This is a genomic window from Dactylosporangium darangshiense, from assembly GCF_039537565.1.
Lineage (GTDB): Bacteria > Actinomycetota > Actinomycetes > Mycobacteriales > Micromonosporaceae > Dactylosporangium > Dactylosporangium darangshiense.
In genome coordinates, this window is sequence record NZ_BAABAT010000013.1 from 56,690 (window position 1) to 114,360 (window position 57,671).

A 57,671-nucleotide genomic window follows, 5' to 3' on the forward strand; every position below is an offset into this window, starting at 1 on the left:
GCCTCCGGCACGTCGAAGCGGCGGACCTGGCCGGGCTTGGTGCTGAACGGCACCAGGACCACCTGCTCGCGGCCGTTGAACCGGCTGAACTGCCCGGACAGGCTGGTGTCGGCGCCGGTGAGGCCGACGAGGGCGTTCTTGAGCCCCTGGATGCGATCGCCCTTCATCGAGCCGGACAGGTCCAGCACGTAGATGGTGCGGGCGGGCTTGCGCAGGTCGTCGCCGAACGCGCCGATGAGGGCGTTGGCGGCCTCCAGCTTGCCGGGGAACGGAAGCTCCGGCAGGGCGCCGTCCTTCGGCCCGAACTGCTCGGCGAGCTTGACGCCGGCCACGGCGGGCCGCCGCCACGTCTGCGTCATGATCTGCTGCTGGACGCTGGGCCGGCGCAGGTAGTCGGCGACGGCGGCGTAGTTGGTCTTCGTCTGCTCGGAGACCCCGGACAGCAGCGTCAGCGGGTAGTCGGCGGTGACGACGCCGTCGGCGGGGTACACCACGGTGAGCGGTTCCGGCAGCTTGCCGGTGGCGTTGAGCGACAGGATCACCGACTCGTAGTTGACGAGGCCGTCGACGAGGCGGTCGCTGTTCTGGGCCAGGCTCTTGACGAAGGCGTCGGCGAGCCAGCCCGACGAGCCGGCGGTGAGGTTCTGCCCGGCGAAGAACGCCCGCAGCCGCGGTGTGAGCGGCGCGATCTGCTCGGCGGTGAGCGCGGCGCCGGTGCCGGACAGGGCCGCGGCGACGCCGACGAGCGCGGAGAAGCCGGAGTTGGAGCTGGCCGGGTTGGTCATGCCGTAGGTGAACTTGTGCTCGCCGGCGGCGACGGCGATCTCCGACCACGTGGGGCGGTGCGCGTTCCAGCCGAGCTGCTCCGCGACGGACTTGCGCAGGCCGAGCACGACCGGGGAGGTGGCGACCTTGGTCGCGGTGCCGATCTTGTCGCCGGCGCCGGGGTGCAGCTGGAGGTACCGGTTGCTGGCGAACCAGATCGCGTCGTAGGACTTGGCGGCGTTGCCGGACACCACGTTCTCGACGCCGTCGAGGGTACCGGTCGGCGTCAGCCGCACCTCGACGCCGGTGGCCTTGCGCACGTCGGCGAGGACGGGCTGCAGGTCGGACAGCTCGCTGGAGGCGAGCACGCGCAGGACGCCGGAGCCCTTGAGGAACGGGCCCTCGCTCGGCGCCGGCGGCACCGGGTCGTGGCCGCCGGGGTTGCAGGCGCCGAGCATCAGCGCCGCCGCGACGAGCGCGGCGCCGAACCTCCTCATGACATCTTCTCCTCGAGCTTCGCCAGCAGCGTGTGCTGGGTCTGGTAGTCGGGGTCGGGCACGGCGCCGTCGATCGAGGCCGGCAGCGGCGCGTCGCCGGGGCGGACCCGGCTGAAGACGGGCGCGGTGAGCGTGGCGTCGGCGGTGCGGAAGCCGTGCTTGGCGGCGAGGCGCTGCAGGTCGTGGTCGGTGGCGAGCAGCTGGGCGACCTTCACGCCGTTGGGCGTCAACGGCACGACGGTGTGCTTGCACATCAGCGTCGGCGTGGGGTACATCAGCGTCTGCCCATCGCTGCTGCCCTCGTTGACGGCGTGGTCGACGAACTGGGCCTCGTAGACGAGCACCATCGGCGCGTAGTTGCGCCCGCTGCGCAGGTAGCTCTCGAAGGGCTCCTCGCTGGTGGTGTCCACGGCGCCCTGGTCGGTGAAGAGCTTCGCGACGGCGGTGAGGTCGCCGCCGGTGGCCTTGTCCAGCAGTACCGCGAACATGGCCGAGGAGTTGGAGTCGTCGGGCCGCGTGGTGGCCACGAGCACGTTCTGCGCGACGGGCTGCGCGGTGTTGCCGGGGATGTCGGTCCACTTGAGGTTGCGCCGGTTGGCGTCGGCGAGGGCCTTGAGGTCCAGCCGCCACACGCCGCCGGCGTCGCGGTCGGCCAGGTGCGCGGTGTGCAGCAGGTCGACGATCGGCACGAAGGTCGCCACGGCGAGGGGCGAGGAGAACACGACGACGTTGTCGCCGGCCGGGGTGGCGTGCTGGCGGATCTCCTCGGCCGCCGCCGTGCTGCTGGGGAACGCGAAGTCGTACCCGGGCAGCCGGCTCGGCATCTGCCGGGACCCGGCCGGGTCGGCGCGCACCTTCCAGCCGTGGCGGGCGAGCACGTCGCGCACCTCGGGGTCGTCGAAGAACGGCTTCTTCTCGGAGCCGATGATCGCCGTAACCTGCGTTGCGCCGGCGGCGGGGTCGGCACGGCGGCCGAAGAAGTTGCCCACGAGCGCGCCGGCGACGACGAGGACGAGCACGAGGACGATCAGCAGACCGGTCCGTTTCACGCCCCGATGATGCACTATCACCGCAAGCCCTGGTCGTCAATCTCCTGTTCAGGCGCCGTTTACTTCGTCCACAGTGGATGATCGTGTCCAATACATAGGAAGTGGCAAATATCCGACGCCGCACGGGGCGCCGCGTGCCCGCGGCGTCACCGTGCGTTCACAAACCCGCCTGAACTGCGGAGAATGGACCGGACGAACGGCCGACGATCTTCACCGACCGGTGGACGACCGACAGAATCCGCTCCGCTCGATGGCATACTTGCCCGCGGTCCAGCCAGTCCATCCACCCCTCGACCGCGGGACGGTTCACCACCCATGGGCAAGCATCAGGCGGGTTCCCTCACGCTCGGCGCCTCCATGCGAGCACTGGTGCTGCTGCTCGCCGTCGGGCTCGTCGGCGCCGCCGGCTGGTACGTGCTGCACGACCGCGCCGGCAACGCCGCGGACGGCACCGACTGCCCGACCACCCTGCACGTCATCACCGCGTCGTCGTTCGCCAACGTCGTCTCCGCCGCCGGGCGCACCCTGCGCTCCGGCCCCGACTGCATCCTCGTCGACACGACCAGCGCCGACGGCCGCCCCGCCTCCGGGCAGCTCAGCCAGGTCAACGCCGACGTGTGGATCCCCGACGACGCCGCCTGGGCCCCGCTCGCACCACCCGGGTTCCTCGTCGCCGCCGACAAGGACACCGCCGAGAAGCGCGAGAGCGCCGCCGGCACCATGATCGCCAACAGCCCCATCCTCATGGTCACCGACCCCGGTACCGCCGAGAAGATCAAGGCCAAGGGCAACGGCTGGCTCGCCCTGTCCGAACTGCTCGACACGAAGGGCTCCGGCGTCCGCCTCGTCGTGCGCGACCCCTCCCTGTCCGGCGACGGCCTCGTCGCCGCCGGCGCCGTCGGCGAGGCGGTGTGGCTCGAGAAGGGCATGGACGCCTCCTCCCTCGCGCTCAACACCACCCTGGCGGTGACCCGCACCGTCAACCACGACCTCGCCGCCACCCCGAACGAGGCCGGCGAGGTCGGGCTCGTCCCCGAGTACGCCCTGCTGCCGATCATGAGCCTGGGCGGCGCCAACCGCGTCTACATCGCCGGCGCCGACCACACGGCCCTCATGCGGTACACCTGGCTGCCCTCCGCCTCCGCCGCACGCGACCCGAAGCGGGCCGCGGCCCTGCGCCGGCTCCTCGCCGCGTTCTCCACCACCGAGGGCCGCCAGGCCATCAACGCCGCCGGCCTGCGCGGCCCCGGCCAGGTCCGCCCGCCCTTCGACGGCGGCTCCGCCCTGCCCGAGCCCACCGCGCCGCCGTTCGACGTCCTCGCGCCACACCACGTCCAGCACGTCTTCGCCACCTGGGACCCCGAGGACCGGCGCAGCAACCTGCTCATCATCGTCGACATCTCCGGCTCCCCCGGCTCCAACGGCGGCGGCTCAACGCCGACCGGCGGCTCCAGCCCGTCGGCCGGCGCCAAGCTGGCCCCCATCGACGTGCTCAAGGCCGGCTGCCGCGTCGTCGGCGACCTCATGCCCGTCGGCTCCCGCCTCGGCCTGTGGGAGATCAGCCCCGGCGCCACCGGCGGATACCGCAAGCTCCTGCCGAGCGACCGCCTCGACGACACCTCGAAGGGCGCCTTCACCCGCTCGGTGAACGCCCTCACCGCGCACAAGGCCGGCGCCGGCCTGCTCGACACCGTCGTCGCCGGCTACCAGTCGATCCGCGACGACTGGCACGACGACATGTTCAACCAGGTGTTCATCCTCACCGACGACGCCGCCAAGGACAGCAGCAACGGCCCCGCCGTCGCGGCGATGGTCCAGAAGCTCGCCGGCCTCAAGGACACGGAGCGCCCGGTCACGATCAGCGTCGTGGTGCTCGGCAAGAAGGACGCCGCCGACAAGCTCAAGACCGCCATGCAGCCCCTGGGCGCCTACGTCGACAACGCCGTCAGCGCCGACGACGTCCAGGCCGCCTTCATCCACGTCGTCGCCGGCGGCTTGCACGAGTAGCCGCCCGGCCGGTCAGGCCGGGGTCGTCGGGGAGTCGAGCCAGGCGTTGATCAGGGCCGAGTAGTCGTGGCCGGTCTGCGCCTTGACGAACGCGACGAACGCCGCCCGGTCCAGCGCCGTGCCCGTATGCGCCGCCGACCAGGCGCGGCCCAGGGCGAAGAAGCGCGCGTCGCCGAGGTCCTTGTGCAGCTGGTGCAGCATCAGGGCCGGGCACACGTAGACGTTGCTCTCCGCGAAGGCGTCCGGGGTCGGGTGGCCCGGCGGGCCGAGCCGCTTGCGCAGGTCGGCGTCGGCGGCCCGGGCCGAGCGCTCCCAGCGGTCCATGTACGCCGGGTCGCCGTCGGCCCGGAAGAGCGCCTCGGTGTAGGTCGCCCAGCCCTCGTTGAGCCACACGTCCTGCCACGTCGCCGGGCCCACCGCGTCGCCGAACCACTGGTGTGCGAACTCGTGCAGCAGCACCCCGGCCGCGGCGTTGTCGTCGGACAGCACGTCGCCGCCGATGGTCACCATCTGCTGCGTCTCCATCGCGGACCTCGACGGGACGACCACGACGCCGGCGCTCGGGAACGGGTACGGGCCGAAGCGCCGCTCCAGCCAGCTCAGGTACTCCGGCGCGCGGCGCAGCGCCTCGAGGTGCTGGTCGTCGACGCCGGTGCGCGTCCACAGGACCACCGGCAGGCCGCGCGGGCCCTGCACCTCCGTGCGCGTGTACCTGCCCACCGCCAGCGTCGTGAGGTAGCTCGCCACCGGGGTCGTCGCCTTGTAGCGGTACGTGTCGCCGTCGACGCCGTCGGGGGTGCCGCTCGCGACGCCCGCCCAGCCGTCCGGGACCGTCACCGCGATGTCGTACAGCGCCTTGTCCGACGGCTGGTCGTTCGACGGGTACCACGTGCTCGCGCCGTAAGGTTCCTGCATCGTCCACAGCTCGCCGCCGGCGGTGACCGTCAGGCCGAGCGGCTCGACGTCGCCGCGGTGCGACGGCATCGGGACCGTCGCCGGCGTGCCCTGGTAGCCGACCACGAGCGTCGCCACCGCGCCGGCCGGCAGGGCGCGGTCCACGACGAGGTCGCCGCCGTCGAGGCGGCCGGCGGCCCGGGTGCCGTCGACGCTGATGTCGCCCAGGGTGTACGCCGGGGAGAAGTCGAGCCGCACCTGCTGCACCGCGCTGACGGCGCGCAGGCGGATCGTCGCCGTGCCGGTGAGCTTGCGGTCCTGCGCGGACCACGTCAGGGCGAGGCCGTAGTGCAGCACGTCCAGCGCCGGGTTGCCGTAGGCGGGGTAGATCGGGTCGGCGACCGGCGCCGACGTGCCGTCGCGGTTGCCGGCGTCCTGCACGGTGCTGAGCGGCAGCGGCGGGTCCAGCCGCCGGGCCACGGGTGTCGCGCCCGTGCACCCGGCGAGCACGACAGCGGCAGTGACGACGGCGGCCGCTTTCCCGAACCGTGCAGGTACCCGCAGATGCATTGGCCCAAGGCTAACGGCAGCCGAGCGCGTCGCGCAGGGCTGCGAGGTTGGAGCGCATGACCGTGAAGTACGTCTCGCCGTCCTCGACCCCCTCGATCGGGTCCAGCACCGCCGCCTTCGCCCCGATCTCGCGCGCCACCGTCTGCGACAGCTTCGGGCTGACCAGCGACTCGAAGAAGATCGTGGTGACGCCGCGCTCCTTCGCCAGCTTCGCAACGTCGCGCACCTGCTGCGGGCCGGGCTCCTCGTCGGGGTTGAGCCCGGTGACCGAGACCTGGGCGAGGTCGTAGCGGGCGGCGAGGTACCCGAACGCCTCATGACTGGTCACCACCTCGCGGCGGGCGCAGTCGGCGAGCCCCGCGCGGTACTCCCCGTCGAGGTCGCGCAGCTGCCCGTCCAGCCGCGCGGCCCGCTCCCGGATGGCGCCCGCGTCGGCGGGGTCCACCGCGGCGAGCCGGTCGGCGAGCCCGCCGGCGATCGCCGCCAGCCGCACCGGGTCGAGCCACACGTGCGGGTCGGCGTCGCGCAGCGCCTCGACCCCGCCCACGTCGAACGTCTTGCCGCGCCGCTGCAGGTCGACCGCCTCGTCGACGGCCGGCTGGAACCCGCGCAGGTACACCACCAGGTCCGCGTCCTCGAGCCCCGCCAGCTGGCTCGGCCTGAGCTCGAGGTCGTGCGGCTCCGCACCGGCGCGCGTGAGGTTGTCCACGGCGACCCGGTCCCCGCCGACCTGCTCGCTGACGAACTGCAGCGGATAGAACCCGGCGACGACGTGGACGAGCCCGTCGTCGGGCTGGGCCGGCCCCGCGCACCCGGCGAGGGCGAGCGCCCCGACGAGAAGCAGGGCCGCCACCGTCGCACGCATGCCGGCCAGTCTCCCTGGTGATGACAATCATTGTCAAAAACGCATACCCGCGCCATGGCGCCCGTCACGCCGGGTTCCGCGTCCTAGGAAGCTAGGTCAAAGCCCCGGACGGTTAGTGTGAGGCCATGCTCGCCGACGCCGCCGCGATCGCGTTCGTCCCGTCCACCCACCTCGACCGCTCCCGCGCCTTCTACAGCGCCGTCCTGGGCCTGGAGCTGCGCGAGCAGACCCCGTTCGCGTGCGTGTTCCGCGCCGGCGGCACCATGCTGCGCGTCACGCGCGTCGACGAGCTACGGCCCCAGCCGTTCACCGTCCTCGGCTGGGCGGTGCCGGACCTGCGCGCCACCCTCGCGGACATGGTGGCCGCCGGCGTGACGTTCCACCGCTACGAGGGGATGCCGCAGGACGAGGACGGCGTGTGGCAGACGCCCGGCGGCGACCTCGTCGCCTGGTACCCCGACCCCGACGGCAACACCCTGTCGCTGACCCAGTTCGCATGACCGCCGCGTCGGCGCGCTGGACGGCGGCCGCCCGCGCCCGCGAGTCGGCCCGCTCCGACCGCCTCTTCGACGACCCGTGGGCGGCCCTGCTCGCCGACGGCACCGAGGCCGGCCCGGAGAACCCGTACCTGCCGGTGCGCACCAGGTACTTCGACGACGCGGTGATCGCCGCGGCGGCGCAGCACCGGCAGCTGGTCCTGCTCGGCGCCGGCCTGGACACCCGCGCCTGGCGGCTGCCGCTGCCGGGCGACACGACGGTGTTCGAGGTCGACCGGCCGGGTCCGGGGCCGGCGAAACGCGGGCGGATCCCGGCCCCGCCGGTCTGCACCGTGCGTGCGGTCGAGGCCGACCTGGCCGCGGACGACTGGCCGGCGCGGCTGCTCGACGCCGGCCTCGACCCGGGCGCGCAGACCCTGTGGCTCGCCGAGGGCCTGCTGTTCCACCTGCCGGCGACGGCGGTCGGCGCGCTGCTGGCGGGCGCCGCGGCACTGACCCGCGCGCCGGCCCGGTTCCTCGCCGACGTGTTCGGCACCGGGCTGTTGCGCCTCGAGTCGATGCAGATTCCGCAGTACCGCCAAAACCCGCCCTTCTGCACGGACGACCCGGCGGGCCTCTTCGCGCGGGCCGGCTGGACCGGCTGCGCGTGGGACCTCGCCGGGTCGCCGGCGGCGAACTACGGGCGCCTCAGCGGACGCGCCGGGACCGGCGGCGCCGACCCCGGCATGCGCACCTACCTGGTCGCGGCGTCGAGGTAGGCGTCGATCTCGGCGATGATCTGCGCCTTGCGGGGCTCATCGAGGAACGAGTACCGCACGCCCTGGCGGGCCAGGTCCGCCACGCCCGCGCGGTCCAGGCCGAGCAGGCCGGCGGCGACGAGATACTCCTGGTTGAGGGTCGTGGAGAACATCGGCGGGTCGTCGGAGTTGATGGTCACCGGCACCCCGGCGGCGACCAGCGCCGGCAGCGGGTGCTCCGCGAGCGACGGCACCGAGCGGGTGCAGGCGTTGGACGTCGGGCACACCTCGAGCGGGATGTCGTGCTCGCGCAGGTGCTCCATGAGCCGCTCGTCGCGGGCCGCGGCGATGCCGTGGCCGATGCGCTCGGCGCCGAGGTGGTGCAACGCGTCCCAGATGGTCGCGGGGCCCGTCGACTCGCCGGCGTGCGGGACACTGCGCAGGCCCGCGGCGCGGGCCGCGGCGAAGTGCGGCGCGAACTGGTCGCGCGGCACGCCCTGCTCCGGGCCGCCGAGGCCGAAGCTCACCAGGCCGTCGGGGCGCTGCTTGAGCGCCGTCTCCAGGGTCACGTCGGCCGAGGGCACGCCGGCCTCGCCGGGGATGTCGAAGCACCAGCGCAGCTCGGTGCCGTGGTCGCGGGCCACCCGGGCGCGGGCGTCCTCGACCGCCTCGCAGAACGCCTCGGCGGGGATGCCGCGGGCGATCGACGAGTACGGCGTCAGCGTCAGCTCGGCGTAGCGGACCGACTGGGCGGCCAGGCCCGCGCCGATGTCGTAGGTCAGCGTCGCCACGTCCTCGGCGTCGCGGATCAGGTCCACGACCGTGAGGTACACATCGACGAAGTGCGCGAAGTCGGTGAACGTGAAGTACTCGGCCAGCCGCTGCGGGTCGGCCGGGACCGGGGTGTTGCCGGCGTGGCGCTCGGCCAGCCGGGCGACGGTCTCCGGCGTCGCCGAGCCCACGTGGTGCACGTGCAGCTCGACCTTCGGCAGGCCGGCCACGAAATCGGTGAGGTCGTCGGTGCGCATCGCTTCGCCCTCCGCGTCGGAGGCGCCCTTCGTTGCCATGTCGATGGGCGGACCGAGCGTGGCGGATGGGGGATCCGTCGCAGCGCCTCTCGGCCCGCAGAGCCGACCGTAACAAAGCAACCGCGCCGGCGCGGCGGGCGGGGGCCGCGGGGGCCCCGAAAAGCGATCTCGTTCGATACCCTCCTACGGGCAAGTTCATGGATCATCGCGGAGGGGCGCGCACATGACTGTGACGGAATCGGCACCGGCCCGGGTCACCCCGACGGTGCGGGGCATCCCGGTCCTCGGCAGCGCCCTGGAGATGGGCAAGGACCCGGCGGCGTTCATCGTGCGCGCCTATCGCGAGCACGGGCCCGTGTTCAAGGTCAGGCTGCTCGGCCGGACCACCACGGTCATCGCCGGCGCCGACGCCGCCGAGTTCATGAACTCCCGCGAGGGCCGCGAGTGCCTGCGCTCCAAGGACTACTGGCAGGGCATGATCGACGAGTACGGCGCGACCCGCACCCTGACCGGCGAGGACGGCGAGGGCCACAAGGAGCTGCGCGAGCTGATGCGCCGCGGCTACTCCCGCGACGCGATCAAGGGCCGCGTGCCGGAGCTGCTGGAGATCACCGACCGGGTCCTCGACCGGGACTGGAAGCCCGGCTCCACCGTGCCTGTCGTGCAGCGGATGCAGTATCTCGTCACCGAGCAGCTCGGCGAGATCCTGACCGGCAGCGCGCCGCTGGAGTACGTGGCCGACATCCGCCTGCTGACCCTGTACGTGCTCAATGTGCTCGTCACCCGCCAGCGGCCGCGGATCCTGCTCACCAACCCGAAGTACAAGAAGGCCAGGGCAAGGGTCTTCGAGCTCGGCGAGAAGATGGCCGCCGACCTGCGGGCGCGCGCCGGGCAGACCCCGCCGCAGGAGCGCATCCTCGTCGAGGACATCATGGCCGCCCACCTCGAGCGGCCCGGCCTCGTCCCGGCCGAGGACCTCACGCTGACGCTCACGGGGCCGTACGTCGCCGGCCTGGACACCGTCGCCAACACCACGGCGGCGTTCGTCTACGCCGTGCTCAAGCATCCCGAGGTCCTGGCGCAGATCCGGGCGGAGGCCGACGAGCTGTTCGGCAGCGGCGAGCCCGTCAGCGAGGACGACGTGCGCCGCCTGCCGGCGACGCGCTACGCGCTGATGGAGACCATGCGGCTCTACCCGGTGGCGGTGATGCTGGTGCGCCACGCGGCCAAGGACTTCGAGTTCGCCGGGCACACCATCAAGGAGGGCGAGATGGTGTACATCGGCACGACCGTCCCGCACTTCATGGCGGAGTACTTCGCCGAGCCGGAGAAGTTCGACCTGACCCGCTACGAGAAGCCCCGCGCGGAGCACCTGCAGCCCGGCGCCTACTCCCCCTACGGCCGCGGCCCGCACACCTGCCTCGGCAAGAGCTTCGCCGACGCGCAGATGGCCCTGTCGATGGCGCGGCTGTTCCACCGCCTGGACCTGGAGCTGACCTCGCCCGGGTACACGCTGCGGACCAGGACCGCGCCGACGCCGGGCCCGGCGATGTCGTTCAAGGTGCGGGTGAAGGGCGTGCGCCACCCCGGGTGAGCACGGGATAGGTTGGGCGCATGACGACGACCGCGGATGGCCGGCTCGACTACGCCAGCGCCACCGGGCGATGGGTACTCACGGCCACCATCCTCGGCTCGGGCATCGCCTCGATCGACGCCACCGTGGTCAACATCGCGCTGCCGGCGATCGGCCGCTCCTTCGACACCGGCCTGCAGGTGCTGCAGTGGGTGGTCACCGCATACACGCTGAGCCTGGCCGGCCTGCTGCTGCTCGCCGGCGCTCTCGGCGACCGCTACGGCCGGCGCCTCGTGTTCAGCATCGGCGTGGTCTGGTTCGCCGCCGCCTCGGTGCTGTGCGGCGTCGCGCCCAACGGCGAGGTGCTCGTCGCCGCCCGCGCCCTGCAGGGGGTCGGCGCGGCGCTGCTCACCCCGGGCAGCCTCGCCATCCTGCAGGCGTCGTTCCGGCCCGACGACCGCAGCAAGGCCATCGGCGCCTGGTCCGGGCTCGGCGGCGTGGCCACCGCGATCGGGCCGTTCCTCGGCGGGTGGCTGGTCGGGATGGGCGCCTCGTCGTGGCGGCTGATCTTCGCGATCAACGTCCCGATCGCCGTGCTCGTCGTGTACCTGACCTGGCGGCACGTCCCCGAGTCGCGCGACGAGGAGGCCACCGGCCGGGTGGACCTGTTCTCCGGCGCGCTGGTGACGGCCGGGCTGGTCGGCGTGACGTACGGCCTCATCGAGGGCCAGGCGCAGGGCTGGACCAGCCCCGCCGTCCTCGGCGCCCTCGCCGGCGGCGTGGTGCTCATGGCGCTGTTCCTGTGGCGCCAGACCCGCATCGCGCACCCGATGCTGCCGCTCGGCGTCTTCCGCTCGGCCCAGTTCAGCGCCACCAACGTGGTCACGTTCATCATCTACGGCGCGCTGGGCGGCGCGCTGTTCCTGCTGCCGATCCAGCTGCAGCTGGTCTCCGGCTACTCGCCGCTGGAGGCCGGCATCGCCCTGCTGCCGGTCACCGTCATCATGCTGCTGCTCTCCGCCCGTTCCGGCGCACTGGCCGCCCGCATCGGGCCCCGGCTGCAGATGAGCGTCGGCCCGGTCGTCGTCGGGGCCGGGATGGCGCTCTACACCCGCGTCGACGCGGGCGGCAACTACCTCGTCCAGGTGCTGCCGGCCGTGGTCGTGCTCGGCCTCGGGCTGTGCGTCACGGTCGCCCCGCTGACGTCGACGGCGCTCAACTCCGCCCCGGCCACGCACGCCGGCATGGCCTCGGCCGTGAACAACGACGTGGCCCGGGCGGCCGGCCTCATCGCCGTGGCCGTCCTGCCCGCGGCGGCCGGGATCACCACGGCGGCGTACGACTCCCCGGACCTGCTCTCGGCCGGCTTCCACCGGGCCGTGCTCATCTGCGCCGCCCTGTGTGTGGCCGCCGGCGCGCTCGCCGCCTTCACGATCCGCAATCCCAAACCGCAGCAGGCGGAGGAGCGCCCGTTGTCGCACTGCGCCTTGAGCGCTCCCCCGCCCGCGATCACGCCGGCTGCAACTCCGGGACCGGGTTCGCCGACCCGGCAGGTTCCGGCGTCCTGAGCCGGCGCAGCGCCACCAGCGCGATCGGCACCCCGACCAGCACCAGGGCCGCGGCCACCACCAGCGAGAACTGGTAGCCGGCGAGGAAGCGGTGCAGCGGCTCGCCACTCGCCGCGTACTGCCGGTTGGACAGGATCGCGCCGAGGATCGTGATGCCGAGCAGGCCGAAGACCTCGCGGGAGACGTTGAGCATGCCGGAGGCGATGCCGGCCCGGGCCTGCGGCAGCGCGCTGAGCACCACGTTGTTGAGCGGCACGAGCAGCCCGCCGCCGACGCCGAAGAGCACGAACCAGGGCAGCAGGTCGGTGTAGCCGGAGCCCTCACCGACGGTGGCCAGCAGGCCGACCGCGACGCCCATCAGGGCCATGCCGGCCGCGACCGTGCGGCCGGCGCCGAAGCGGGCCTCCAGGCGCGGTGCAAGGGTGGCCATGACCGCCATGACGAGCGCCATCGGCACGAACGCGGAGCCCGCCTCCGTCGGGGAGAAGCCGAGCACGTTCTGCAGGAAGATCGCGGTGAAGAAGTAGATGCCGAAGACGCCGAACGCCCACAGTCCCATCGTGGCCAGGCCGCCGCTGAACACCCGCAGCCGGAAGAACCCCAGGTCCACCATCGGGTGCACGGTGCGGGTCTCGATGATCACGAACCCCGCCGCGGCCAGGGCCGCCAGGGCGAAGGCGCCGAGGATGACGCCGGAGGTCCAGCCGCGCGACTCGCCCTCGATGAGCGCGTAGGTCAGGGCGAACAGCGCGACCGCGCTCGTGGCCAGGCCCGGCAGGTCGAGGCTGCGGTTGGCGCTGCGCCGCCCGGCGGGCAGCGTGATCGCGCCGAGGACCGCGGTGGCCACGCCGATCGGGGCGTTGATGAGGAAGATCCAGCCCCAGGAGACGTGCTGGCTGAGGTATCCGCCGGTCAGCGGGCCGATGGCGAGGGCCAGGGCGCCGACGCCGCCCCAGATGCCGATCGCCGCGCCGCGCTCCTTCGGGTCCGGGAAAAGCTCGGTGAGCAGCGCCAGGGCCGTCGGGGTGAGCAGCGCCGCGCCGACGCCCTGCACCGCTCTGGCCCCGATGAGCACCTCCTGGCTGCCGGCGAGGCCCGCCGCCACCGAGGCGACGGTGAAGATGCCGAGGCCTATGAAGAACATGCTGCGCATGCCGACGACGTCGGCGAGGCGGCCGCCGACGAGCAGCAGGCCGGCGAAGACCAGGATGTACGCGCTCGCGATCCACTCCAGGCCGGAGATGCTCAGGTGCAGCTCCCGCTGGATCGACGGCAGCGCCACGTTGACGACGTTGTTGTCCAGGTAGGTCATGAAGGTGCCCAGGGCCACGGCGACCAGGGCCAGCCAGCGATTTCTCATCTCAGAGTCCCCCTATACGGTGTACCTGTACGACGTACCTGTACTGCGTACATGTACCTTGTATAGGACTACCCATACGTTGTACAGTTGTCAAGTGCCGCCGAAGACATCAGCCGAACGCCTCACCCGGACCGCCGTCGCCGAGCGCGCGCTGCGCATCGGCGATGACGAGGGCCTCGAGGCGATCACCATCCGCCGCCTCGCGCAGGAGCTCGGCGTCACGCCCATGGCGCTCTACTGGCACTTCAAGAACAAGGACGAGCTGCTGCTCGGCCTGACCGACCACGTCATGGCCGACGTGCGCGCCGACCGCAGCGCCACCGACCCGTGGCCGACGCAGCTGCGCGCGATGGCCGAGGCACTCGTCCGGGCGATGCGCGCGCACCCATGCCTGCCCGACCTGCTCACCGCCGTGGACAAGAAGGGCGTGGAAAGCTTCACGCGCGCCACCGACGACGCGCTGGGGCTGCTCGAGCGGGCCGGGTTCTCCCTGGAGGAGGGCTACTGGATCGCCACCTACCTGCTGCACGGCGCGATCGGGCTGGTCGCCGCGCAGCCCGGCTGCCCGGCCAACGTGCCGCCCGACCAGGTCGGCGAGTGGCTGCGCCAGCACCGGGTCTCGCTGCAGAGCCTGCCGCCCGAGCGCTACCCGCAGATGGTCCGCCTGGCCGACACCTACCGCGCGCTGCCCGACATGGACCGGTACTTCGCCTTCGGCATCGACCTGCTGATCGGCGCCGTTGAGAAAATGGCCGCGGGCCGCCCGGTAGCATCCTGAGAGTCCGGGATTTCCCCAATCTCATTGCGAAGGTGCGCTGCAGCATGCTCGACATCGAGTTGATTCGTAAGGACCGGGCCTCCGTGGAGGCCGCCCTGTCCAAGAGGCTCGACCCGTCCGAGGTGTCCAGCGCGCTGAGTGCGATCGCCGACCTCGACCGGCAGCGCCGCGAGCTCATCGGCGGGATCGACGCCGAGCGCGCCCGGCGCAAGGAGGAGGCCCGCGCGTTCGCCGCGGCCAAGGCGGCCGGGCAGGCCGTGGAGCCGAGCACCCGCGACGCCAAGGCCGCGCTGCAGGAGCTCGAGGACCGCCTCGCCGACACGCAGCGGGCCCTGGACACGGCGATGAGCGAGCTGCCGAACCTGCCCAGCGACGACGTCGTGGCCGGCGGCAAGGAGGCCAACCAGGTCGTCAAGGTCTTCGGCGCCGCGCCGAAGATCGACAACGTGCGCGACCACGTGCAGCTGGCCACCGAGCTCGACCTGGTCGACTTCGAGCGGGGCGTGAAGCTCGGCGGCTCCGGCTTCTGGATCTACACCGGCTGGGGCGCGCGCCTGGAGTGGGCGCTGGTGAACTGGTTCATCGACCGGCACTTCGCGGCCGGCTACCAGTTCATGCTGCCGCCGCACCTGCTGCTGGACTCGGCCGGATACGCCGCCGGGCAGTTCCCGAAGTTCTACGACGACGTGTTCCACATCGCCGTCGACGAGGACGAGCGGGGCCGCTTCCTGCTGCCGACCTCGGAGACCGCGATCCTGGGGGCGTACCAGAACGAGATCTTCGACCCGGCGGACCTGCCGCACAAGGCGTACGCGTACACCCCCTGCTACCGCAGCGAGAAGGCCGGCTCGCACTCCGACGAGCGCGGCACCGTGCGCGGCCACCAGTTCAACAAGGTGGAGATCTTCCAGTTCACCACCCAGGAGGACGGCGAGAAGACCCTCGAGGAGATGGTCGACTACGCCGAGGGCCTCGTCGACGCGCTCGGCCTGCACTTCCGCCGCTCGCTGCTGGCCGCCGGCGACGCGAGCGCCTCGATGCGCAAGACCATCGACATCGAGGTGTGGATGCCCAGCACCGGCAAGTACAAGGAGGTCTCCTCGGTCTCCTGGGCCGGTGACTACCAGGCCCGCCGGGCCGGCATCCGCTACCGCGTGCCGGGCTCCAAGAACAACCGCTTCGTGCACACGCTCAACGGCTCGGCGCTGGCGACCAGCCGCATCTTCCCCGCGATCCTGGAGCAGTTCCAGCAGGCCGACGGTTCCGTCCTGGTCCCGGAGGTACTGCGGGACAAGGTCGGCACCGACCGCATCACGAAGCCGGAGAAGCGCAAGTAGCACCCGCTCCCGCCCCGCGCGACGTGCTCATGGTCACGTCGTGCGGGGCGCCGGGTGCGGCTATGGTGGACCCGTACGAAGGGGAGTAGTCCTCAACTGCCCGGTCGACATACTGGCGTTGCGCTTCTGACGCCCGGCCGCGCGGCTTCCTTCCAGGGAGCGGACGAGACTTTCGGCCTCGCTGTCAGCTGTCGTTTTTGAGCTGGACGGCCGGGTCGAGGTCGTCCACCCTCCTCCCGGTCGCCCCGGGAAGGGTCCCACTTGAGCGCGTTCCTCGCCGCCCTGGCCATCAGCTTCGGTGTCATCTTCGTCGCCGAGCTCGGCGACAAGTCACAGCTGATGGCGCTGACGTTCGCCACCCGCTTCCGCACGGTCCCGGTCCTCATCGGCATCACGATCGCCACCGCCGTGGTGCACCTGGTCTCCGTCGCCGTCGGCTACGGCCTCGGCGCGGCCCTGCCGACCGCCTGGATCTCCCTCGTCGCCGCGATCGCCTTCTTCGGCTTCGGCGCCTGGACGCTGCGCGGCGACAAGCTCACCGACGACGAGCGCAACAAGGCCGAGCGCACCACCCGCTCCGCGATCATCGCCGTCGGCGTGTCGTTCTTCCTGGCCGAGCTCGGCGACAAGACCATGCTCGCCACCATCACCCTCGCCACCCAGCACGGCTGGTTCGGCACCTGGATCGGCTCGACGATCGGCATGGTCGCCGCCGACGCCCTGGCCATCGTCGTGGGCCGCCAGCTGGGCCGGCACCTGCCGGAGAAGGCCATCAAGTACGGCGCGTCCGCGCTGTTCGCCGTGTTCGGCATCTGGCTGCTGATCGAGGCCCTGCGCGAGCTGCTGTAAGCGCTCAGTGCTTGCAGGTGCTGCAGGTGCCGAAGATCTCCAGGGTGTGGCTCACGTCGGTGAAGCCGTGCTCCTCGCCGATGCGGTCGGCCCAGCGCTCCACGGCTGGGCCGAGCACCTCGACGGTGCGCCCGCAGCCGCGGCAGACGAGGTGATGGTGATGCTTGCCGCTGCAGCGGCGGTAGCGGGTATCGCTGCCCGGCACCTGCATGACGTCGATCTCGTTGGTCTCGGCGAGCAGCTGCAGGGTGCGGTAGACGGTCGTGAGCCCCACGTTGGCGCCCCGCTCGCGGAGCATCACGTGCAGCTCCTGCGCGCTGTAGAAGCCGTCGACCTCGCCGAGCAGCGTCATCACGGCGTCGCGTTGCCGTGTGTTGCGGCGCACCGGGCCGGCCTCCACCTCGTTCATTCGAGAAGCTTAGCGTAGCCTTAGTCACTCTTTGCCCCTCGACGGCGCGATCCAGGTGAGGGCCCGAATCTGGTTCGCAGCTGGTAACAGCCGCCCAGTACGCTGTGTGGCTGAAACCGATCACTTGTACGTACGTGATGTTTGCACGTTGGGGGGAGCACGTGGTCCAACAGGAAGCTGCCGTCGCCTCGGGAGGCGACGGCGGGGCGCCGACAAAACTTGACGCCCAGGTACTCAAGATCGCGGGCGTCATCGTCCTCGGCGCGATCATGTCGATTCTCGACGTGACCGTCGTGAGCGTCGCGCTGCCGACGTTCATCCAGGAGTTCCACACGACCTATGCCAAGGTCGCGTGGACGATGACGGGTTACACGCTCGCACTGGCGACGGTCATCCCGCTGTCCGGCTGGGCCGCCGACCGCTTCGGCACCAAGCGGCTCTACATGCTCGCGCTGTTCCTGTTCACCGTCGGCTCCGGCCTGTGCGCGACCGCCGACTCGATCAACCAGCTCATCGGGTACCGCGTGCTGCAGGGCCTCGGCGGCGGCATGCTCATGCCGCTCGGCATGACGATCATGACCCGCGCGGCCGGCCCGCAGCGCATCGGCCGGCTCATGGCCGTGCTGGGCATCCCGATGCTGCTCGGCCCGATCGGCGGCCCGATCCTCGGCGGCTGGCTCATCGACGCGGCGAGCTGGCACTGGATCTTCCTGATCAACCTGCCGATCGGCGCGATCGCCCTGGTGTACGCGGCTTTTGCGCTGCCGAAGGACAACACCGAGCCGTCGGAGTCGTTCGACTTCCTCGGCATGCTGATGCTCTCGCCCGGCCTGGCCTCGTTCCTGTTCGGCGTGTCGTCGCTGCCGGAGGCCAAGACGATCACGGCCACCAAGGTGTGGCTGCCGATGCTCATCGGCGCCGTGCTCGTCATCGGCTTCATCTTCTACTCGTTCAAGCCGAAGCACCCGCTGCTGGACCTGCGGCTGTTCCGCAACCGTCGCCTGACGGTGGCGACGCTCTCGCTGTTCGTCTTCATCATCGCCTTCATGGGCGCCGGCCTGCTCTTCCCGAGCTACTTCCTGCAGGTGCGCGGCGAGTCCACGCTGCACGCCGGCCTGCTCATGGCCCCGCAGGGCATCGGCGCGATGCTGACCATGCCGATCGCCGGCATGCTGGCGGACAAGATCCCGGTCGGGCGGACGGTGCCGTTCGCGATGGCCCTCATCGCGATCGGCTTCTTCACGTTCACGCAGGTCGGCGCGGACACGTCCTACGTGCTGCTGTGCGGCTCGCTGTTCGTGATGGGCCTGGGCATGGGCGGCACGATGATGCCGATCATGACCTCGGCGCTGAAGACGCTGACACATCACGAAGTGGCCCGCGGCTCGACGCTGGTGAACATCCTGCAGCAGATCGGCGGCTCCATCGGCGGCGCGGTCATGTCGGTCGTCCTGACCAGCCAGCAGGACAAGGCGGACATCATCCCGGGCTCGACGAACCCGCAGACCGGCCACCCGTTCACCATCGCCGAGGTGGCGCAGGCCTCGCACCTGCCGCAGCTGCACGACCAGATCCTGCAGACGTTCGGCGCGGACCTCGTACACAAGGGCCAGGTGTTCCTGGCGGACTCGTTCGCCGCCACCTACTGGGTGGGCTTCATCCTGGTGCTGGCGACGTTCATCCCGATCGCCTTCCTGCCACGCAAGCGCGAGGTGTCGCACCTCAGCGACAACGCCGAGGCCGGCGCGCCGGCTCCGGTGGTCATGCACTGACCTGCGCTCATCCGACGCCCCCGCGGTCCTGCCGCGGGGGCGTCGGCTTTTCGAAGTACACCCGATGGAAGCCGGACTCGCTCGTGCGGTGGGTCTCGGTGTAACCGTGCCGGGGGTAGTAGGCCAGGTTCTCGTGCATGGCGGCGTTGGTGTACAGCCGGATGCGCGGCAGCCCCAGCGCCCGAGCGCGCTCCTCGGCGAACGCGAGCAGCGCCGCACCGACCCCCGTGCCCCGCGCCCGGTGCGCGACGGCCACGTTGTCGAGCAGCAGGTGATCCTCGCGCGGGATGAGCACGAGCACGCCAACGGGCGGGCGCCCGGCGATCCACACCCGGCCTTCAGCGATCAGCGCCTCGTAGTCGGCGCTCATCGGCGCCGGCTCCCGCCCGATCCGCGGCACGTAGTGCGCGTAGGCGGCCCGCACGAGCGCGCGGACGGCCTCGGCGTCGCCCGGCACCGCCGCGGCGATCCTCACGCCGCCGGGACCTCGGCGAGACTGCCGAACACGGCCTTGCCCTCGGCGCGCGCCTGCGCCACCATCTCGTCGGCCCCCGCGGACGCTCCGCCGATGCGCAGCACCGCATCGCAGCGCTCCAGCAGCCGCGCCGAGATCGGGTGGAAGATCTCGTCGAACACGGCGTCGCCGACCCCCGCCGACCCGGCCCGCTCGATGAGCGGCAGCGCGAGGGCCTCCCCCGTCACCGGCAGGTGCCCCGCCCGGAACAGCCGCACCGCGGCATCGTTCATGGCGTCGACGTTGGCCCGCAGCTTCGCCGGGTCATCGCCCGTCCCGGAGCGATATGGTCCGGCCACCAGGATCATCATGTCGTCGGTACTCCTTCAGCGTTGACGATCTGCACCCCCGCTGCGCGCAGGGCTTCCAGGGTCTCGGCGGCCGCGGGTGACGCATCGGCGCCCGGCAGGTCGGTGACGAGCGTGTCGACGGCGCCGAGCGCCCCGACCCGCGCGAACGCCTGCACCCCGAGCTTGGTCGAGTCGGCCACGACGATCGTGCGCCCCGCCCGGTGCAGCGCGGCCCGCTTCACCGCGGCGTCGTCGAGGTCGAACTCGGACCAGCCGAGGTCGTGGTGCACCGCGCCGATGGACATCACGAACGTGTCGAACCGCAGCTGCTCCAGCGCCGCGAGCGCCAGGGGCCCGATGAGGCTGCGCTCCCCCGCCCGCGACTCCCCGCCGATGACGAGCAGCCGTACCCCCGGCTGGTCGGCGAGCCGCGCGGCCGCCTGCAGGCTCAGCACCGCCACGGTGAGCGGGGCCTTGCCGGCGAGCTGCCCGGCGAGCTCGGCGGTCGTCGTCCCGGCGTCGAGCAGCACCGTCGAGCCCGGCTCGACGAGCGCGGCGGCGGCCTTTGCGACGCGGCTCTTGGCCGCCGCGAGCCACCCGGCCCGCACGTCGAACCCGGCGCTCTCGGCCGGCACGTCGAGCGCCACCGCCCCGCCGCGCACCCGTTGCACGAGCCCCTGCTCCTGCAGCTGGTCGAGGTCGCGCCGCACGGTCATCTCGGACACGCCGAGCCGCTCGGCGAGCTCGCCGAGGCTGACGCGTCCGCCGCCTCGCACGAGCCGCAGCGTGACGTCGAGCCGATCCGGCACTCCCATGGCCCGAATCTAACATCGCTCTGTGAGTTTTGATAGATCTCTGTTAGCTATGTCCTCGCCGGCAAGCGCGGACCAGCTCACACGGCGCCGCGCCGGCAAGCGCGGACCAGCTCACACGGCGCCTCGCCGGCAAGCGCGGACCAGCTCACACGACACCTTGCGGACGAGCGCCGACAAGCGCACACGGCGCCTCGCGACGGCCATCGGACTGCACCCTTTGCCCGGATTTATCGCCTGTCGAGGTATAAATCCGACAAGTCGTGGCGCGCCAGCGCCCGACTTGTCGCAATCCCCCACCGCCGCACCGCTCGACCCGCGCGCAACCTGGCACCGGCCCGCGCCAATCGCCTCACCGGCGGCGAGGGCTCGGCGGGCGACCGGCCGGCCGCGGACTCGGTGCCTGCAGGCCGCGCCGCGGTGAGCTCAGTGCCGGCCGGCCAGCGCCGGCGGCTTCACCGGCGGCGTCTGCGGGGCCTTGGGGCCGCGCCGCAGTGTCGTGTACGCGAGCAGGCCGAGCGGAATGATGATCCAGCAGGACAGCAGCCGGTAGACGAGCATCGCGGCCGCCGCCGGGCCGTGTGCGGCGCCGGCCGAGACGAGGCCGGCCAGCAGGGCGACCTCGACCACGCCGATGCCGCCCGGGCTGAGCGGGATCTGCCGGACGAGCTGCACGGTGAGGTACACGGTGGCCAGCCGCACCAGGCTCACGTCGATGCCGAACGCGGCCGCCGTCGCCGCCAGGCACGCCAGGTCCAGGCCCCAGTTCACGGTGGCGTGGATGAGCGACAGCACCCAGGCGCGGCGCGGCAGGCGACGCAGGTCGGACATGGTGTTGCGGGTCGCGGCGACGGCCCGCGACCACCAGCCGCCGGTGGCGGGCTCCGGGTCGGGTGACTCGTCGAGGACTGGGCGGCCTGGGCGGCGCGGCGCCAGGTAGTAGTCGATGCCGAAGACCAGGCCGGCGATGACCAGCATCGACAGGACCAGGATCAGGGTGTCGGTGTTGCCGGTGGCGCCGCCGCGCGGGATGAGGACCACCGCGCCGTACATGAGGATGAGCGCCACGCCGGACAGGACGCCGGAGAGCACCGCCACGGCGCCGGCGGTGCGGCGGCTCGCGCCCGCGGTGCGGAACTGGCGGAACGCGAAGCCGGCCGAGACCGCCGAGCCCGCGGGAAGACTGAAGGAGATCGCCGAGCGGGTGAACGTCACGGCTATGGCCCGCGGTACCGACATCCGGACCCCGAAACCGGCCAGCAGGCGGCGCTGCTGGAGGGCGAAATGCCGCAGGGACGTCATCTCGGCCGCGGCGGCGAGCACCAGCCACCACGGCTGGGCCGAACCCAGGGTGTCCAGAGTCTGCCCCAGGTCCGGCAGGTTGTCCCCGAGCGTGAACGCGGCGGCGATGAGCACCACGAGCAACCCGGCGACGCGCAGCACGGTCTTGCGTCGCGAGCTCACGAGATCAGGCTCCCACCCGTAGGTAGCGAATCGGTCGCAACGCTCAGCACCGTCTCAGTTGCGCTCGTCACGCCCGGCGCGGGCGGAGGGGGCATGGCAGGCTGAACGGCATGAAGCGGCTGTCGCAGGCGGACATGGACGCCACCTTGCCCAGGGATGTGGCGCTCGAACGACTCACGGCGGCGCAGGAGCGGCTGCTGCGGCTGCGGCTGACACTCGGCGGACAGATCGGGGCCGGAACGCTCGGGCCGCCGCTGTGCGTGGTGTTCGAAGGCTGGGACGCGTCCGGCAAGGGCGGCTCGATCAAACGGCTCGTCGACCACCTCGACCCGCGCCACGTGCGGGTGGCGCAGTTCGCGGCCCCGACGTTCGACGAGAAGCGCCACCATTTCCTCTGGCGCTTCTGGCCCGTTCTGCCCGGTTGGGGCGGTATGACGGTGCTGGACCGTTCGTGGTACGGCCGGGTGCTGGTCGAGCGCGTCGAAGGCTTCGCCACCGACGAGCAGTGGACGCGCGCCTACGACGAGATCGTCGAGTTCGAGCGCACGCTCACCGCCGAGGGAATGATCCTGGTGAAGCTCTGGATGCACATCTCCTCCAAGGAGCAGCTGCGCCGGTTCAACAGCCGGGCCGGGGACCTACTGCGCTCGTGGAAGCTCACCGACGAGGACTGGCGCAACCGCAAGAAGCGGCCGCAGTACAAGCGGGCGGTCGAGGACATGCTGGAGCGCACCGACCACCCGGCGGCGCCGTGGCAGATCGTGGCCGCCGACGACAAGCCGACGGCGCGGGTCACGGTCGTGGAGACGGTGTGCGCGGCGATCGAGCGCGCGCTGGAGCACCCGATGGAGTTTGGGCCCGCCCCAAAGGGGTGATGTTTGCGGTCATGGACGACATCACCGCGCTCATCCTCGACGACCACGCCGCCTTCCGGCGGGGCTTCGCGCGCCTCGACGACGCCCAGGACGCTGAGCAGCTCGCCGCCGTGTGGGACACCCTCGCCCTGCACCTGGAGATCCACGCGGAGGCGGAGGAGCTCATCCTGTACCCCCATCTGCTGCGTCAGCACACCGAGGACGCCGCGGAGGAGACCGACGACGCGATCCGCGACCACAACAAGATCCGCGACGCGATCGAGGCCGCGCGCGCCCGGCCGGTAGGGTCCGACGCCTGGTGGAAGGCCGTCTGGGAGGCCCGGAAGGAAAACAGCGAGCACCTCGCCGAGGAGGAGGACGAGGTGCTGCCCGACTTCCGCCGCCACGCGGGCCTGGACCTGCGCCTCGAGCTGGGCGAACGCTGGCTGGCGTTCTACGGCGAGCACCCGAGCGGCAGGGGGCTCACGTTCACCGACAAGGACCCGAAGCGGTACATCCAAGAACACGGCTGAGGAAGCGGGGCATGATGTCCCGGTGAAGCGAGCGCGCATTCCCGACTGGTTCGCCGGCGGGCTGATGGTCGTGGCGGTCCTGTGCGCCGTCGCCGCGGTCAGCGCGGCGTTGGGCGCGCGGGTGCACCCGGTGCGCGCGAGCATCGACGCGCTGCTGGTGCCGGCGCCGGCCAACGTCGGCTACGCCGCGTTCCTCATCATGCTCGCCGCCGGCGTGCACAACCGCAAGAACATCACCTTCTGGCTGCTGGCGACCGTGTTCGTACTGCAGGGGCTGTTCGACGCGTTCGTGCTGTCCGACCTCGGCGAGCGCGGTGCCGAGGCGCACGAGCTGCGCCTGCCCTTCCACGGCACGGCCGCGGCGGCGACCAACCTGGCGGTGACCGCCGTACTGCTCGGCGTGCTGTGGCTGGCCCGCGGCGAGTTCCGGGCCAGGGTCCAGCGCGCCAGCCTGCCCAAGGCCCTGGCCACGCTCGGCGCGCTGCTCGTCGCGTTCACGATCGTCGGCTGGGGCCTGGTCGAGATGTTCCCGGGCTCGCTGGGCGCCGGGACGCAGCGGCTGCTGTACAGCGGAAGAATCGTGCTCGGCGGCGCCTTCGGCTTCGACGTGGGCCGGCACGGGCGGGCGCCGGGCTGGGTCAACCTGGTGCTGGGCACGTTCGGCGCGATCGCCCTGTTCGCCGCCTTCTTCGTGCTGCTGCGCTCGCAGCGGATGATCGCCGCGCTCGACCCGGAGCAGGAGCGCGCGGTGCGCCGGCTGCTGGCCGAGCACGGCGAGCGCGACTCGCTCGGGTATTTCGCCACCCGCCGCGACAAGGAGGTCATCATGTCGCCGTCGGGGCGCTCGGCGGTGACCTACCGGGTGGTGTTCGGCGTGTCGCTGGCCAGCGGCGACCCGCTCGGCGAGCCCGACGCCTGGCCGCCGGCGATCGAGGCGTGGCTCAAGGAGGCGCGGGAGTACGCCTGGACGCCCGCCGTCATGGGCGCGAGCGAGGAGGGCGCGACGGCGTTCGCGCGGGCCGGGCTGCGGGTCATCGAACTCGGCGACGAGGCGATCCTGCACGTGCGCGACTTCGACCTCGACTCGCCCCAGCTACGTCAGGTGCGCCAGGCGGTACACCGGGTCGAGCGGGCCGGGTATACGGTGCGCATCCGCCGCCACGCCGAGATCGGCCCCGAGGAGATGGCGCGGATCATCGAGCTCGCGGCCCGGTGGCGCGACACCGAGACCGAGCGCGGCTTCTCGATGGCGCTGGGCCGCCTCGGCGACCCCAACGACGGGCGCTGCGTGCTCGTCGAGGCCCACGACCGCGACGGGCGGGCGGTGGCGCTGCTGTCGTTCACGCCGTGGGGCGCGGGCGGGCTGTCGCTGGACCTCATGCGCCGCGACCGGCAGTCGGACAACGGCCTGATCGAGTACATGGTGGCCACCCTCATGCGCGAGGCGCCCCGCATCGGCGTGCACCGGGTGTCGCTGAACTTCGCCGTGTTCCGCGCGGTGTTCGAGGAGGGCGCGCGCATCGGCGCCGGGCCGGTGCTGCGGCTGTGGCGGGCGCTGCTGCTGGTGGCGTCGCGCTGGTTCCAGCTCGAGTCGCTGTACCGCTCGAACGTGAAGTACAACCCGCAGTGGCTGCCGCGGTTCCTGTGCTTCGAGGACGTGCGGGACCTGCCCAAGGTCGGGCTGGCCTCGGGCGCCGCCGAGGGTTTCGTGGTGGTACCGCGGCTGCGCACCCTCCTGCGCCGTGGCGCCGCACGGCCGGCGGCGGAGGAGCCCCGGGAGCTGATCGTCGCCGAGGAGCCCGCCCCGGCCCCGGGCGCCGAGGCGCGCCGGCGCCCCGAGCAGGTGCGCATCCGCATCGCCAAGCTCGACACGCTGCGCGCCGCCGGCGTCGAGCCGTACCCGCCGGGGTTCGGGCGCACGCACTCGGTGGCGCAGGTGCGCGACGGACGCGAGGGCCTGGCACCGGACTCGCGCACCGGCGAGCGGGTGTCGGTCGCCGGGCGGGTGGTGCGCCTGCGCGACCACGGGGCGCTGTGCTTCGCCACGCTGCGGGACTGGACCGGCGACGTGCAGATCGTGGTGACCACGCAGGAGGGCAGGCCCGGCTTCGCCGCGACGGTCGACCTGGGCGACCACGTCGGGATCTGCGGCGAGGTCGGTACCACGCGACGCGGCGAACTGTCGGTGTTCGCCGAGCGCTGGGAGCTCACCGCGAAGTGCCTGCAGCCATTGCCGGACAAGCACCGCGGCCTTGCCGACCCGGAGGCCCGGGTGCGCCGCCGGCACGTCGACCTCATCGTCAACCGCCCGGCCCGCGACATGGTGCGCACCCGCTCGGCGGTGACCTTCGCGCTGCGCACGGCGCTGCACGGGCGCGGGTACGTCGAGGTCGAGACCCCGGTGCTGCAGCCGGTGCACGGCGGCGCCAACGCCCGGCCGTTCCTGACGCACAGCAACGCCTACGACATGCGGCTCTATCTGCGCATCGCGCCGGAGCTGTACCTCAAGCGCCTCGCCGTCGGCGGCGTGGAGCGGGTGTTCGAGATCGGCCGCAACTTCCGCAACGAGGGCGTCGATGCCACCCACAACCCCGAGTTCACGATGCTGGAGGCCTACGAGGCCTACGGCGACTACACCACGATGCGCGCCCTGGCCCGGGAGCTGATCCTGGCCGCGGCCGGCGACGACGTGGTGCTGCGCCGCGGCGACGAGGTCATCGACCTGCGCGAGGAGTGGCCGGTCGTGCCCGTCTACGCCGCGGTGTCGCGGGCCGCCGGCACCGATGTCACGCCCGCGGCGAGCGTGGCCGAGCTGCGCGAGCTCGCCGACAAGCTGCACGTGCCGTGGCAGGACGCGTGGACGCACGGCCAGCTCGTCCTCGAGCTCTACGAGCACCTGGTCGAGGGCGCCACGCTCCACCCGACCTTCTACACCGACTTCCCCGTCGACGTCTCGCCGCTGACCCGGGCGCACCGGGCCGACCCGCGGCTGGCCGAGCGCTGGGACCTCGTCGCCTTCGGGATGGAGCTCGGCACGGCGTACACCGAGCTGGTCGACCCCGTGGAGCTGCGGGCCCGGCTGACCGCGCAGTCGCTGCGGGCCGCGGCCGGCGACCCGGAGGCGATGGAGCTCGACGAGGACTTCCTCGACGCGTTCGAGTTCGCGATGCCGCCCAGCGGCGGCCTCGGCCTCGGCGTCGACCGCCTCGTCATGCTGCTCACCGGCCGCACGATCCGCGAGACGCTGCCGTTCCCGCTCGTGAAACCCGGCGGGCGGGAGGGGCGTGCACGCAGGGTCTAGACTGGAACCCATCCAGGATAACGATTATCTTCATGTAATCTGGGTAACAGTCCCAAAACGAAGGCCGCCACCATGTTTGAATCCACGGCCAGCGGGAAACACATTTCGAATGGCCGATGAGAGCCCCACCCTCGACCTGCTGGAGCGTCTCGCCGCCGCCCCGGACCGCATGACCTTCGACGCCCTGGTGCGCCAGATCGGCTTACCCGAGGGCATCCTGCGTGGACGCCTCGAGCGGCTCATCGCCCGCGGCTGGGTCGACGCCGACGCCGACGGCCAGTCCTTCGCGATCGGGGTCGGGGCGCTGCGCCCCGGCAGCGCCTACCTCTCCGGCGACCGCGCCGCGCGCGTGGCCGGCCCGATCCTGTCCCGGGTCCGCGACCAGCTCGACGAGTCGGTGCGCCTGGTGCGCCTCGACGGGGCCTCGATCGTGTGCCTGGCCAGCCGCGAGTCCTCGCACGACCTGGCCGGCCCGATGATCGGCCGGCGCTACCCCACCCTGACGGCGGCCAGCGGCCGGGCGATCGTCGCGTGGCGCCCCCGCGCCGAGATCGACGCGATGCTCGACGAGGGCATCCAGGCACACACCATCGACTCCGCCGTCGACCGCGGCGAGATCTACGCCACCCTCGCCGACTGCCGCGAGCGTGGCTGGGCCTACGAACGCGGCGAACTGATCCCCGGCGTGGGCTGCATCGCCGCCGCGGTCCAGGTGCGCGGGCTGCCGGTGACCGACGCGATCAGCGTCGCGGTCCCGCTGTCGCGCCTGACCCACGACCACGCCGAGGACGTCGCCGAGTGCGTGCAGCGCGCGACCCGCGACCTGGCGGCCGCTTTGGTAACGTAACCGCGCTGGTTCTTGTGGGCTCGGTCTCGTTCTTGTGGGCTTGGTCTCGTCGATCGCGCAATCTTCATTGAACCGACAAATTTCCTAGATCATTTGCTCGATACCATGGGGCATGGACGTCGAGCGCATCGATCTGCCCGGTATCGGCACCAGCCACGTGGTCACCACCGCACGCGGCCGGCGCATCGGCATCGTGTCGCACCGCACCGGCCGGCGCGACCTCGTCGTCTACGACAAAGAGGACCCCGATACCAGCGTGGTGTCGGTAGCACTATCGGCCGACGAGGCCAACGCGATCGCCGAGTACCTCGGCACCGCCCGCATCGTCGAGCAGCTCGCCGAGATGCAGCGCCAGGTCGCCGGCCTCGTCACCGAGCAGCTGGTCCTCGCCGCCGGCTCGCCGTACGACGGCCGGACCCTCGGCGACACGCGCGCCCGCACCCGCACCGGCGCCTCGATCGTCGCCGTGGTGCGGGGCAACGACGTCATCGCGAGCCCTCGCCCCGACTTCGGCCTGCTGGCGAACGACCTCGTCGTGGTGGTCGGCACCGCCGCCGGCGTCGAGGGCGTCGCGACCCTGCTGACGGACGGATAGACCGCCCATGCACCACGACACCATCCTCGTGGAACTCGGCGGCGTCATCCTCGCCCTCGGCCTGCTCGGCGCACTGTCCCTGCGCTTCTCGATCTCCCCGATCCCCCTGTACCTCATCGCCGGCCTCGCTTTCGGCGCCGGCGGCGTCCTGCCCCTCACCACCAGCGCCGAGTTCATCTCCGCCGGCGCGAAGATCGGCGTCATCCTCCTGCTGTTCACGCTCGGCCTGGAGTACACGGCACCGGAGCTCGTCGGCACCCTGCGCTCCTCGGCCCCCGCCGGCCTGATCGACCTCGTCCTCAACGCCGCACCGGGCGTGGCCACGGCTTTGATCCTCGACTGGGGCGTGGTGGCCGCGGTAGCACTCGGCGGCGTCACGTACGTGACGTCGTCCGGCATCACCGCCAAGGTCCTCGGCGACCTCGGCTGGCTCGGCAACCGCGAGACCCCGGTCGTGCTGTCACTGTTGGTCTTCGAGGACCTGATGATGGCGCTGTACCTCCCGATCCTCACGGCCCTGCTGGCCGGCGTCGGCTGGCTCGGCGGCAGCGCGACCTTGGCGATCGCCGCGGCAACGATCAGCTTCGTCCTGCTGATCGCCCTGCGCTACGGCCGCGTCGTCGAACGTTTCGTGGCCAGCGAGTCCGACGAGGTGCTGCTGCTCAAGGTCCTCGGCCTGACCGTCCTCGTGGCCGGCGCCGCCGAGATGCTCCAGGTCTCCGCCGCCGTCGGCGCGTTCCTGGTCGGCATCGCTCTGTCGGGCCCCCTGGCCCACACCGCACGCCAGCTGCTGACCCCGTTGCGCGACCTGTTCGCGGCCGTCTTCTTCGTCTTCTTCGGCCTGCAGACCGACCCGCGCGCCCTCCCGCCGGTCCTCGGCATCGCCGCGCTGCTCGCCTTGTGCGGCGTCCTGTCGAAGCTCACCACCGGCTGGATCGCCGCCCGCCGCGCCGGGGTGGCCCTGACCGGCCGCATCCGCGCCGGCGCCGCACTGCTCCCCCGCGGCGAGTTCAACATCGTCATCGCCGGCCTGGCGGTCGCGGCCGGCACCAACGAGAAGCTGGGCCCGCTGGCCGCGGCGTACGTCCTGATCCTCGCCATCGTCGGCCCGATCGCGGCCCGCGCCGCAGAGCCCATCGCCCGCCTGGTAAACCGCCGCCGCGCGGCCCGCCAGCCGGCCTGACCACGTTCGCGACGAACGCGTTCGCACCGACCGCCGGCCCACCCGGAATCGGCTGCGGCAGCGAACGCGTTCGTCACGAACACGACCAGGCCCACCCGGCCCACGCCCGACGAACACGTTCGTCACGAACACGACCCAGACCCACCCGGCCCACGCCCGACGAACACGTTCGTCACGAACACGACCCAGACCCACCGACCCGCGGATGACGAACACGTTCGCGACGAACACGGCTTAGACCCGCCCGAGCCCTGCCCGACGAACACGCTCGCCACAAACACGTTCGCCACGAACACGACCGCGCCACCCAACACGACCCGCAACCACCCCGCGCGACCCCGCCGAACGGCCTGAACCACGTTCGTGACGAACGCGTTCGCGATCCGCCCCAACCCACCCCGAAAGGACCCGCGGCCGACGAACGCGTTCGTCACGAACACGACCGCCACCCAACACGACCCGCAATCACCCCGCACGACCCCGCCGGACGGCCTGAACCACGTTCGTGACGAACGCGTTCGCGATCCACCCAACCCACCCGAAACAGCCCGCGGCTGACGAACACGTTCGTCACGAACACGGCCCAGACCCACCCGGACCGCGGCTGACGAACACGTTCGTCACGAACACGACCGCGCCACCCAATACGACCCGCAACCACCCCGCGCGACCCGCTGGACGGCCTGAACCACGTTCGTGACGAACGCGTTCGCGATCCACCCCACCCACCCCGAAAGACCCGCGGCTGACGAACGCGTTCGTCACGAACGCGACCCAGACTCGCTCGGCCCGGGGCTGACGAACGCGTTCGTCACGAACGCGACCAGACTCGTCCGGCCCGGGGCTGACGAACATGTTCGTCACGAACGCGACTCAGACTCGCTCGGCCCGCGGCTGACGAACATGTTCGTCACGAACGCGACCCGGACTCGCCCGACCCGGGGCTGACGAACGTGTTCGTCACGAACGCGGGTGCGGCCACCCGGCTTGCCGAGAGCATTGGCCTGCGTCGATCTTTGTCAAGGGTGGGTGAACTTGGTCGCATTGTATAAGTGGCTTCTATAAGTGCGTGATACGTATTGAGGTATGCCCGCTGCCCGAACCGGACTCGACCCTGCGCGGCTGACGGTCGCCGTCGAGCGGCTCTTCAGCATGCTGCGGCAGGGCAATCCACCCAACGACATCAGCCTCACGGCCGCCTCGACGCTGCGGCGACTTGAACGTGAAGGACCCCGGCGACTCACCGAGCTCGCCACCGCGGAGGGCGTCACCCAGCCCGCGATGACCCAGCTGGTCCAGCGCCTGGAGCGGGAAGGGCTGGCCTCCCGGGCCGCCGACCCCGCCGACGGGCGCGTCGTGCTGGTACAGGTCACGCCCGCCGGGATCGTGCTGCTCGAACGGCGCCGAGCCGTCCGGGCGGAGCACCTCGCCGTCCTGCTCGCGGATCTTTCCGACGAAGACCAGGCGCTGATCGCGGCCGCGCTGCCGGCGCTGGAGAGGCTCGCCAAGTGACCGACACCCTCGAGGGCGCCAAGAAGTCCGGCTTCCGGGGTGCGCTGTCCGGCGGCACGGACCACCCGCACTACAAATGGGTGGCGCTGTCGAACACGACCCTGGGCATGCTCATCGCCACGATCAACGCCTCGATCGTGCTCATCTCGCTGCCGGCCATCTTCAACGGCATCCACCTCAACCCGCTCAGCCCCGGCAACGTGTCCTACCTGCTGTGGATGCTCATGGGGTACATGCTGGTGAGCGCGGTGCTCGTGGTGACGCTCGGCCGGCTCGGCGACATGTACGGCCGGGTGCGCATCTACAACGCCGGGTTCGCGCTGTTCACCGTCACCTCGATCGCCCTGTCGCTGGACCCGTTCGACGGCGGCGGTGGCGCGATGTGGCTCATCGGCTGGCGGGTGCTGCAGGCCGTCGGCGGCGCGATGCTCATGGCCAACTCCGCCGCGATCCTCACCGACGCGTTCCCGGCCGCCCAGCGCGGCATGGCCCTCGGCGTGAACATCGTGGCCGGCATCGCGGGCTCGTTCATCGGCCTCGTCCTCGGCGGGCTGCTCGCCGAGTGGAACTGGCGCGCGATCTTCTGGGTCAACGTGCCCATCGGCGTGATCGGGACCCTGTGGGCGTACCGCAGCCTCCACGACACCGGCCTGCGACGGCCCGGACGGATCGACTGGTGGGGCAACCTCACCTTCGCCGCGGGGCTCACGGCGCTGCTGGCCGGCATCACGTACGGCATCCAGCCCTACGGCGGGCACAGCCAGGGCTGGACCAACCCGTGGGTGCTGGCCGGGCTCATCGGCGGCGTGGTCATCCTCGGGCTGTTCACCTGGATCGAGCGGCGGGTCAACGAGCCGATGTTCCCGCTCGGCCTGTTCAAGATCCGCGCGTTCGCGTCGGGCAACATCGCCGGGCTGCTCGCCTCGATCGCCCGTGGCGGCCTGCAGTTCATGCTGATCATCTGGCTGCAGGGCATCTGGCTGCCCCTGCACGGGTACTCCTACGAGTCCACGCCCCTGTGGGCCGGCATCTACCTGCTGCCGCTGACCGTCGGCTTCCTCGCCGCCGGCCCGATGGCCGGGCACCTGTCGGACAAGTACGGGCCGCGGCTGTTCGCCGCCGTCGGGCTGCTCGTCATGGCGATCTCCTTCGGTGGCCTGCTGATCCTGCCGACGGACTTCAGCTACTGGGCGTTCGCGCTGCTGGTGTTCCTCAACGGGCTCGGCGGCGGGCTGTTCGCCGCGCCGAACACCTCGCTGATCATGTCGAGCGTCCCGGCGCACCTGCGCGGCGCGGCGTCCGGCATGCGGGCCACGTTCCAGAACGCCGGCATGGTGCTGTCGATCGGCGTGTTCTTCTCGCTCATGATCGCCGGGCTGTCCAGCTCGCTGCCGGACTCGCTGAGCACCGGCCTCACCGGGCAGGGCGTCCCGCCGGCCGCCGCGGCCCAGATCGCCGGCCTGCCGCCGGTGGGCACGCTGTTCGCGGCGTTCCTCGGGTACAACCCCATCCAGTCCTTGCTCGGCCCGCAGCTGCTGGGCCAGCTGCCGCCGGCGAACGCGGCCACGCTGACCGGCCGCGAGTTCTTCCCGCACCTGGTCTCGGGCCCGTTCCACGACGGCCTGATGATCGTGTTCTGGCTGGCCATCGGCATGGCCCTCATCGGCGGGATCGCCTCGCTCGTCAAGCCGGGCCGGCACGAGATCGATCCGGCGGCCTCCTGAGCCGGATACACAGCGCCGATCCGGTACTGCCACGGGCCGGTCAGGCGCGGCGGACGGGCCGTCACCTCGGGGAGTGGGGTGACGGCCCGTCCGTGTTCCGCCGCGCGTTGAGGAACTCCCGCTCAACCGCGTTGTCGCACAGCGCGATCGCGGCGTCGTAGGCGGCGCGCGCCTCGGCGTAGCGGCCGAGGCGGCGCAGCAGGTCGGCCCGCGCGGCCGGCAGGTAGTGGTAGGCGGCCAGGCGCGCATCGCCGGCCAGCCCGTCGATCAGGCCCAGGCCCGCCGCCGGGCCGTCCAGCATCGCCACGACCACGGCCCGGTTGAGCGCGACGACCGGGGACGGCCAGGCCGACAGCAGCAGGTCGTACACGTCGCGCAACTGCTTCCAGTCGGTCTCGGCGTAGCTGGGCGCCTCCGTGTAGATCGCCGAGATCGTGGCCTGCAGCGCGAAGCGGCCCGGGCGCCCGCCGTGCAGGGCGGCGCGGACCAGGCGCAGGCCCTCGGCGATCTGCGCGGCGTCCCAGCGGCTGCGGTCCTGCTCCTCGAGCAGCAGCAGGCGCCCGTCGGCGCCGACCCGGGTGGCGCGGCGGGCGTCGTGCAGCAGCATGAGCGCCCGCAGGCCCAGCGCCTCGCGCTCGTCGGGCATCAGGGTGCACAGCGTGGCCGCCAGGTCCAGGGCCCGCTCGACGAGGTCGTGGCGCAGCAGCGCGTCGCCGGTCGGGGCGGCGTGGCCGGTGGTGAAGACGAGGTGCACGACGGTCAGCACGGCGTCGAGGCGCTCCGGCAGCTCCTCCTCCGCCGGCACCCGGTAGGGGATGCGCGCCGCGGCGATCTTCTTCTTCGCGCGGGTCACCCGGGCGGCCATCGTGGGCTCGCTGACCAGGAACGCGTGGGCGATCTCGGCCGTGCTCAGGCCGCAGACCAGGCGCAGCGTGAGCGCGAGCTGGGCCTCGCGGGCCAGCGCCGGGTGGCAGCAGGTGAACACGAGCCGCAGCCGGTCGTCCGGAAACGCATCGTGCTCGTCGGAGGTTTCCGGATTGTCCGGTACGAGCAGCAGCGGCAGCTTCGAGCGCAACGTCGCCGCGCGGCGGTGCGCGTTCAGCGCGCGGCGCTGCGCGGCGGTGGTGAGCCACGCGCCGGGATTGGCGGGCACGCCCTGGCGCAGCCAGGCGTCCATCGCCGAGACGTACGCGTCCTGCACGCACTCCTCGGCCAGGTCCAGGTCGCGCGCGACGCGCACCGTCGCGGCGAGCACGCGGGCCCACTCGCGACGGTGCGCGTCGGCGATCGCCGACCGGACGCCGGCTGCGTCGTTATCGGACATGTCGCGGTCGAATGCGTTCCTACTCGAAGACCATCACCGGGCGGACCTCGACGCCGCCGAAGGGCGCCGGGCACAGCTTGGCGATCTCGAGGGCGTGGTCGAGGTCGCGCGCGTCGATCAGGTAGTACCCGCCGAGGACCTCCTTGGTCTCCACGAACGGGCCGTCGGTGACGACGTCGCCGCGGATCGACGTCGCGGTCGGGGTCGGCTGCAGGGCGTTGCCGCCGGCGAGGGTGCCGCCGAGCTCGACGACCTGCTCGGCGAAGCGGCCGTGAGCCTCCATCGCCTGCTGCCACACCTCCGGGTCGGGGTTCTCGTAGCCGGACTCGTCCTCGTAGATCAGGATCAGGTACTGGGCCATCGTGGGCTCCTTCATTGCTGCGTAGGTGTCACTGTCACTCCTACGTCAATCAGGCCGGGACCGAATCGACAGCCCGTCCGGAATTCTCGGCCGGATTTTTCTCCGGCCTCCTCCGCCCGGCGTAGACCAGGGCGCCGGCGGCGATCACGAGGGTGCCCAGGACGTACCAGCCGGTGACCAGCATCAGGCCGATCGACGACGCGAGGGCCACGACCGCGCACCACCGGGCGAGGGTTCGCCGCGGCAGGAGCTTGATCGCGGCGGCTGAGCCCATGAGGTACACCAGGACGAAACACCCGCTCGTGAGCAGCACGAGGGCCTTGGTGCCGGTCCCGGTCGCGGTGACGACCGTGAGCGACACGGCGCCGAGCAGCGCCACGACGAGCAGGCTGCGGCGGGGCACCGACCCGGGCGCGGCGCCCCGGCCGAACCACGCCGGCAGCGCGCCGTCGCGTCCCAGCGCCGCGCCGAGCTTGGCGGCACCGGCGTAGTAGGCGTTCATCGTGCCGAGCGTGAGCAGCAGCGCGGCGCCGGCGGCGATGGTGCGCACCTGCCCGCCGACGCCGATCGCGAGGAGCTCGGCGAGGGGTGCGTTGGTGGTGGAGATGGCGGGCCCGAGGACGAGGATGCTGGCGGCGGCGATGCCGAGGTACAGCACGGCGACCACGACCAGCGCGATCCCGGTGGCCCGGGGCAGGTCCCGCTGCGGCCGGCGGAAGTCGGCGGCCAGGGACGTGACCGCCTCCCAGCCGGCGAACCCCCAGACGAGCACGGCCGCGGCCGGCCCGATCGCCCACCAGCCGTGCGGCGCGAACGGGTGCAGGCTGGCCGCCCGCGCGTGCGGCAGCGCGGTCAGCGTGGCGGTGAGCAGCAGGGTGACGAGCAGCGCGGCCAGCCCCAGCTGCAGCTTGCCGGAGACGCGCACGCCGCCGAGGTTGCCGGCGGTCACGGCGAGCATCAGCCCCGCCGCGGTCAGCAGCGCCGTGCGGGTGCCGCCACCGAGGGCCGCGGCGACGTACTCGCCGCCGAACAGCGCCGCGGCCGGCGCGCCGACGGGCACGGCGAAGTAGAAGGACCAGCCCACGACGGCGGCGGCCCGGTGCCCGAACGCGTTGCGCGCGTAGGTCGCGACCCCGCCGGCGTCGGGGTATCGGGCGCCGAGCGCGGCGAAGGTCGCGGCCAGGGGCACGGACAGGGCGACCAGCACCGCCCAGGCGATCAGGGAGGCGGGCCCGGCGGTCTGCGCGGCGAGCGCGGGCAGGGCGATCACGCCGGTGCCCAGCACGGCCCCGATGGACAGGGCCGCACCCTGCGGAACGTTCATCACGAGCAGATCATCGTCCGGTACCGCGGGCAGCACGAGTGGCAGGAATGCCGTTCTGGGATAGATTCCTGCCATGGGGACCCGTCACGTCGTGGGCATCGCCGTCACCCCGGACATGCCCGTGTTCGAGCTGGCCGTGCCGTGCGAGGTGTTCGGCATCGACCGCGCCGACCTCGCCGACCCGTGGTACGAGCTGCGCTTCGCCGCCACATCACCCGGCCGCCACCCGGCGCGCTCGGGCCTGAGCATCGACGCCCCGTACCCGCTGGCGTCGCTGGCCGACGCCGACACGCTGATCCTGCCGGCGTTCGCGCGGGCCCGGCAGGTGGAGCCGCCGCCGGAGTTGGTCGAGGTCGTGCGCGCCGCACACGAGCGGGGCCGGCGGATCGTCGCGATCTGCACCGGCGCCTACGTGCTGGCCGCCGCCGGCCTGCTCGACGGCCGCCGCGCCACGACGCACTGGATGAACGCGTTCGACTTCGCCCAGCGCTACCCGCGCGTGACGTTCGATCCGGACGTGCTCTACACGCAGGACGGCACCGTGTTCACCTCCGCCGGCACGGGCGCCGCGATCGACCTGTGCCTGCACCTGGTCCGCCTCGACCACGGCGCCGCGGTCGCCAACGAGGTGGCGCGCCGGATGGTCGTGCCGCCGCACCGCGACGGCGGCCAGTCCCAGTTCGCGACGCCGCCGCCGCGCCCGCGCTCCCCCGACGCCCTCGGCGGCGCGCTGGACTGGGCGCGGCACCGCCTAGACCAGCCGCTGACCGTCGCCGACCTGGCCCGCGAGGCCCGGCTGAGCCCGCGCACGTTCGCCCGCCGCTTCCGCGAGAGCGTCGGCACGAGCCCGCTGCAGTGGCTCGTCGGCCAGCGGGTGCGCCTGGCGCAGGAGCTGCTCGAGACGACGGACGACTCGATCGAGCGGATCGCGCACCGCACCGGCTTCGGCACGCCGGCGAACCTGCGCACGCACTTCTCGCGCCAGACGAGCGTGAGCCCGGCGACGTACCGCCAGGTATTCCACCGCTGAGCTGTATTTCAGCTCGCTGCGCTCGCGGTGTGGGAGCTTCGCTCCACCCACGCCCCCTCAAGACCCACAGCGGCGCACCCGACGATGTGCAGGTTCTCGGCGCTCATCCCCGTAGGCACCGTCGGACTCCGCAGGTGCGCAGCAGGCCGCGAATCAGTGACCGTGGGGACAAAGGCCGGTGTGCGAGGACTTTGCACCATCGCGACCGCGGGACCCGGGCGGTGCCGCTCCGTTCTCACCTAACACGCTAGACCATGCCACCAAATCGGATGGAGATCCACTCGCCGTTCGTTACCATGCCTTCACGTTCTGTGTTCCAACGTCATGGCGATCTCGCGGTAACGCGACACCGTGACCAGATGGACGCCGTCGAAGGCGCCGCTGTCACGCAGCGTTTCGATCTGCTCGCAGGCCGCGTCCACGCCCGCGCGGGGGTCGGCGTCGACGCGGTCGATCAGGGCGGGCGGGATGTCGAGGTCGGGGATCGTCGCGGACAGGCGGCGGGCCATGGCGGCGCTGGCCAGGACGAGCACGCCGGCGTACACGGGCTGCGTCAGCGCGGCGCTCTCCCGCCAGCGCAGCAGGGCCTCGACGTCGAAGCACATCTGGGCGAAGACGACGTCGGCCTCGCGCTTCCACGACGGGAAGGGGCGCAGGCCCGCGGCCACGCCGATGCGCGGGCGCATGTAGGTCGCCGACCGGGCCTCGGCGATCATCGTGCGGACGGTCAGGTCGGGGCTGCGCGTGCCCGCCGAAGGCTTGTCGCCGTGCACGAACAGGAACTCGTGCACGCCGTACGCGGCGGCCGTCAGCATGTCGCGCTGGAAGCCAAGCAGGTTGCGGTCGCGGGAGTTCAGGCAGGCGATGCCGCGCCCGCCCATGGCCGTGACCTCGTGGGCCACGGCGATGCTCGAGACCGTGGCGCGGCCGATGCGGTTGTCCGGGATGAGGAACGCGTGCGCGACCGGGGACAGGACCCCGATCTGGTGCCGCACGTGGCGGATGTCCGGCCTCGTCGGCGGCTCGATCTCGCAGACGATCTCGAACGTGCTCCCCATCCCGAACACCCTAGAGCCTCAGCCGGACCCTCGTGGCGTCCGCCAGGCCTGGTCGCTGTCGCCGCGGTCCGGGCGCAGCACCCACTTCAGTTCGCGTGATTTGCCCAATTTGCCCACCCCCGGACCCAAGGTACGGGGTACGGGGCCCGCCGCGGGGCAGGAAACACCCAAACTCAGTCCTCGCGGGTCAGCTGCTCCCGGAGATTGCGCAGCGCGCCCGCAAGCAGGCGGGACACATGCATCTGGGAGATGCCCAGCTCCGCGGCGATCTGCGACTGGGTCAGGTTGCCGTGGAAGCGCATCGCGATGATCTTCTGCTCGCGCTCGGGCAGGCGGGCGAGCAGGGGGCGCAGCGCCTCGCGGTTCTCGACGTTGCGCATGTCGGGGTCGTCGTCGCCGAGCAGGTCGCCGAGGCCGTTGGTGCCGCCTTCGCCGTCGCCGACGGGGGCGTCGAGGGACAGGGCGCGGTACGCCTGGCCGCAGTCCAGGCCCTCGATGACCTCCTCCTCCGACACGCCCAGGCGGGTGGCCAGGTCGGCGACGGTCGGCGAGCGGCCGAGGTCCTGCGCGAGGTCGCCGGAGACCTTGCCGATCTGCAGTCGCAGCTCCTGCAGGCGGCGCGGGACGCGCACGTCCCAGCCCTTGTCGCGGAAGTGGCGCTTGAGCTCGCCGACGATCATCGGGATCGCGTAGCTGGTGAAGGCGGCGCCGCGGTTCGGGTCGAAGCCGTCGACGGACTTGATCAGGCCGAGGTTGGCCACCTGGACGAGGTCGTCGAGCTGCTCGCCGCGGTTGCGGAAGCGCCGGGCCAGGTACTCGGCCAGCGGCATGTACAGCTCGACCAGCCGCCCGCGGACCCGCTCGCGGTCGGCGCCGGGTGCCAGGTCGGCCAGCAGGGACAGCAGCGCCTTGGCCTGGGCGTCGCTCGCGCGGGTGCCGCGGGTGCCGTGCTGGTGCGTGGCGGTGGTGTTCGAGCCGCTCAGGGTGCTGCGCACGTCAGTGCTCATGGCAGGGTTCAGCCTCTCCATTCGGTACCGCATGACCGGCGCCGCGACGAATCCACCGGGTTTCGGTGGTGCGCGAACGGGCATGCCTGCAATGAAGCAGGCGATGCGTCGGACCCGGTCGTAGAACGCCTTGGTCGCCCGTGTCTTCGAGCGCCGGCGCAGACCTCCGGCGTCACCACGCTCCGGGGAGGCCGCCCCTGTCTGGACGGGCCCGGCCGCAGGGGAAATACGTCACCCGTGCGGGGTGGGACGTCTCCCACCTTACAACTGCTTGCCGCAGAGCAACAGTCGAGGGCGACATTCGCCCCCGGGGCCCAATAAGGTTGCGGCCATGACGATCGATGCCACGGTCCCGAACGTCGCCCGGATGTACGACTACTATCTCGGCGGTTACCACAACTTCGCCGCCGACCGGGAGGCCGCGGAGAAGATCCTCGCCATCTTCCCCGACACGCCGGCCGCGGCACGCACCAACCGGCGGTTCATGCAGCGGGCGGTGCGCCACCTCGGCGACGCGGGCATCCGGCAGTTCCTGGACATCGGCGCGGGGCTGCCGACGCAGGGCAACGTGCACGAGCACACCGGCGGGCGGGTGGTGTACGTCGACAACGACCCCGTCGCCGTGGCGCAGGCGCGCACCCTGGTCGAGGGCGACCAGCGGGTGTCGGTGGCCCTGGCCGACCTGCGCGACCCGGAGGCGCTGCTGGCCGACCCGCACGTGGCCGGGCACCTCGACCTCGCCGAGCCGGTCGCAATCCTGCTCGTGTCGATCCTGCACTTCATCCCCGACGAGGCCGACCCGTGGGGGCTCATCGCCCGGCTGCGCGACGCGACGGCGCCGGGCAGCCATCTCGTGGTGTCGCACCTGACCCTCGACGGGGTCGACGCGGCGCCGGCCGCGCAGGGGCAGCAGGTGTACCGCCAGACGAACGCGCCCATCGTCCCGCGCTCGCGCGATGCGATCCTGCGCCTCTTCGACGGCTACGAACTGCTCGACCCGGGCCTGGTGTGGATCGGCGACTGGCGTCCGGACCCCGGCGAGGACCAGGTCTCGCACGGGTACGGCGCGGTCGGGGTACACCACTGAAGAAACTGATTCGCGCCAGGTGAGCGACCGGATGGGTCGCTGACGGCAATCTCACAGCGACCCAGCCACCGCTCCCATCGCATCGAAGTCCTCCCGCAGGCGGTTCGACAGCCCGGACCGCCCCGGATGTGGGAGGACCACACAAGATGCGACTCGCAACCGTCCTGCGGGCCGGCGCCGCCACGGTGGTGGCCGCCGGCGTCGCCCTCGCCGGCCTGGGGCCGGTGACCTCGGCCGCGTCGAGTCACCGGGAGGCGCCGCTCATCGCCGCCGACCCGGCGGCCGACAACACCGACCTGTACGCGTTCGTCAGCCCGGAGCGGCCGGGCTACGTCACGTTCATCGCCAACTGGCAGCCGTTCGAGGAGCCCCACGGCGGCCCCAACTTCTACCCGTTCGCCACCGACGCCGTCTACAACATCAACGTCGACAGCGACGGCGACGCGAAGCCCGACGCCGTGTTCCGCTGGACGTTCCAGAACGTCGACAAGCGGGGCGGCAAGACCTTCCTGTACGCCAACGGCCCGGTCACCTCGCTCGACGACGAGAACCTGCTGTTCCGCCAGACGTACACCCTGGAGTCGTCGTTCCACGGCGAGCCGTTCAAGACCCGCATCTCCGGCGCGCCGGTCGCCCCGTCGCGGGTCGGCCCGGCGACCATGCCGGACTACGCGAAGCTGCGCGCCGACGCCAACAAGCGCCTGCCGGGCAGCTGGAACGTCTTCGCCGGCCAGGCCGACGACCCGTTCTTCCTGGACCTGCGGGTGTTCGACCTGCTCTACGGCGGCGACCTGAGCGAGGTCGGCCAGGACACCCTCGCCGGCTTCAACGTCAACACGATCGGGCTGCAGGTGCCGTTCTCCGACGTGGCCCTGAAGGGCGACGCCAAGCGCAACCCGGTGATCGGCGTCTGGACGACGACCGAGCGGGCCAAGACCCGCCTGTCCGGCCCGGGCAACGCCTCGACCGACATCCGCAACGCCGACCGCGTGCAGGTCTCCCGGCTGGGCAACCCGCTCGTCAACGAGGTCGTCGTGCCCGCGGAGCTCAAGGACGCGTTCAACTCCATCGGCCCGGACAAGGACGCCGGCATCCCCGCCGTCGTGCAGCGGGTCACCGACCCGGAGCTGCCGAAGCTCATCGAGGGCATCTACAAGGTGCCGGCACCGCCGTCGCCGCGCAACGACCTCGTCGAGATCTTCCTGACCGGCATCACCACGAAGGCGAACGGCCCGATCAAGGCGGACCTCAACTCGCAGCTGAACAACGCCGACGTCACCCCGGCGAACTTCCGCCCCTCCGAGATGCTGCGGCTGAACCTCAGCGTCCCGGTGACCGCCCAGCCGAACCGGCTCGGCGTGCTCGGCGGCGACCTGCAGGGCTTCCCGAACGGCCGCCGGCTCACCGACGACGTCGTGGACATCTCGGTGCAGGCGGTCGAGGGCGCGGCACAGACCGGCAAGATCGTCGACGCGCTCGCGGCCGGCGACAAGGTCGACGCGAACGACAACACGTTCTCCGGCGAGTTCCCGTACCTTGCGCTGCCGAACGCGCAGTCCGTGAACAAAGGCGGCGGGACCGGCGCGGGTGCGGTCGTCCCGGGCTCCGGCTCCTCGCCGTCGGCGTCGCCCGACACCCTCAACGCCAAGCCGTCGGCGTTCGAGTCGGGCATGGGCATGACCGCCGTCACCGTCGGCACCTCGGCGCTGGCCGCCGGCCTCGGCGCCACGTTGTTCCTCGGCTGGTGGCGCCGCCGGCGCTCGCCGCTGTCCTGACCCGAGTTCCGTTTCCCCGGGGCGGGCGCCCGCCCGCCCCGGAACACCCTGGAGGAAGCAGTGCGACTTCGGATGATCCTGACGGTGGTACTGGCGGCCGCGCTGCTCTTCGGGCTCGGGGCGGTCGTCGGGCGCACCCGCGGTACCGAATCATCTTCGGTTTGGAGTGAAAGCGCGCAGACGGCGGCTCCCGCCGCCAAGCTCCCCGCGGCGATCGCCGCCTACCAGGAGCGGCTGCGCAAGGTGCCGGGCGACTGGACCGCGTGGGCGGCGCTCGGCTCGGCCTACCTGGAGCAGGCCCGCGCCGTCGCCGACCCCTCGTACTACCCCAAGGCCGAGGGCGCGCTGCAGAAGTCGCTGCAGGTCCGCCCCGGCAACGCGCTCGGACTCGCCGGCCTCGGCGCCCTGGCCAACGCCCGGCACGACTTCGCCGGCGCCAAGGGCTACGCGCAGCAGGCGCTCGCCACCGACGCGTACTCCGACACCGCCTACGGGGTGCTCGCCGACGCCGAGACCCAGCTGGGCCACCCCGCCGAGGCCTCGGATGCGGTACAGCGGATGCTCGACCTGCGCCCCGGGCTCGCCTCGTACACGCGGGCGTCCTACGACCTGGAGCAGCACGGCCGGCGTACCGAGGCGATCGACCTCATGCGCAAGGCGCTCGCCGCGGCCACCGAGCCCGCCGACGTCGCCTTCTGCCACCAGCACCTCGCCGCCCTGGCGTGGATGGCCGGCGACCTGGCCACCGCCGCGTCCGAAGTGACCCTGGGCCTCGCCGCCGACGACGCGATCGCCGGCCTGTGGCAGCTCAAGGCCCGCCTCGACGCCGCCGACGGCCGCCTCGACGCGGCCCTGGCGGACCTCGAGAAGGTCGTGACCCGCACCCCGACCGTCGACGCCCTCGTCGAGCAGGCCCGCATGCTCACCGCCGCGGGCAAGGACCCGGCGCCGGCGCTGCGCCTGGCCGAGGCGTCGCACAAGCTCTTCACCGCCAACGGCGGCACCGACGACCTCGGCGCCGCGGCCCTGGCCATGGCCGCCGGCCGCCCGGCCGAGGCCGCCGAGCTCGCCAAGCACGAGTGGGACCGCCGCCAGTTCGCCGAGGTCGCCGACATGGTCGCGTGGAGCCTCAACGCCGCGGGCCGGCCCGCCGAGGCGCTGCCGTACATCCAGCGGGCCGAGGCCCTGGGCCAGCTCGACCCGACGGTGGCGTACCACCACGGCATGATCGCCCTGGCCGCCGGCGACCGCGTCACCGCCAAGCTGCAGCTGCAGCTCGCGCTGTCGCTCAACCCCCACTTCTCCCCCGTCGACGCGCCGGCCGCCCAGCGCGCCCTGGCCACGCTGGAGCCCTGACATGCGCCGCCTCCTCGTCCTGCTGCTCCTGCCCGTGCTCGCCGTGCTCTTCGCACCCGGCACCGCGCACGCGCACCCGCTCGGCAACTTCTCCGTCAACCAGCTCGCCGCGCTCGCCTTCACCCCGTCCCGCGTGGACGTCACGGCGGTCGTCGACTACGCCGAGCTGCCGACCCTGCAGCAGCCCGACCTGAACGCCGCGACCGAGTGCGCCGCGTTCTCCGCCGCGTTCTCCGTGCGCGCCGACGCTGCTGTGCTGCATTGGACCGTCACCTCGTCGGACCTGACCTTCTCCGACGGTTCCGCCGGCCTGCGCACCAGCCGCCTGTCCTGCACCCTGACCGCCCCCTACTCGGGCACGTCCATCGACGTGGCCAACCGCTATCGCGAGGATCGGGTCGGCTGGCGTGAGCTGACCGCAACGGCCGATGGTGTACACCTGGAGTCATCGCCGCTGCCCACCGCGAGCCGCACCGACGGCCTGCGCAGCTACCCCGACGACCTGCTGAGCTCGCCCCCGGACGTGCGCAGCGCACACCTGGTCCTGGCCGCGGGCGGCGCCACCCTCGCCACGGACGCCGCCGCGCCCGCCGCCAATCTCCCCGGCCCGCTGGCCCGCGCCGAGGCGCTGCTGCGGGGCTGGGTCGGCGAGCGGTCGCTGACGCCGTGGGTCGGTCTTCTGGCGGTACTGCTGGCCCTGGTGCTGGGCGGCGCTCACGCCGCGCTGCCGGGCCACGGCAAGACGGTCATGGCCGCCTACCTGGCGGGCCGGCAGGGCCGCCCCCGCGACGCTCTCGCCGTGGGCGCGACGGTCACGCTGACCCACACCGGCGGCGTGCTGATCCTGGGCCTGCTCCTGACCACGATCGCCGGCCTGGCCGGCGAGACGGTCCTGGCGTGGCTCGGCGTCGTGAGCGGCCTGCTGGTCGCCGCGGTCGGCGCGAGCATGCTCCGCCGCCGTGTCCGCTCCCATTCGCACTCCCACGGCGACGGCGCCCACGGCCATTCGCATGATCACGGGCACGGTCATGGGGATGCTGACCACGGCCGTTCGCACTCGCACGGCGACCACGGCGACCACGGCCACTCCCACTCGCATGATCACGAGCACGATCACTCGCATTCGCATGGTCACTCGCATGGTGTCGAGCGGCCCAGCCGGTTGGCGCTGGTCGGCATGGGCGTGGCCGGCGGCCTGGTCCCGAGCCCGTCCGCGCTGGTCGTCCTGCTCGGCGCGATCGGCCTTGGCCGCACGTGGTTCGGCGTGCTGCTCGTGCTGGCGTACGGCGCCGGCATGGCCGCCGTCCTGACCGCCGCGGGCCTGCTGCTGATCCGCCTGCGCGACCGCTGGTCGGGGAAGCTTCGCCTGAACGCCCGCCTGCAACGCCTGACCCGCCTCGCCCCGACCGGCACGGCGGCCCTGGTCCTGCTGGTCGGCTCCGCACTGGCCGTACGCTCCTTCGTCACCCTCTGATTCCGGCCGCGTCGGGGGCAGGCGGGGCGCCGGGTGGGGCGGTATTGTGTTGGTGGGCAGTGCGCCTGCCCGAGCCTTACCCGGCCGCCCACGCCGACCGGGACCGAGGCCAAGAGGCTCCGACTCAGCGCACCGGACCGGGCTGTGCTCCAACCTGCCCGGCGGAGGTATTCGCCGTCCGATCGGTGCGAGCGTGGGTCGACGCCGGAGGACTCGTCATGGCTGAAGCACCGCAGGCCCCCACACCACCGCCCCACCCCACCGCGGACGGGGCAATTCCCCCCACCTCCCCCGTCCCGGCCGCCTCGCCCGGCGTGCCCGCCGGCACCTCCGGAAACGCCGGGCACTCACCGGCCGCCGCCGACGCGACGCCGGGAGACACGGCAAGCGAGCCTCCGGACGCGACGCGCGGAGGCACGGCCGGCGCGCCGCCGGACGCGACGCAGGGAGACACGGCCGGCGCGCCTCCGGACGACGCGGCGCAGCCAGCGCCCGGAGATACGGCCAGCGCGAGTCCGGGAGGCGTGCCGGGCGTGTCCCCGGGAGACACGCGCGGCGCCGCTCTGGCTGCTGAGCCTTCTCCAGCCGAGCGGGACGCGGGAACCGGCATGAGCGGTGCCGCGGCCGCCGGCGGTGGCGACTCGCCGGGCGGAGCTGGGGCTCGGCAGCGGCCCCGGTCGCGCAGCGCACGCGATCGGGCCAGGCGCCGGGCCGTGCGGGCACACGCCGCGCAGGCCGGCGTCGCGTACTCGGTCGCCGCGCGCCAACTCGCCGCCGCCGGCCTGTCCCCCGGCGAGTTGCTGGGCAACGCGGGCCGCACCGTGTATCCGGTGGCACTGGCCCGCGGCCGCTGGAGCATCGTCGCCCGCGAGGAGCGCACCGCGGCCGACAAGCTGTCCACGACCCGCACCGCCGCCCGCCTCCCCGCCGGCCGCGCCCGCCACCTGTCCGACCGTTTCCCACCCGGCGAGGCGGCCGGCATCGCCTTCTACGGCGGGGAGCTGCGGGCGGAGCTGCTCGCCATGGTCTACCTGGTGGCCGCGCACGAGGCGCCCGGCCTCGTCCCGCCCCCGCTCGACCTGGCCTGGACCGCAGAGTTGGGCGAGGAGACCGCGGTCGACACGGCCTGCGCCGACCTGGACCGCGCGGCCCGCACCATGCTCGAGGACCGCGCCGCCCAGCGCTGGCACCGCATCGACGCCGCCCTGACCGCGGCACAGCATCACCCGGAGCCCGCGACGCGCTACGCCGCCGACCTGCTGACGCTCGCGCACCGCCGCCTCACCACGCCGACCGAGGCCCCGAACGGCGACCCCCAGGTCCCGCCGGCGCCGTGGCTCGGCGTACGCCAGACGTTGGACGCCCTGCTGGTGGTGGCGGAGGACGGCCACGCACCCGGCACGCGAATCCGCCTGCCGGGCAAGGGCCCCCGCCGCGAGGGCACGGTCATCGGCGCGCACTGGGCCCCGTCGGGCTCCCCCATCGCCTACGACATCGCCCTCGACGACGACCCCACAACGCGAACCGTCCTCCCGCCCGACATGGTGGTCCTGCCGGCGCAGGAGTCCGACGCCCCCGCCCTGACCCACTGACCGACGATCGCCCCTGACCGCCGCAACGGCGACGCGGTGACGCTGACCGCCGCAACGGCGACGCGGTGCCCTGACCACCGCAACGGCGAGGCGACGCCCCTGACCGCTGCAACGGCGACGCGGGTGACGCGGTGACGCTGACCGCCGCGACGCCGACGCGGTGACGCTGACCGCTGCAACGGCGACGCGGGTGACGCGGTGACGCTGACCGTTGCAACGGCGACGGGGTGACGCCTTCCTGGGCCCGCCGCCGTACAGACAACAAACGGTGGCGGGCCCGGGCTATGCGGGCGTTACCCGGCCGGGACCGGCTCGGGTCGGCCGGCCTGGCGGTCGCCGGTCGTCCGGGACGTCGCGAAGGTCAGGGTGCCGTCCGGGGTTGCGCCGACCGTCAACGTGGTGCCGGCCGGCAGGGTGGATTCCAGGAGGCGCGTGGAGAGTTCGTTCTCGAGTTCGCGTTGGATGGCGCGGCGCACGGGGCGGGCGCCCATTGCCGGGTCGGTGCCGGACTCGGCCAGGCGGTGGCGGGCGCTTGCGGTCACGACCAGGGAGACGCCGCGTGAGGCGAGCTCGTCGGTCAGGCGGGTCAGGTGCTGCTCGACGATCGCCAGCAGGTGGTGGGTGCCCAGCGGGTGGAAGACCAGGACGTCGTCGATGCGGTTGAGGAACTCGGGGCGGAAGTGGCGGGCCAGGTCGCGGGCGTACGAACCGGACGGCGCGGGCGGAACGGAGCCGAACGAGGCGTCGGGCATTGCCGGGTGCGGCGACCCCGGCGGCCAGAGGACCGGCGGCGAGAGGAGCGGTGCGAGCTGAGACGCGTCGCGGTCGGACGACGCGGCAGAGGACCCGACGGAGGACGCGGCAGAGGACCCCACGGAGGACGCGGAAGAGGAGGCGGCAGAGGACGACGGCGCCGGGTGCGATGACGCCGGGAGGGAGAAGCCGGCTGTTGCCGTTGTGGTGCCCAAGTTCGTGGTCAGGATCAGAATGGTGTGGCGGAAGTCCGTGCGGCGGCCCTGGGCGTCCGTCAGGTGGCCGTCCTCGAGGACCTGCAGCAGGGTGTTGAAGACGTCCGGGTGGGCCTTCTCGATCTCGTCGAACAGGATGACCGAGAACGGGCGGCGGCGGACGCGCTCGGTCAGCTGGCCGCCGTCGTCGTGGCCGACGTAGCCGGGTGGGGCGCCCACCAGGCGTGACACGGTGTGGTGGTCGTGGTACTCGGACATGTCGAGCTGGATCAGGGCGTCCTGCGAGCCGAACAGGTGCTCGGCCAGGGCCTTGGCCAGCGAGGACTTTCCGACGCCCGACGGGCCCGCGAAGATGAACGACGCCGTGGGGCGCTTCGGGTCGGACAGGCCGGCCCGCGCGCGGCGGATCGACTGGGATACCGCGCGCACGGCGTGGTCCTGTCCGATCACGCGGCGGTGCAGGGCGGACTCCAGGTCCAGCAGGCGGCTTGCCTCCGTGGCCGACAGGGCGCCGACCGGGATGCCCGTCCAGGCCGCCAGGACCTCCGCGATGAGGGCCGCGTCCACGGGAGACGGGGACACGGGAAGCGGAGACACGGCAAGCGGAGACACGGCAAGCAGGGACGAGGAAGCGGCAGAGGCAACGGACAGCGCGGCGATGCGGGCCCGGGCGCCGGACTCGTCCAGCAGGTCGATGGCCTTGTCGGGGAGGTGGCGGTCGGGGATGTACCGCTCGGCCAGCGAAACGGCGGCGGTCAGGGCCTCGTCGGTGTAGCGCACGCCGTGGTGCGACTCGTAGCCGGGGCGCAGGCCGCGCAGGATCGCCAGGGACTGCTCCGGGGTCGGCGGGTCGACCACCACCTGCTGGAAGCGGCGGTCCAGGGCGCCGTCGCGGCTGATGTAGCGGCGGTACTCCTCGGTGGTCGTGGCGCCGATCGTCTGCAGCTCGCCGCGGGCCAGCAACGGCTTAAGCAGCGACGCCGCGTCGATGGCGCCCTCGGCGGCGCCGGCGCCGACCAGGGTGTGGATCTCGTCGATGAAGATGATGACGTCGCCGCGGGTGCGGATCTCCTTGATGACCTTGCGCAGGCGCTCCTCGAAGTCGCCGCGGTAGCGCGAGCCCGCGACCAGGGCGCCCAGGTCCAGGGTGTACAGCTCGCGGCCGGTCAGCGAGTCGGGCACGTCGCCGGTGGCGATGCGCTGCGCCAGGCCCTCCACGACCGCGGTCTTGCCGACGCCGGGCTCGCCCGTGAGGATCGGGTTGTTCTTGCGGCGGCAGCTGAGGATCTGCACGACCCGCTCGATCTCGCGGTCGCGGCCGATGACCGGGTCGAGCGCGCCGCGGCGGGCGGCGTCGGTCAGGTTGTGGCCGAACTGCTCCAAGGTCGGGCTCGCCGTCGAGGGACGGTCGGGTGCGGCGGCCGACGGGTGCTCGGCGTAGCCGCCGCCGGTCAGGCCGTCCATGACCTGGGCGCGCACGGCGGTGGGCGTCACGCCCAGGCGGGTCAGGACCTGGGCGGCGACGCCCTCGCCCTCGCGGACCAGGCCGAGCAGGATGTGCTCGGTGCCGATGTGGTTGTGGCCCAGGCGCAGCGCCTCGCGCAGGGACAGCTCCAGGACGCGCTTCGCGCTCGGGGTGAACGGGATGTAGCCCGTCGCGGCGTCCGCGCCCAGGCCGATGACCTCCTCGACCTGGGCGCGCGCGGCGTCGAGGGACACGCCGAGGGCGCGCAGGGCCGAGGCGGCGACGCCGTCGGCCTCGTGCAGCAGCCCGAGCAGGATGTGCTCGGTGCCGATGTAGTTGTGGTTGAGGGTGCGGGCGGCCTCCTGGGCCAGCACCACGACCCGGCGGGCGCGGTCGGTGAAACGCTCGAACATCGCCATCAACGCCTTCCGGCGGGGCACGACACACCCCGCCCGTGTGAAGGCGGGGCACGACACACCCCGCCCGTGTGAAGAGGGAAGGATGCGCTGAGTCGTTGCCTCTTGGCCGAAGGCTCAGGCGGGCGCGCCACCTGCAATCGAAGATATCGCACAACGGCGCGACCATCGTTCCGCTGAGAGCGAAGCGAGGTGGTACAAGGATCGGGTGACGGCAACGACGCTGTTCCAACGCACCACCGGTCCCCTCGGTGCGCCGTTCGTTCTGCTCGGCGGGGTGCTCGGCAGCAACCTGGACATGTGGCGGCCTCAGCTGCCGCGCTTCGGCGACCGCCTGCGGGTGGTGCGCTTCGACCATCGGGGGCACGGCGGCTCGCCGGTGCCGGCGGGGCCGTACGAGATCGAGGACCTGGGGCGCGACGTGCTCGCGCTGCTGGACCGGCTGGGGATCGAGCGGGCGTCGTACTGCGGGCTGTCGCTGGGCGGCATGGTCGGCATGTGGCTGGCCGCGCACGCCCCGGAGCGCATCGAGCGGCTCGTGCTGATCTGCACGGCGGCGCACCTGCCGCCGGCCGAAGGGTGGCTCGACCGGGCGCGGCAGGTGCGGGCCGGCGGGATGGCGCCGGTCGCCGACGCGGTGCTGGGGCGCTGGTTCACGCCCCGCTACCGGGCCGCGCTACCGGCCCGGGTGGCGCCCTACCGGGCGATGATCGCGGCGTGCCCGGCCGAGGGCTACGCGGCCGGGTGCGAGGCGATCGCCGCCATGGACCAGCGCGACGACCTGGCCCGCATCGCCGCGCCGACGCTGGTGATCTCGGGCGCCGACGACCCGGCCACGCCGCCGGAGCACGGCGAGCGGATCCGGGACGGCATCCGGGACAGCCGGCTCGTGGTGGTACCGAATGCGGCCCATCTGGCGAACGTGGAGCAGCCGGACGTGGTCGCCCAGCTGATCTTGGATCACGTCACCGACTGATAGACCGCGTGCGTGCGGTCGGCGATCGCCGCCCAGGAGAAGTGGTCGACGGCCCGCTGCCGGCCGGCCCGCCCGAACGCCGCCGCCCGGGCCGGGTCCTCCAGCAGGGTGATCATCGCGTCAGCGAGGTCGTCGACGAACGCGGCCTCGGACAGCGGGGTGCCGGAGCCGTCGGTGACCTGCTCGATCGGCACCAGCAGGCCGGTCTCGCGGTCGGCGACGACCTCGGGGATGCCGCCGGTGGCGGTGGCCACGACCGCGGTCTGGCAGGCCATCGCCTCGAGGTTGACGATGCCCATCGGTTCGTAGATGGAGGGGCAGACGAACAGGGTGGCGTGGGTGAGCACCTGGATGACCTCGCGCTTGGGCAGCATCTCCTGGACCCACACGACGCCGGAGCGGGTCGCCTTGAGCTCCTCGGCCAGGGCGGTCACCTCGGCGGCGATCTCCGGGGTGTCGGGCGCGCCGGCCAGCAGCACCAGCTGGGTGTCGGCGGGCAGGCGGCGGGCGGCGCGCAGCAGGTACGGCAGCCCCTTCTGCCGGGTGATGCGCCCGACGTAGACGACGGACGGGCGGGCCGGGTCGATGCCGAGCCGGGCGAGGACGTCGGTGCCGGGGTCGGGCGAGTACTGCTGGGTGTCGATGCCGTTGTAGACGACGTGCACCTTGTCCGGGTCGACGGCCGGGTAGGCGCGCAGCACGTCGGCCTTCATGCCGGCGGACACGGCGATGACGGCGTCGGCGGCCTCGATGGCGGTGCGCTCGCACCAGGAGGACAGGGCGTAGCCGCCGCCGAGCTGCTCGGCCTTCCACGGGCGCAGCGGCTCGAGGCTGTGCGTGGTGACCACGTGCGGCACGCCGTGCAGGAGCTTCGCGACGTGGCCGGCGAGGTTGGCGTACCAGGTGTGGCTGTGCACGATGTTCGTGCCCGAACAACCGGCGGCCATCTCGAGGTCCACGCCCATGGTGCGCAGCGCCGCGTTGGCGCCGGCCAGGCCGGGCGGGTCGGCGTAGCCGGTGACGCCGGCCTCGCTGCGCGGGGCGCCGAAACAGTGCACGCGCACGTCCAGCGCGGCGGAGCGCAGGTTGCGAAGCTCGCGCGCCAGGTACTCCAGGTGCACGCCGGCACCGCCGTACACGTCCGGCGGGTACTCTCGAGTGAGCAGGTCTACTCGCACGCCCCAAACACTAATTGCTGTTCGTCTGGCGCAACACGCCGGACACGTTTAGCGTCTGCGCCATGGCTGCCAAGAAGGTTCTCGCGATCGTCCTCGCCGGAGGCGAGGGCAAGCGGTTGATGCCCTTGACCACCGACCGGGCCAAGCCCGCGGTGCCCTTCGGCGGCATCTACCGCCTGATCGACTTCGTGCTGTCCAACCTGGCCAACGGCGGCTACCTCAAGATGGTCGTGCTGACGCAGTACAAGTCGCACTCGCTGGACCGGCACGTGACGAAGACCTGGCGGATGTCCACGCTGCTGGGCAACTACGTCACCCCGGTGCCCGCACAACAGCGGCTCGGGCCGCGCTGGTTCGCCGGGTCCGCGGACGCCATCTACCAGAGCCTGAACCTCATCAACGATGAGAGGCCCGACTACGTCATCGTCTTCGGCGCCGACCACATCTACCGCATGGACCCCGAGCAGATGGTGCGCCAGCACATCGAGTCCGGCGCTTCGGCGACGGTGGCCGGCATCCGCCAGCCGCTGTCGACCGCCGACCAGTTCGGGGTGATCGAGGTGGGCGAGAGCGGGCGGCAGATCAGCGCCTTCCGGGAGAAGCCCAAGGACGCCAAGGGGCTGCCGGACGCCCCCGACGAGATCTACGCGTCGATGGGCAACTACGTGTTCACCACCGACGCGCTCATCGAAGCCGTCAGCCGCGACGCGCAGGACCCGTCCAGCAAGCACGACATGGGCGGCAACATCATCCCGTACTTCGTGGAGAAGAACGAGGCCGCGGTGTACGACTTCAGCCAGAACATCGTGCCCGGCAGCTCGGAGCGCGACCGCGGCTACTGGCGCGACGTCGGGACCCTCGACTCCTTCTACGAGGCCAACATGGACCTCATCGCGGTGCAGCCCATCTTCAACCTGTACAACTTCGAATGGCCGATCTACACGGGCCAGAGCCCGTGGCCGCCGGCGAAGTTCGTGCACGGCTGGGGCGAGCGGGTCGGCCGGGCGGTCGGCTCGATGATCTCCCCCGGCGCCGTCATCTCCGGCTCCCTGGTGGAGAACTCGGTGGTGTCGCCGAACGTCAAGGTGCACTCCTGGGCCCACGTCGAGGGCTCGGTGATCATGGAGGGGGTCGACATCGGCCGCCACGCCGTGGTGCGCAACGCCATCCTCGACAAGAACGTGATCGTGCCGGAGGGCGCCGAGATCGGTGTCGACCTGGAGCGCGACCGGAAGCGGTACACGGTGTCCGAGGGCGGCATCGTGGTCATCGGCAAAGGTCAGCGGGTCGAGCCCTGACTTCCCCTGCGGCCCCGAAGCGGATTCGATACGGTGAGGATCATGGGTGAGACCCCCGAGGCCCTGAAGACCGAGATCGCGACCACCGAAGCAACCGACACGGAGATCGCGCTGTCCGCGGAACCCGTGCGGCCCCAGGAGACCGCCGAGTCGCCCGCGGCGGCGTTCCACGCCCCGCCGCTGGGCGTCGGCCAGCGTTTCCCGATCGAGCGGGTGACACCGCAGATCGAGGGCGGCCGGTTCGCCGCCAAGGCGGTCGTCGGCGAGTTCGTGCCCGTCTCGGCGGTCTCCTACCGTGAGGGGCACGCCATGATGGGCACCAACGTGGTGCTCATCGCGCCCGACGGCACCGAGGGCCCGTTCAACCGGCTGCGCCCCGGCCCGGCCGGCACCGACTCGTGGCACGGCGAGATGCGCCCCGACGCGGTCGGCGCCTGGACGTTCGCGATCGAGGCGTTCAGCGACCCGTATCTCACCTGGCACAGCGCGGTGTCGAAGAAGATCGCCGCCGGGCAGGGCCTGGAGGACCTCGCCAACGACATGGCCGAGGGCGCCGCGCTGCTGCGCGAGGCGGCCGACGGCGTGGCGGCCGACGAGCGCGGCCGGGTGCTCGGCGCCGCCGGCGCGCTGGACGACGCCGCCATCCCGCTGTTCGCCCGGGTGTCGCCGGCGCTGGGGCTGACCGACGTGCTGTGGCGCTTCCCGCTGCGCCACCAGGTCACCCGCGGCGAGGCGCTGCCGCTGTGGTGCGACCGGGAGCGGGCGCTGTTCTCGGCCTGGTACGAGTTCTTCCCGCGCTCCGAGGGCGCCGTCGTCGACGAGCAGGGCAAGCCGGTCAAGCACGGCACCTTCGCCTCCGCCACGCCGAGGCTGGCGCAGGTCGCCGACATGGGCTTCGACGTGGTGTACCTCCCGCCGATCCACCCGATCGGGCGGGTCAACCGCAAGGGGCCGAACAACACCCTCGTCGCCGGCCCGGACGACGTCGGCTCGCCGTGGGCGATCGGCGCGGAGGAGGGCGGCCACGACGCCATCCACCCGGAGCTGGGCACCCTCGAGGAGTTCCGGGCCTTCGTCGCCGAGGCGCGCCGCGTCGGCGCGGAGATCGCGATGGACCTGGCGCTGCAGTGCGCGCCCGACCACCCGTGGGTCACCGAGCACCCGGAGTGGTTCACCACCCGCGCCGACGGCAGCATCGCCTACGCCGAGAACCCGCCGAAGAAGTACCAGGACATCTACCCGCTGAACTTCGACAACGACCCGGAGGGCATCCGCGCCGAGGTGCTGCGGGTCGTGCTGCACTGGGTCGGCGCCGGCGTGAAGATCTTCCGGGTCGACAACCCGCACACCAAGCCGGTCGGGTTCTGGCACTGGATCATCGGCGAGGTCAAGGCCGTCGACCCCGACGTGCTGTTCCTCGCCGAGGCCTTCACCCGGCCCGCGATGATGCACGGGCTGGGCAAGATCGGCTTCACCCAGTCGTACACGTACTTCACCTGGCGCGTGCAGGCGTGGGAGCTGCGGGAGTACGTCCAGGAGCTCATCGCCGCCGCCGACTACATGCGGCCCAACTTCTGGCCCAACACGCCCGACATCCTGCCGGAGCACCTGCAGCACGGCGGACCGCCGATGTTCAAGATCCGCGCCGTGCTGGCCGCGCTGCTCAGCCCGTCCTGGGGGATGTACGCCGGGTTCGAGCTCTTCGAGCACCTGCCGCGCCCGGGCGCGGAGGAGTACCTGGACAACGAGAAGTACCAGCTGCGCCCCCGCGACTGGGCGGCGGCCGAGCGCAACGGCGAGTCCCTGGCGCCCTACCTGCGCCGGCTCAACACCGTGCGCCGCGAGCACCCGGCGCTGCACCGGCTGCGCAACACCGTCTTCCACGGCATCGACAACGAGCAGATGCTGTGCTTCTCCAAGCGCGACACGCAGACCGACGACACCGTGCTGGTCGTCGTGTCGCTGGATTCGTCCAACGTGCAGTGGGGTAACACCACCCTGGACATGCCCGCCCTCGGATTCGACTGGCACGAGCGCTTCACGGTGCGCGACGAGGTCACGGGGGCGACGTTCGACTGGGGACAGCACAATGCGGTGCGGCTCGACCCCTACTACGAGCCGGCCCACGTGTTCACGGTGCACCGCCACCGGTAGAGGGCAAGGCAGGTGGGTAGAGCATGAGCGACGAAGTCGAGCACCCGGTCGTCGAGCACCCAGTCGTCGAGCATCCGTCGTCGAGCGATTTCGGCCAGGCGCGGGTGCTGCCCGCCGACCTGACGTGGTTTCAGCGAGCGGTCTTCTACGAGGTCCTGGTCCGGGCGTTCGCGGACTCCAACGCCGACGGCTCCGGCGACATCAAGGGGCTCATCGGGCAGCTCGACTACCTGCAGTGGCTCGGCGTGGACTGCCTGTGGCTGCCGCCGTTCTACGACTCGCCGCTGCGCGACGGCGGGTACGACATCCGGGACTTCTACAAGGTGCTGCCGGACTTCGGCACCGTCGACGACTTCGTCGAACTGCTCGACGCGGCGCACAAGCGCGGCATCCGGGTGATCACCGACCTGGTGATGAACCACACGTCGGACTCGCACCAGTGGTTCCAGGAGTCGCGGCGCGACCCGACCGGCCAGTACGGCGACTACTACGTGTGGTCCGACACCGACAAGGCCTACGCCGACGCCCGGATCATCTTCGTCGACACCGAGGAGTCGAACTGGACGTTCGACCCGGTGCGGCGGCAGTTCTACTGGCACCGGTTCTTCTCGCACCAGCCGGACCTCAACTACGCCAACCCCGACGTGCAGCGCGACATGATCGACGTGCTGCGGTTCTGGCTGGACCTGGGCATCGACGGGTTCCGCCTCGACGCGGTGCCGTACCTGTTCGAGGCCGAGGGCACCAACTGCGAGAACCTGCCGGAGACGCACGAGTTCTTACGCCGCTGCCGCAAGGTCATCGACGACGAGTTCCCGGGGCGGGTCCTGCTCGCCGAGGCCAACCAGTGGCCGGCCGACGTGGTGGAGTACTTCGGCGACGGCGACGAGTGTCACATGGCGTTCCACTTCCCTCTCATGCCGCGCATCTTCATGGCGGTGCGCCGCGAGTCGCGCTTCCCGATCTCGGAGATCCTGGCGCACACCCCGCAGATCCCGGCCAACTGCCAGTGGGGCATCTTCCTGCGCAACCACGACGAGCTGACCCTGGAGATGGTCACCGACGAGGAGCGCGACTACATGTACGCGGAGTACGCCAAGGACCCGCGCATGCGCGCCAACGTCGGCATCCGCCGGCGCCTCGCACCGCTGCTGGAGAACGACCGCAACCAGATCGAGCTGTTCACCGCGCTGCTGCTGTCGCTGCCGGGATCGCCGGTGCTGTACTACGGCGACGAGATCGGCATGGGCGACAACATCTGGCTCGGCGACCGCGACGGCGTGCGGACCCCGATGCAGTGGACCCCGGACCGCAACGCCGGCTTCTCGCAGGCCAACCCCGGCCGGCTCTACCTGCCGGCGATCCAGGACCACGTGTACGGCTACCAGGCCGTGAACGTGGAGGCGCAGCGGGAGGCCTCCACCTCGGTGCTGAACTGGACCCGTACGATGCTGCAGGTGCGCCGCCGGCACGAGGCGTTCGCCGCGGGCGAGTTCCGCGAGCTCGGCGGCTCCAACCCGTCGGTCCTCGCGTTCGTGCGCATCCACGGCGAGGACGTCGTGCTGTGCGTCAACAACCTGTCCCGGTTCCCCCAGCCGATCGAGCTCAACCTGCAGCCGTGGGCGGGCTACACCCCGATCGAGCTCACCGGGCACGTGCAGTTCCCGCACATCGGCCAGCTGCCGTACCTGCTCACGCTGCCGGGGCACGGTTTCTACTGGTTCCAGCTCAGCGCCCCGGTCGAGCAGAGCTAGAGGAGAGCCATGACTTCTCTGCCGTACATCGAGTGGCTGCCGCACCAGCGGTGGTACGCCGGCCGCACCCGCGAGCTGACCCACGTCGAACCGGCGCTGGTCACGCACCTGCCCGACGGCCTCGACCACGTGCTGCTCGACGCCCACTACGCCGACGGCGGTTCCGAGCGATACCAGCTCGTGCTCGGCTGGAACCTCGACGTGGCCGCGGAGCTGTCCGCGGCCGCGCTCATCGGCGCCGACGGCGACCGCACCGCCTCCGACGCCCTCTACGACGAGCACTCGGCGCAGCGGCTCCTCGCGCTCATCGACACCGGCGCCGTCGTCGACGGGGTGCGGTTCGTGCCCGAGCCCGGTGTGGCGCTGCCCGTCGACGCACCGGCCCGCATCGGCGGCGCCGAGCAGAGCAACACCAGCGTCGTGTTCGACTCCGCGGCGATCCTCAAGGTGTTCCGCCGGGTCAGCGCCGGCATCAACCCGGACCTGGAGCTCAACCGGGTCCTGGCCCGGGCCGGCTGCCCCAACGTCGCCCGGCTGCTCGGCGCCATCGAGAGCGACACGCCCGACGGCGAGCACCTGGCCCTGGCCATGGTGACGGAGTACGCGCAGAACTCGGCCGAGGGCTGGGCGATGGCGACCGCCAGCGCCCGCGACCTGTTCGCCGAGCACGACCTCAACGCCGACGAGGTGGGCGGCGACTTCGCCAGCGAGTCGGCCCGCCTCGGCGACGCGGTCGCGCACGTGCACCGCACGCTCGCGGCGCAGCTGGGCACGCAGCCCGGCGCGTCCCCGACGGCGACGATGCTCGAACGCCTCGACGCCGCCGTGCGCATCGTCCCCGAGCTGGCCGAGCTCGCCGGCGACGTCTCGGCCATGTTCCGCACGGTCGGCGAGGGGTCCGTCACCACGCAGCGCATCCACGGCGACCTGCACCTCGGCCAGGTGCTGCGGACCCCGGAGTCGTGGCTGCTCATCGACTTCGAGGGCGAGCCCGGGATGCCGGTCGAGGAGCGCCGCAAGCCGGACTCGGCGCTGCGCGACGTCGCCGCCATGCTGCGCTCCTACGAGTACGCCGGCTACCAGCTGCTGCTCGCCGAGAGCGACGACGAGGATCTCGAGCAGCGGGCCCGGCAATGGGTCGACCGTAACCGGGACGCATTCTGCGACGGCTATGCTGCGGCCGCCGGTTACGACCCACGCGACGACGGCGCGCTGTTGCGGGCTTACGAGCTGGACAAGGCGGTCTACGAGGCCACCTACGAGGCGCGGTACCGGCCGGGCTGGCTGCGGATTCCCCTACAGTCGATCGAGCGCATGGTGAACGGTTCGGACCTGACGACAAGGTGATGATCCCCCGATGAATCTCGACGACCTCATCGCCGGGCGGGCATACGACCCGCACGGCGTCCTGGGCGCCCATCCGCGAACGAGCGGGGACGCCGACACGACCGTCATCCGTGCGCTGCGCCGTGGCGCGAACGAGGTGGCGGTGGTCGTCGACGGCGAGCGGCACCCGATGGCCCGGGTGCACGGCGAGGGCGTGTTCGAGGCGGAGCTGCCCGGCCTCGTCAACGACTACCGCATCGACGCCGACGGCACCCTCACCGACGACCCGTACCGGCACCTGCCGAGCCTCGGCGACCTCGACCTGCACCTGATCCGGGAGGGCCGGCACGAGCGGCTGTGGACCGTCCTGGGCGCGCAGGCCCGCGACGGCGGCGTCGCGTTCGCCGTGTGGGCGCCCAACGCCCGCGGCGTGCGCGTCGTCGGCGACTTCACCGGCTGGGGCATGCACGAGGGCTGGCCGATGCGCTCGCTGGGCGGCAGCGGCGTGTGGGAGCTGTACGTGCCCGGCGCGAAGGCCGGCGACAAGTACAAGTTCCGGCTGCT

47 protein-coding genes (2 of these 47 running past the window's edge) are annotated in these 57,671 nt (G+C 72.2%); 29 read left to right on the forward strand and 18 right to left on the reverse strand.

What is annotated here, in order from left to right; translation table 11 throughout:
- Together ABD901_RS24155 and ABD901_RS24160 are read right to left on the reverse strand one after the other, a co-directional pair.
- Positions 1-1,262 carry the 5' portion of a VWA domain-containing protein gene (locus ABD901_RS24155; protein ID WP_345129409.1) on the reverse strand. 367 nt of this gene lie to the left of the window's left edge, so 1,262 of the gene's 1,629 nt are visible here — the first part of the coding sequence; it begins with the start codon at positions 1,260-1,262; its stop codon lies off the left edge, out of view.
- Positions 1,259-2,311 carry a hypothetical protein gene (locus ABD901_RS24160; RefSeq protein WP_345129410.1) on the reverse strand — a complete coding sequence of 351 codons (1,053 nt, stop codon included), beginning with the start codon at positions 2,309-2,311 and terminating at the stop codon, positions 1,259-1,261. Before ABD901_RS24160 ends, ABD901_RS24155 begins: the two co-directional genes overlap by 4 nt.
- Before the next feature lie 315 nt (positions 2,312-2,626).
- Here ABD901_RS24160 and ABD901_RS24165 point away from each other — a divergent pair, with 315 nt between their 5' ends.
- The gene (locus ABD901_RS24165) at positions 2,627-4,318 is read left to right on the forward strand and encodes a substrate-binding domain-containing protein (RefSeq protein ID WP_345129411.1); all 1,692 of its coding nucleotides are present in this window, start codon (positions 2,627-2,629) and stop codon (positions 4,316-4,318) included.
- Positions 4,319-4,330: 12 nt separating this feature from the next.
- Here the strand turns inward: ABD901_RS24165 and ABD901_RS24170 are convergent, their stop codons facing one another.
- Entirely contained in the window at positions 4,331-5,782 is a 1,452-nt protein-coding gene (locus tag ABD901_RS24170; RefSeq protein WP_345129412.1) for a M1 family metallopeptidase, read from the reverse strand.
- A 10-nt stretch (positions 5,783-5,792) separates the two neighbouring features.
- A complete protein-coding gene (locus ABD901_RS24175; protein WP_345129413.1) occupies positions 5,793-6,647 on the reverse strand; it encodes a metal ABC transporter substrate-binding protein in 855 nt (284 codons plus the stop codon).
- 125 nt (positions 6,648-6,772) lie between these two features.
- Here ABD901_RS24175 and ABD901_RS24180 point away from each other — a divergent pair, with 125 nt between their 5' ends.
- Together ABD901_RS24180 and ABD901_RS24185 are read left to right on the forward strand one after the other, a co-directional pair.
- On the forward strand, positions 6,773-7,147 hold the full coding sequence (locus tag ABD901_RS24180) for a VOC family protein (RefSeq protein ID WP_345129414.1): 375 nt from the start codon (positions 6,773-6,775) through the stop codon (positions 7,145-7,147).
- Positions 7,144-7,902 (forward strand): class I SAM-dependent methyltransferase, encoded by a 759-nt coding sequence (locus tag ABD901_RS24185; protein WP_345129415.1) that lies wholly within the window; start codon positions 7,144-7,146, stop codon positions 7,900-7,902. The genes ABD901_RS24180 and ABD901_RS24185 overlap by 4 nt, the downstream gene beginning before the upstream one ends.
- On the opposite strand, the gene ABD901_RS24190 is transcribed toward ABD901_RS24185, so the two are convergent.
- Positions 7,878-8,948 (reverse strand): adenosine deaminase, encoded by a 1,071-nt coding sequence (locus ABD901_RS24190; RefSeq protein WP_345129416.1) that lies wholly within the window; start codon positions 8,946-8,948, stop codon positions 7,878-7,880. The two genes, ABD901_RS24185 and ABD901_RS24190, sit on opposite strands and share 25 nt — an antisense overlap.
- Positions 8,949-9,132: 184 nt before the next feature.
- Between ABD901_RS24190 and ABD901_RS24195 the strand changes: the two genes are divergently transcribed.
- Both ABD901_RS24195 and ABD901_RS24200 read left to right on the forward strand, forming a co-directional pair.
- A complete protein-coding gene (locus ABD901_RS24195; RefSeq protein ID WP_345129417.1) occupies positions 9,133-10,503 on the forward strand; it encodes a cytochrome P450 in 1,371 nt (456 codons plus the stop codon).
- A gap of 20 nt (positions 10,504-10,523) precedes the next feature.
- The gene (locus ABD901_RS24200; protein WP_345129418.1) at positions 10,524-12,050 is read left to right on the forward strand and encodes an MFS transporter; all 1,527 of its coding nucleotides are present in this window, start codon (positions 10,524-10,526) and stop codon (positions 12,048-12,050) included.
- Here the strand turns inward: ABD901_RS24200 and ABD901_RS24205 are convergent.
- Positions 11,992-13,410: an MFS transporter gene (locus ABD901_RS24205; protein ID WP_345129419.1), complete on the reverse strand. Its 1,419-nt coding sequence runs from the start codon at positions 13,408-13,410 to the stop codon at positions 11,992-11,994. The genes ABD901_RS24200 and ABD901_RS24205 overlap by 59 nt on opposite strands.
- A 94-nt stretch (positions 13,411-13,504) precedes the next feature.
- On the opposite strand from ABD901_RS24205, the gene ABD901_RS24210 reads away from it, so the two are divergent.
- The 3 genes from ABD901_RS24210 (at position 13,505) to ABD901_RS24220 (ending at position 16,374) form a co-directional block, all read left to right on the forward strand.
- Positions 13,505-14,188: a TetR/AcrR family transcriptional regulator gene (locus tag ABD901_RS24210; RefSeq protein ID WP_345129420.1), complete on the forward strand. Its 684-nt coding sequence runs from the start codon at positions 13,505-13,507 to the stop codon at positions 14,186-14,188.
- Between the two features lie 44 nt (positions 14,189-14,232).
- Positions 14,233-15,525 (forward strand): serine--tRNA ligase, encoded by a 1,293-nt coding sequence (gene serS / locus ABD901_RS24215; protein WP_345129421.1) that lies wholly within the window; start codon positions 14,233-14,235, stop codon positions 15,523-15,525.
- 261 nt (positions 15,526-15,786) lie between these two features.
- Positions 15,787-16,374, forward strand: coding sequence for a TMEM165/GDT1 family protein (locus tag ABD901_RS24220; RefSeq protein WP_345129422.1), 588 nt, complete (start codon positions 15,787-15,789; stop codon positions 16,372-16,374).
- Between the two features lie 4 nt (positions 16,375-16,378).
- Here ABD901_RS24220 and ABD901_RS24225 read toward each other — a convergent pair whose 3' ends face one another.
- On the reverse strand, positions 16,379-16,783 hold the full coding sequence (locus ABD901_RS24225) for a Fur family transcriptional regulator (RefSeq protein WP_345129423.1): 405 nt from the start codon (positions 16,781-16,783) through the stop codon (positions 16,379-16,381).
- A 161-nt stretch (positions 16,784-16,944) separates the two neighbouring features.
- Here ABD901_RS24225 and ABD901_RS24230 point away from each other — a divergent pair, with 161 nt between their 5' ends.
- Positions 16,945-18,555 carry a DHA2 family efflux MFS transporter permease subunit gene (locus ABD901_RS24230; protein WP_345129424.1) on the forward strand — a complete coding sequence of 537 codons (1,611 nt, stop codon included), beginning with the start codon at positions 16,945-16,947 and terminating at the stop codon, positions 18,553-18,555.
- 7 nt (positions 18,556-18,562) lie between these two features.
- Here ABD901_RS24230 and ABD901_RS24235 read toward each other — a convergent pair whose 3' ends face one another.
- From ABD901_RS24235 to ABD901_RS24250, 4 genes are all read right to left on the reverse strand, one after another.
- On the reverse strand, positions 18,563-19,030 hold the full coding sequence (locus tag ABD901_RS24235; RefSeq protein WP_345129425.1) for a GNAT family N-acetyltransferase: 468 nt from the start codon (positions 19,028-19,030) through the stop codon (positions 18,563-18,565).
- The gene (locus ABD901_RS24240; protein ID WP_345129426.1) at positions 19,027-19,380 is read right to left on the reverse strand and encodes a DUF4406 domain-containing protein; all 354 of its coding nucleotides are present in this window, start codon (positions 19,378-19,380) and stop codon (positions 19,027-19,029) included. The genes ABD901_RS24235 and ABD901_RS24240 overlap by 4 nt, the downstream gene beginning before the upstream one ends.
- The gene (locus ABD901_RS24245) at positions 19,377-20,174 is read right to left on the reverse strand and encodes a DeoR/GlpR family DNA-binding transcription regulator (protein WP_345129427.1); all 798 of its coding nucleotides are present in this window, start codon (positions 20,172-20,174) and stop codon (positions 19,377-19,379) included. The genes ABD901_RS24240 and ABD901_RS24245 overlap by 4 nt, the downstream gene beginning before the upstream one ends.
- A 423-nt stretch (positions 20,175-20,597) precedes the next feature.
- The gene (locus ABD901_RS24250) at positions 20,598-21,635 is read right to left on the reverse strand and encodes a lysylphosphatidylglycerol synthase transmembrane domain-containing protein (RefSeq protein WP_345129428.1); all 1,038 of its coding nucleotides are present in this window, start codon (positions 21,633-21,635) and stop codon (positions 20,598-20,600) included.
- Between the two features lie 110 nt (positions 21,636-21,745).
- Between ABD901_RS24250 and ABD901_RS24255 the strand changes: the two genes are divergently transcribed.
- The 8 genes from ABD901_RS24255 to ABD901_RS24290 all read left to right on the forward strand — a co-directional run bounded on the left by ABD901_RS24255 (position 21,746) and on the right by ABD901_RS24290 (position 32,184).
- Complete coding sequence (locus tag ABD901_RS24255; protein ID WP_345129429.1) at positions 21,746-22,510, forward strand: polyphosphate kinase 2 family protein; 765 nt, start codon at positions 21,746-21,748, stop codon at positions 22,508-22,510.
- Positions 22,511-22,521: 11 nt separating this feature from the next.
- On the forward strand, positions 22,522-23,022 hold the full coding sequence (locus tag ABD901_RS24260; RefSeq protein WP_345129430.1) for a hemerythrin domain-containing protein: 501 nt from the start codon (positions 22,522-22,524) through the stop codon (positions 23,020-23,022).
- A 22-nt stretch (positions 23,023-23,044) separates the two neighbouring features.
- Positions 23,045-26,323 carry a bifunctional lysylphosphatidylglycerol synthetase/lysine--tRNA ligase LysX gene (gene lysX, locus ABD901_RS24265; protein ID WP_345129431.1) on the forward strand — a complete coding sequence of 1,093 codons (3,279 nt, stop codon included), beginning with the start codon at positions 23,045-23,047 and terminating at the stop codon, positions 26,321-26,323.
- 109 nt (positions 26,324-26,432) lie between these two features.
- Positions 26,433-27,170 carry an IclR family transcriptional regulator gene (locus tag ABD901_RS24270; protein ID WP_345129432.1) on the forward strand — a complete coding sequence of 246 codons (738 nt, stop codon included), beginning with the start codon at positions 26,433-26,435 and terminating at the stop codon, positions 27,168-27,170.
- Between the two features lie 112 nt (positions 27,171-27,282).
- A complete protein-coding gene (locus ABD901_RS24275) occupies positions 27,283-27,765 on the forward strand; it encodes a cation:proton antiporter regulatory subunit (protein ID WP_345129433.1) in 483 nt (160 codons plus the stop codon).
- 7 nt (positions 27,766-27,772) lie between these two features.
- Positions 27,773-28,948, forward strand: coding sequence for a cation:proton antiporter (locus ABD901_RS24280; RefSeq protein ID WP_345129434.1), 1,176 nt, complete (start codon positions 27,773-27,775; stop codon positions 28,946-28,948).
- 1,086 nt (positions 28,949-30,034) lie between these two features.
- Positions 30,035-30,460 carry a MarR family transcriptional regulator gene (locus ABD901_RS24285; protein WP_345129435.1) on the forward strand — a complete coding sequence of 142 codons (426 nt, stop codon included), beginning with the start codon at positions 30,035-30,037 and terminating at the stop codon, positions 30,458-30,460.
- Positions 30,457-32,184 carry an MFS transporter gene (locus tag ABD901_RS24290; protein WP_345129436.1) on the forward strand — a complete coding sequence of 576 codons (1,728 nt, stop codon included), beginning with the start codon at positions 30,457-30,459 and terminating at the stop codon, positions 32,182-32,184. The genes ABD901_RS24285 and ABD901_RS24290 overlap by 4 nt, the downstream gene beginning before the upstream one ends.
- 61 nt (positions 32,185-32,245) lie before the next feature.
- On the opposite strand, the gene ABD901_RS24295 is transcribed toward ABD901_RS24290, so the two are convergent.
- The 3 genes from ABD901_RS24295 to ABD901_RS24305 all read right to left on the reverse strand — a co-directional run bounded on the left by ABD901_RS24295 (position 32,246) and on the right by ABD901_RS24305 (position 35,193).
- Positions 32,246-33,439 carry an RNA polymerase sigma factor gene (locus ABD901_RS24295; RefSeq protein ID WP_345129634.1) on the reverse strand — a complete coding sequence of 398 codons (1,194 nt, stop codon included), beginning with the start codon at positions 33,437-33,439 and terminating at the stop codon, positions 32,246-32,248.
- An 88-nt stretch (positions 33,440-33,527) separates the two neighbouring features.
- Entirely contained in the window at positions 33,528-33,869 is a 342-nt protein-coding gene (locus ABD901_RS24300) for a YciI family protein (RefSeq protein WP_345129437.1), read from the reverse strand.
- A gap of 49 nt (positions 33,870-33,918) precedes the next feature.
- Entirely contained in the window at positions 33,919-35,193 is a 1,275-nt protein-coding gene (locus tag ABD901_RS24305; protein WP_345129636.1) for an APC family permease, read from the reverse strand.
- A gap of 73 nt (positions 35,194-35,266) precedes the next feature.
- Here ABD901_RS24305 and ABD901_RS24310 point away from each other — a divergent pair, with 73 nt between their 5' ends.
- Complete coding sequence (locus ABD901_RS24310) at positions 35,267-36,223, forward strand: GlxA family transcriptional regulator (RefSeq protein ID WP_345129438.1); 957 nt, start codon at positions 35,267-35,269, stop codon at positions 36,221-36,223.
- Between the two features lie 302 nt (positions 36,224-36,525).
- Here ABD901_RS24310 and ABD901_RS24315 read toward each other — a convergent pair whose 3' ends face one another.
- The gene (locus tag ABD901_RS24315) at positions 36,526-37,281 is read right to left on the reverse strand and encodes a methylenetetrahydrofolate reductase (RefSeq protein WP_345129439.1); all 756 of its coding nucleotides are present in this window, start codon (positions 37,279-37,281) and stop codon (positions 36,526-36,528) included.
- 173 nt (positions 37,282-37,454) lie between these two features.
- Positions 37,455-38,288 (reverse strand): RNA polymerase sigma factor SigF, encoded by an 834-nt coding sequence (locus tag ABD901_RS24320; RefSeq protein WP_345129440.1) that lies wholly within the window; start codon positions 38,286-38,288, stop codon positions 37,455-37,457.
- Positions 38,289-38,619: 331 nt separating this feature from the next.
- Here ABD901_RS24320 and ABD901_RS24325 point away from each other — a divergent pair, with 331 nt between their 5' ends.
- The 5 genes from ABD901_RS24325 (at position 38,620) to ABD901_RS24345 (ending at position 45,572) form a co-directional block, all read left to right on the forward strand.
- Positions 38,620-39,375, forward strand: coding sequence for an SAM-dependent methyltransferase (locus tag ABD901_RS24325; protein ID WP_345129441.1), 756 nt, complete (start codon positions 38,620-38,622; stop codon positions 39,373-39,375).
- Between the two features lie 146 nt (positions 39,376-39,521).
- A complete protein-coding gene (locus tag ABD901_RS24330; RefSeq protein ID WP_345129442.1) occupies positions 39,522-41,150 on the forward strand; it encodes a DUF4331 domain-containing protein in 1,629 nt (542 codons plus the stop codon).
- 72 nt (positions 41,151-41,222) lie between these two features.
- Positions 41,223-42,506, forward strand: coding sequence for a tetratricopeptide repeat protein (locus ABD901_RS24335; RefSeq protein WP_345129443.1), 1,284 nt, complete (start codon positions 41,223-41,225; stop codon positions 42,504-42,506).
- A gap of 1 nt (position 42,507) precedes the next feature.
- Complete coding sequence (locus ABD901_RS24340; protein ID WP_345129444.1) at positions 42,508-43,980, forward strand: HoxN/HupN/NixA family nickel/cobalt transporter; 1,473 nt, start codon at positions 42,508-42,510, stop codon at positions 43,978-43,980.
- 713 nt (positions 43,981-44,693) lie between these two features.
- On the forward strand, positions 44,694-45,572 hold the full coding sequence (locus ABD901_RS24345; protein WP_345129445.1) for a hypothetical protein: 879 nt from the start codon (positions 44,694-44,696) through the stop codon (positions 45,570-45,572).
- Positions 45,573-45,865: 293 nt separating this feature from the next.
- Here the strand turns inward: ABD901_RS24345 and ABD901_RS24350 are convergent, their stop codons facing one another.
- Complete coding sequence (locus tag ABD901_RS24350; protein WP_345129638.1) at positions 45,866-48,418, reverse strand: ATP-dependent Clp protease ATP-binding subunit; 2,553 nt, start codon at positions 48,416-48,418, stop codon at positions 45,866-45,868.
- Positions 48,419-48,629: 211 nt separating this feature from the next.
- On the opposite strand from ABD901_RS24350, the gene pcaD reads away from it, so the two are divergent.
- Entirely contained in the window at positions 48,630-49,397 is a 768-nt protein-coding gene (gene pcaD, locus ABD901_RS24355; RefSeq protein ID WP_345129446.1) for a 3-oxoadipate enol-lactonase, read from the forward strand.
- Here the strand turns inward: pcaD and glgA are convergent.
- Positions 49,382-50,575, reverse strand: a complete 1,194-nt coding sequence (glgA, locus tag ABD901_RS24360; RefSeq protein WP_345129447.1) for a glycogen synthase — start codon at positions 50,573-50,575, stop codon at positions 49,382-49,384. The two genes, pcaD and glgA, sit on opposite strands and share 16 nt — an antisense overlap.
- 62 nt (positions 50,576-50,637) lie before the next feature.
- Here glgA and glgC point away from each other — a divergent pair, with 62 nt between their 5' ends.
- The 5 genes in view from glgC to glgB are tightly spaced (at most 42 nt apart) and all read left to right on the forward strand, a layout consistent with a single transcriptional unit that may run on beyond the window.
- On the forward strand, positions 50,638-51,873 hold the full coding sequence (gene glgC, locus ABD901_RS24365) for a glucose-1-phosphate adenylyltransferase (RefSeq protein ID WP_345129448.1): 1,236 nt from the start codon (positions 50,638-50,640) through the stop codon (positions 51,871-51,873).
- A 42-nt stretch (positions 51,874-51,915) separates the two neighbouring features.
- Positions 51,916-54,027: an alpha-1,4-glucan--maltose-1-phosphate maltosyltransferase gene (locus ABD901_RS24370; RefSeq protein ID WP_345129449.1), complete on the forward strand. Its 2,112-nt coding sequence runs from the start codon at positions 51,916-51,918 to the stop codon at positions 54,025-54,027.
- Positions 54,028-54,050: 23 nt separating this feature from the next.
- Positions 54,051-55,781, forward strand: a complete 1,731-nt coding sequence (treS, locus tag ABD901_RS24375; RefSeq protein WP_345129450.1) for a maltose alpha-D-glucosyltransferase — start codon at positions 54,051-54,053, stop codon at positions 55,779-55,781.
- Positions 55,782-55,790: 9 nt separating this feature from the next.
- Positions 55,791-57,128: a maltokinase N-terminal cap-like domain-containing protein gene (locus tag ABD901_RS24380; protein ID WP_345129451.1), complete on the forward strand. Its 1,338-nt coding sequence runs from the start codon at positions 55,791-55,793 to the stop codon at positions 57,126-57,128.
- 10 nt (positions 57,129-57,138) lie between these two features.
- A protein-coding gene (gene glgB / locus ABD901_RS24385) for a 1,4-alpha-glucan branching protein GlgB (protein ID WP_345129452.1) crosses the window boundary here: on the forward strand, positions 57,139-57,671 show its 5' end (the start). It continues 1,588 nt past the right edge of the window; only the first 533 of its 2,121 coding nucleotides appear in the window; the start codon lies at positions 57,139-57,141; its stop codon lies off the right edge, out of view.

Coding starts and splice junctions, on each gene's coding strand:
- ABD901_RS24165 (WP_345129411.1), top strand. CDS start 2,627: ATGGGCAAGCATCAGGCGGGTTCCCTCACGCTCGGCGCCTCCATGCGA.
- ABD901_RS24170 (WP_345129412.1), bottom strand. CDS start 5,782: ATGCATCTGCGGGTACCTGCACGGTTCGGGAAAGCGGCCGCCGTCGTC.
- ABD901_RS24175 (WP_345129413.1), bottom strand. CDS start 6,647: ATGCGTGCGACGGTGGCGGCCCTGCTTCTCGTCGGGGCGCTCGCCCTC.
- ABD901_RS24180 (WP_345129414.1), top strand. CDS start 6,773: ATGCTCGCCGACGCCGCCGCGATCGCGTTCGTCCCGTCCACCCACCTC.
- ABD901_RS24185 (WP_345129415.1), top strand. CDS start 7,144: ATGACCGCCGCGTCGGCGCGCTGGACGGCGGCCGCCCGCGCCCGCGAG.
- ABD901_RS24190 (WP_345129416.1), bottom strand. CDS start 8,948: ATGGCAACGAAGGGCGCCTCCGACGCGGAGGGCGAAGCGATGCGCACC.
- ABD901_RS24195 (WP_345129417.1), top strand. CDS start 9,133: ATGACTGTGACGGAATCGGCACCGGCCCGGGTCACCCCGACGGTGCGG.
- ABD901_RS24200 (WP_345129418.1), top strand. CDS start 10,524: ATGACGACGACCGCGGATGGCCGGCTCGACTACGCCAGCGCCACCGGG.
- ABD901_RS24205 (WP_345129419.1), bottom strand. CDS start 13,410: ATGAGAAATCGCTGGCTGGCCCTGGTCGCCGTGGCCCTGGGCACCTTC.
- serS (WP_345129421.1), top strand. CDS start 14,233: ATGCTCGACATCGAGTTGATTCGTAAGGACCGGGCCTCCGTGGAGGCC.
- ABD901_RS24225 (WP_345129423.1), bottom strand. CDS start 16,783: ATGAACGAGGTGGAGGCCGGCCCGGTGCGCCGCAACACACGGCAACGC.
- ABD901_RS24240 (WP_345129426.1), bottom strand. CDS start 19,380: ATGATGATCCTGGTGGCCGGACCATATCGCTCCGGGACGGGCGATGAC.
- ABD901_RS24245 (WP_345129427.1), bottom strand. CDS start 20,174: ATGGGAGTGCCGGATCGGCTCGACGTCACGCTGCGGCTCGTGCGAGGC.
- ABD901_RS24255 (WP_345129429.1), top strand. CDS start 21,746: ATGAAGCGGCTGTCGCAGGCGGACATGGACGCCACCTTGCCCAGGGAT.
- ABD901_RS24260 (WP_345129430.1), top strand. CDS start 22,522: ATGGACGACATCACCGCGCTCATCCTCGACGACCACGCCGCCTTCCGG.
- ABD901_RS24270 (WP_345129432.1), top strand. CDS start 26,433: ATGGCCGATGAGAGCCCCACCCTCGACCTGCTGGAGCGTCTCGCCGCC.
- ABD901_RS24275 (WP_345129433.1), top strand. CDS start 27,283: ATGGACGTCGAGCGCATCGATCTGCCCGGTATCGGCACCAGCCACGTG.
- ABD901_RS24280 (WP_345129434.1), top strand. CDS start 27,773: ATGCACCACGACACCATCCTCGTGGAACTCGGCGGCGTCATCCTCGCC.
- ABD901_RS24285 (WP_345129435.1), top strand. CDS start 30,035: ATGCCCGCTGCCCGAACCGGACTCGACCCTGCGCGGCTGACGGTCGCC.
- ABD901_RS24300 (WP_345129437.1), bottom strand. CDS start 33,869: ATGGCCCAGTACCTGATCCTGATCTACGAGGACGAGTCCGGCTACGAG.
- ABD901_RS24305 (WP_345129636.1), bottom strand. CDS start 35,193: ATGAACGTTCCGCAGGGTGCGGCCCTGTCCATCGGGGCCGTGCTGGGC.
- ABD901_RS24310 (WP_345129438.1), top strand. CDS start 35,267: ATGGGGACCCGTCACGTCGTGGGCATCGCCGTCACCCCGGACATGCCC.
- ABD901_RS24315 (WP_345129439.1), bottom strand. CDS start 37,281: ATGGGGAGCACGTTCGAGATCGTCTGCGAGATCGAGCCGCCGACGAGG.
- ABD901_RS24320 (WP_345129440.1), bottom strand. CDS start 38,288: ATGAGCACTGACGTGCGCAGCACCCTGAGCGGCTCGAACACCACCGCC.
- ABD901_RS24325 (WP_345129441.1), top strand. CDS start 38,620: ATGACGATCGATGCCACGGTCCCGAACGTCGCCCGGATGTACGACTAC.
- ABD901_RS24330 (WP_345129442.1), top strand. CDS start 39,522: ATGCGACTCGCAACCGTCCTGCGGGCCGGCGCCGCCACGGTGGTGGCC.
- ABD901_RS24335 (WP_345129443.1), top strand. CDS start 41,223: ATGATCCTGACGGTGGTACTGGCGGCCGCGCTGCTCTTCGGGCTCGGG.
- ABD901_RS24340 (WP_345129444.1), top strand. CDS start 42,508: ATGCGCCGCCTCCTCGTCCTGCTGCTCCTGCCCGTGCTCGCCGTGCTC.
- ABD901_RS24350 (WP_345129638.1), bottom strand. CDS start 48,418: ATGTTCGAGCGTTTCACCGACCGCGCCCGCCGGGTCGTGGTGCTGGCC.
- glgC (WP_345129448.1), top strand. CDS start 50,638: ATGGCTGCCAAGAAGGTTCTCGCGATCGTCCTCGCCGGAGGCGAGGGC.
- ABD901_RS24370 (WP_345129449.1), top strand. CDS start 51,916: ATGGGTGAGACCCCCGAGGCCCTGAAGACCGAGATCGCGACCACCGAA.
- treS (WP_345129450.1), top strand. CDS start 54,051: ATGAGCGACGAAGTCGAGCACCCGGTCGTCGAGCACCCAGTCGTCGAG.
- ABD901_RS24380 (WP_345129451.1), top strand. CDS start 55,791: ATGACTTCTCTGCCGTACATCGAGTGGCTGCCGCACCAGCGGTGGTAC.